This window comes from Neobacillus sp. DFD-2R (assembly GCF_057747865.1).
Window position 1 is genome coordinate 1,438,658 of the sequence record NZ_CM173228.1, and the last position, 57,104, is coordinate 1,495,761.

At 38.5% G+C, this 57,104-nt stretch carries 64 protein-coding genes, 1 other RNA gene, 1 pseudogene and 2 other annotated features (2 of these 68 running past the window's edge); of the genes and pseudogenes, 54 read left to right on the forward strand and 12 right to left on the reverse strand.

Annotation, left to right across the window (positions count from 1 at the left end; genetic code table 11):
- The 4 genes from recJ to dtd form a co-directional block, all read left to right on the forward strand.
- Positions 1–431, forward strand: the end of a protein-coding gene (gene recJ, locus AC3ANV_RS06925; RefSeq protein WP_488312902.1) for a single-stranded-DNA-specific exonuclease RecJ. It extends 1,933 nt beyond the left edge of the window; 431 of the gene's 2,364 nt are visible here — the last part of the coding sequence; its start codon lies beyond the left edge, outside the window; the stop codon is at positions 429–431.
- Positions 422–934, forward strand: a complete 513-nt coding sequence (locus tag AC3ANV_RS06930; protein ID WP_488312903.1) for an adenine phosphoribosyltransferase — start codon at positions 422–424, stop codon at positions 932–934. The genes recJ and AC3ANV_RS06930 overlap by 10 nt, the downstream gene beginning before the upstream one ends.
- A gap of 238 nt (positions 935–1,172) precedes the next feature.
- Positions 1,173–3,368 carry a RelA/SpoT family protein gene (locus AC3ANV_RS06935; protein WP_488312904.1) on the forward strand — a complete coding sequence of 732 codons (2,196 nt, stop codon included), beginning with the start codon at positions 1,173–1,175 and terminating at the stop codon, positions 3,366–3,368.
- 10 nt (positions 3,369–3,378) lie between these two features.
- Entirely contained in the window at positions 3,379–3,822 is a 444-nt protein-coding gene (gene dtd, locus AC3ANV_RS06940; RefSeq protein ID WP_488312905.1) for a D-aminoacyl-tRNA deacylase, read from the forward strand.
- Between the two features lie 130 nt (positions 3,823–3,952).
- Here dtd and AC3ANV_RS06945 read toward each other — a convergent pair whose 3' ends face one another.
- Positions 3,953–5,467 (reverse strand): N-acetylmuramoyl-L-alanine amidase family protein, encoded by a 1,515-nt coding sequence (locus AC3ANV_RS06945; protein WP_488312906.1) that lies wholly within the window; start codon positions 5,465–5,467, stop codon positions 3,953–3,955.
- A gap of 176 nt (positions 5,468–5,643) precedes the next feature.
- On the opposite strand from AC3ANV_RS06945, the gene AC3ANV_RS06950 reads away from it, so the two are divergent.
- The 7 genes from AC3ANV_RS06950 (at position 5,644) to AC3ANV_RS06980 (ending at position 12,534) form a co-directional block, all read left to right on the forward strand.
- Positions 5,644–5,820, forward strand: a complete 177-nt coding sequence (locus AC3ANV_RS06950) for a hypothetical protein (protein WP_488312907.1) — start codon at positions 5,644–5,646, stop codon at positions 5,818–5,820.
- 66 nt (positions 5,821–5,886) lie between these two features.
- Positions 5,887–6,127, forward strand: a binding site (T-box leader).
- A gap of 61 nt (positions 6,128–6,188) precedes the next feature.
- Positions 6,189–7,454, forward strand: a complete 1,266-nt coding sequence (gene hisS, locus AC3ANV_RS06955; RefSeq protein ID WP_488312908.1) for a histidine--tRNA ligase — start codon at positions 6,189–6,191, stop codon at positions 7,452–7,454.
- A gap of 18 nt (positions 7,455–7,472) precedes the next feature.
- Complete coding sequence (gene aspS / locus AC3ANV_RS06960; RefSeq protein ID WP_488312909.1) at positions 7,473–9,260, forward strand: aspartate--tRNA ligase; 1,788 nt, start codon at positions 7,473–7,475, stop codon at positions 9,258–9,260.
- A gap of 47 nt (positions 9,261–9,307) precedes the next feature.
- Positions 9,308–9,505: non-coding RNA, 6S RNA (ssrS, locus tag AC3ANV_RS06965), on the forward strand.
- Positions 9,506–9,670: 165 nt separating this feature from the next.
- A complete protein-coding gene (locus AC3ANV_RS06970; RefSeq protein WP_488312910.1) occupies positions 9,671–10,438 on the forward strand; it encodes a tRNA threonylcarbamoyladenosine dehydratase in 768 nt (255 codons plus the stop codon).
- 226 nt (positions 10,439–10,664) lie between these two features.
- The gene (locus AC3ANV_RS06975) at positions 10,665–11,591 is read left to right on the forward strand and encodes an ABC transporter ATP-binding protein (protein ID WP_488312911.1); all 927 of its coding nucleotides are present in this window, start codon (positions 10,665–10,667) and stop codon (positions 11,589–11,591) included.
- Positions 11,584–12,534 carry an ABC transporter permease gene (locus AC3ANV_RS06980; protein WP_488312912.1) on the forward strand — a complete coding sequence of 317 codons (951 nt, stop codon included), beginning with the start codon at positions 11,584–11,586 and terminating at the stop codon, positions 12,532–12,534. Before AC3ANV_RS06975 ends, AC3ANV_RS06980 begins: the two co-directional genes overlap by 8 nt.
- A gap of 39 nt (positions 12,535–12,573) precedes the next feature.
- Here AC3ANV_RS06980 and AC3ANV_RS06985 read toward each other — a convergent pair whose 3' ends face one another.
- Positions 12,574–13,044: a divergent PAP2 family protein gene (locus AC3ANV_RS06985; RefSeq protein ID WP_488312913.1), complete on the reverse strand. Its 471-nt coding sequence runs from the start codon at positions 13,042–13,044 to the stop codon at positions 12,574–12,576.
- Positions 13,045–13,102: 58 nt separating this feature from the next.
- Positions 13,103–14,374 (reverse strand): replication-associated recombination protein A, encoded by a 1,272-nt coding sequence (locus AC3ANV_RS06990; RefSeq protein ID WP_488312914.1) that lies wholly within the window; start codon positions 14,372–14,374, stop codon positions 13,103–13,105.
- 167 nt (positions 14,375–14,541) lie between these two features.
- Between AC3ANV_RS06990 and cymR the strand changes: the two genes are divergently transcribed.
- The 5 genes from cymR to recD2 all read left to right on the forward strand — a co-directional run bounded on the left by cymR (position 14,542) and on the right by recD2 (position 20,515).
- Positions 14,542–14,961, forward strand: a complete 420-nt coding sequence (gene cymR, locus AC3ANV_RS06995) for a cysteine metabolism transcriptional regulator CymR (protein WP_488312915.1) — start codon at positions 14,542–14,544, stop codon at positions 14,959–14,961.
- Positions 14,962–15,006: 45 nt separating this feature from the next.
- On the forward strand, positions 15,007–16,149 hold the full coding sequence (locus AC3ANV_RS07000) for a cysteine desulfurase family protein (protein WP_488312916.1): 1,143 nt from the start codon (positions 15,007–15,009) through the stop codon (positions 16,147–16,149).
- Between the two features lie 86 nt (positions 16,150–16,235).
- Entirely contained in the window at positions 16,236–17,312 is a 1,077-nt protein-coding gene (gene mnmA, locus AC3ANV_RS07005; RefSeq protein WP_488314153.1) for a tRNA 2-thiouridine(34) synthase MnmA, read from the forward strand.
- A 103-nt stretch (positions 17,313–17,415) separates the two neighbouring features.
- Complete coding sequence (locus AC3ANV_RS07010; RefSeq protein ID WP_488314154.1) at positions 17,416–18,069, forward strand: tetratricopeptide repeat protein; 654 nt, start codon at positions 17,416–17,418, stop codon at positions 18,067–18,069.
- A 34-nt stretch (positions 18,070–18,103) separates the two neighbouring features.
- Positions 18,104–20,515, forward strand: coding sequence for an SF1B family DNA helicase RecD2 (gene recD2 / locus AC3ANV_RS07015; RefSeq protein WP_488312917.1), 2,412 nt, complete (start codon positions 18,104–18,106; stop codon positions 20,513–20,515).
- Positions 20,516–20,575: 60 nt separating this feature from the next.
- On the opposite strand, the gene AC3ANV_RS07020 is transcribed toward recD2, so the two are convergent.
- On the reverse strand, positions 20,576–20,800 hold the full coding sequence (locus AC3ANV_RS07020; RefSeq protein ID WP_488312918.1) for a spore germination protein: 225 nt from the start codon (positions 20,798–20,800) through the stop codon (positions 20,576–20,578).
- A gap of 133 nt (positions 20,801–20,933) precedes the next feature.
- Positions 20,934–21,155 carry a spore germination protein gene (locus AC3ANV_RS07025; protein WP_488312919.1) on the reverse strand — a complete coding sequence of 74 codons (222 nt, stop codon included), beginning with the start codon at positions 21,153–21,155 and terminating at the stop codon, positions 20,934–20,936.
- Positions 21,156–21,322: 167 nt separating this feature from the next.
- Between AC3ANV_RS07025 and AC3ANV_RS07030 the strand changes: the two genes are divergently transcribed.
- The 17 genes from AC3ANV_RS07030 (at position 21,323) to AC3ANV_RS07110 (ending at position 36,163) form a co-directional block, all read left to right on the forward strand.
- Positions 21,323–21,544: a spore germination protein gene (locus AC3ANV_RS07030; RefSeq protein ID WP_488312920.1), complete on the forward strand. Its 222-nt coding sequence runs from the start codon at positions 21,323–21,325 to the stop codon at positions 21,542–21,544.
- Between the two features lie 259 nt (positions 21,545–21,803).
- A complete protein-coding gene (locus AC3ANV_RS07035) occupies positions 21,804–22,280 on the forward strand; it encodes a PRC-barrel domain-containing protein (RefSeq protein WP_488312921.1) in 477 nt (158 codons plus the stop codon).
- An 11-nt stretch (positions 22,281–22,291) separates the two neighbouring features.
- The gene (locus tag AC3ANV_RS07040; RefSeq protein ID WP_488312922.1) at positions 22,292–22,483 is read left to right on the forward strand and encodes a hypothetical protein; all 192 of its coding nucleotides are present in this window, start codon (positions 22,292–22,294) and stop codon (positions 22,481–22,483) included.
- 32 nt (positions 22,484–22,515) lie between these two features.
- Complete coding sequence (locus AC3ANV_RS07045) at positions 22,516–22,650, forward strand: YrzQ family protein (protein ID WP_307403965.1); 135 nt, start codon at positions 22,516–22,518, stop codon at positions 22,648–22,650.
- 92 nt (positions 22,651–22,742) lie between these two features.
- Positions 22,743–23,822: an AI-2E family transporter gene (locus AC3ANV_RS07050; RefSeq protein ID WP_488312923.1), complete on the forward strand. Its 1,080-nt coding sequence runs from the start codon at positions 22,743–22,745 to the stop codon at positions 23,820–23,822.
- Positions 23,823–23,875: 53 nt separating this feature from the next.
- Positions 23,876–24,103, forward strand: a binding site (T-box leader).
- Positions 24,104–24,158: 55 nt separating this feature from the next.
- On the forward strand, positions 24,159–26,792 hold the full coding sequence (gene alaS, locus AC3ANV_RS07055; protein ID WP_488312924.1) for an alanine--tRNA ligase: 2,634 nt from the start codon (positions 24,159–24,161) through the stop codon (positions 26,790–26,792).
- A gap of 74 nt (positions 26,793–26,866) precedes the next feature.
- Positions 26,867–27,133 carry an IreB family regulatory phosphoprotein gene (locus AC3ANV_RS07060; protein WP_488312925.1) on the forward strand — a complete coding sequence of 89 codons (267 nt, stop codon included), beginning with the start codon at positions 26,867–26,869 and terminating at the stop codon, positions 27,131–27,133.
- 3 nt (positions 27,134–27,136) lie between these two features.
- Positions 27,137–27,553 carry a Holliday junction resolvase RuvX gene (gene ruvX / locus AC3ANV_RS07065; RefSeq protein WP_488312926.1) on the forward strand — a complete coding sequence of 139 codons (417 nt, stop codon included), beginning with the start codon at positions 27,137–27,139 and terminating at the stop codon, positions 27,551–27,553.
- A gap of 12 nt (positions 27,554–27,565) precedes the next feature.
- On the forward strand, positions 27,566–27,856 hold the full coding sequence (locus AC3ANV_RS07070; protein WP_488312927.1) for a DUF1292 domain-containing protein: 291 nt from the start codon (positions 27,566–27,568) through the stop codon (positions 27,854–27,856).
- Positions 27,857–28,061: 205 nt separating this feature from the next.
- On the forward strand, positions 28,062–29,198 hold the full coding sequence (gene mltG / locus AC3ANV_RS07075; protein WP_488312928.1) for an endolytic transglycosylase MltG: 1,137 nt from the start codon (positions 28,062–28,064) through the stop codon (positions 29,196–29,198).
- Positions 29,199–29,440: 242 nt separating this feature from the next.
- Complete coding sequence (locus AC3ANV_RS07080) at positions 29,441–30,091, forward strand: O-methyltransferase (RefSeq protein ID WP_488312929.1); 651 nt, start codon at positions 29,441–29,443, stop codon at positions 30,089–30,091.
- Positions 30,088–31,017: a peptidase U32 family protein gene (locus AC3ANV_RS07085; protein WP_488312930.1), complete on the forward strand. Its 930-nt coding sequence runs from the start codon at positions 30,088–30,090 to the stop codon at positions 31,015–31,017. The genes AC3ANV_RS07080 and AC3ANV_RS07085 overlap by 4 nt, the downstream gene beginning before the upstream one ends.
- A gap of 29 nt (positions 31,018–31,046) precedes the next feature.
- Entirely contained in the window at positions 31,047–32,318 is a 1,272-nt protein-coding gene (locus tag AC3ANV_RS07090; protein WP_488312931.1) for a peptidase U32 family protein, read from the forward strand.
- A gap of 1 nt (position 32,319) precedes the next feature.
- The gene (gene udk / locus AC3ANV_RS07095; RefSeq protein WP_488312932.1) at positions 32,320–32,955 is read left to right on the forward strand and encodes a uridine kinase; all 636 of its coding nucleotides are present in this window, start codon (positions 32,320–32,322) and stop codon (positions 32,953–32,955) included.
- Between the two features lie 171 nt (positions 32,956–33,126).
- Positions 33,127–33,603, forward strand: a complete 477-nt coding sequence (gene greA, locus AC3ANV_RS07100) for a transcription elongation factor GreA (RefSeq protein WP_488312933.1) — start codon at positions 33,127–33,129, stop codon at positions 33,601–33,603.
- Positions 33,604–33,665: 62 nt separating this feature from the next.
- Positions 33,666–35,420, forward strand: a complete 1,755-nt coding sequence (locus tag AC3ANV_RS07105; protein ID WP_488312934.1) for a peptidoglycan D,D-transpeptidase FtsI family protein — start codon at positions 33,666–33,668, stop codon at positions 35,418–35,420.
- 80 nt (positions 35,421–35,500) lie between these two features.
- The gene (locus AC3ANV_RS07110; protein WP_488312935.1) at positions 35,501–36,163 is read left to right on the forward strand and encodes a DUF1510 family protein; all 663 of its coding nucleotides are present in this window, start codon (positions 35,501–35,503) and stop codon (positions 36,161–36,163) included.
- 31 nt (positions 36,164–36,194) lie between these two features.
- Here AC3ANV_RS07110 and AC3ANV_RS07115 read toward each other — a convergent pair whose 3' ends face one another.
- Complete coding sequence (locus tag AC3ANV_RS07115) at positions 36,195–36,398, reverse strand: DUF2536 family protein (RefSeq protein ID WP_488312936.1); 204 nt, start codon at positions 36,396–36,398, stop codon at positions 36,195–36,197.
- Between the two features lie 153 nt (positions 36,399–36,551).
- Here AC3ANV_RS07115 and AC3ANV_RS07120 point away from each other — a divergent pair, with 153 nt between their 5' ends.
- The 7 genes from AC3ANV_RS07120 (at position 36,552) to sigK (ending at position 42,176) form a co-directional block, all read left to right on the forward strand.
- A complete protein-coding gene (locus tag AC3ANV_RS07120; RefSeq protein ID WP_488312937.1) occupies positions 36,552–37,190 on the forward strand; it encodes a class I SAM-dependent DNA methyltransferase in 639 nt (212 codons plus the stop codon).
- Positions 37,191–37,205: 15 nt separating this feature from the next.
- Positions 37,206–37,901 (forward strand): 5'-methylthioadenosine/S-adenosylhomocysteine nucleosidase, encoded by a 696-nt coding sequence (gene mtnN / locus AC3ANV_RS07125; RefSeq protein ID WP_488312938.1) that lies wholly within the window; start codon positions 37,206–37,208, stop codon positions 37,899–37,901.
- 19 nt (positions 37,902–37,920) lie between these two features.
- Entirely contained in the window at positions 37,921–38,844 is a 924-nt protein-coding gene (locus AC3ANV_RS07130; RefSeq protein ID WP_488312939.1) for a PLP-dependent cysteine synthase family protein, read from the forward strand.
- Position 38,845: 1 nt separating this feature from the next.
- Positions 38,846–39,982, forward strand: coding sequence for a bifunctional cystathionine gamma-lyase/homocysteine desulfhydrase (locus tag AC3ANV_RS07135; RefSeq protein WP_488312940.1), 1,137 nt, complete (start codon positions 38,846–38,848; stop codon positions 39,980–39,982).
- Positions 39,983–40,110: 128 nt separating this feature from the next.
- Positions 40,111–40,371 carry a YrhC family protein gene (locus AC3ANV_RS07140; protein ID WP_488312941.1) on the forward strand — a complete coding sequence of 87 codons (261 nt, stop codon included), beginning with the start codon at positions 40,111–40,113 and terminating at the stop codon, positions 40,369–40,371.
- A gap of 404 nt (positions 40,372–40,775) precedes the next feature.
- A complete protein-coding gene (locus AC3ANV_RS07145; protein ID WP_488312942.1) occupies positions 40,776–40,907 on the forward strand; it encodes a YrzI family small protein in 132 nt (43 codons plus the stop codon).
- Between the two features lie 552 nt (positions 40,908–41,459).
- Positions 41,460–42,176 carry an RNA polymerase sporulation sigma factor SigK gene (gene sigK, locus AC3ANV_RS07150; RefSeq protein ID WP_488312943.1) on the forward strand — a complete coding sequence of 239 codons (717 nt, stop codon included), beginning with the start codon at positions 41,460–41,462 and terminating at the stop codon, positions 42,174–42,176.
- Between the two features lie 25 nt (positions 42,177–42,201).
- On the opposite strand, the gene AC3ANV_RS07155 is transcribed toward sigK, so the two are convergent.
- Both AC3ANV_RS07155 and AC3ANV_RS07160 read right to left on the reverse strand, forming a co-directional pair.
- Positions 42,202–43,173, reverse strand: coding sequence for a F510_1955 family glycosylhydrolase (locus AC3ANV_RS07155; protein WP_488312944.1), 972 nt, complete (start codon positions 43,171–43,173; stop codon positions 42,202–42,204).
- Between the two features lie 46 nt (positions 43,174–43,219).
- Positions 43,220–43,900 (reverse strand): response regulator transcription factor, encoded by a 681-nt coding sequence (locus AC3ANV_RS07160; RefSeq protein ID WP_488312945.1) that lies wholly within the window; start codon positions 43,898–43,900, stop codon positions 43,220–43,222.
- 180 nt (positions 43,901–44,080) lie between these two features.
- Here AC3ANV_RS07160 and AC3ANV_RS07165 point away from each other — a divergent pair, with 180 nt between their 5' ends.
- Complete coding sequence (locus tag AC3ANV_RS07165) at positions 44,081–44,242, forward strand: hypothetical protein (protein WP_488312946.1); 162 nt, start codon at positions 44,081–44,083, stop codon at positions 44,240–44,242.
- A gap of 144 nt (positions 44,243–44,386) precedes the next feature.
- On the opposite strand, the gene pssA is transcribed toward AC3ANV_RS07165, so the two are convergent.
- Positions 44,387–44,926 (reverse strand): CDP-diacylglycerol--serine O-phosphatidyltransferase, encoded by a 540-nt coding sequence (pssA, locus tag AC3ANV_RS07170; RefSeq protein ID WP_488312947.1) that lies wholly within the window; start codon positions 44,924–44,926, stop codon positions 44,387–44,389.
- Between the two features lie 130 nt (positions 44,927–45,056).
- On the opposite strand from pssA, the gene AC3ANV_RS07175 reads away from it, so the two are divergent.
- The gene (locus tag AC3ANV_RS07175) at positions 45,057–45,839 is read left to right on the forward strand and encodes a phosphatidylserine decarboxylase (protein WP_488312948.1); all 783 of its coding nucleotides are present in this window, start codon (positions 45,057–45,059) and stop codon (positions 45,837–45,839) included.
- A gap of 82 nt (positions 45,840–45,921) precedes the next feature.
- On the opposite strand, the gene AC3ANV_RS07180 is transcribed toward AC3ANV_RS07175, so the two are convergent.
- Entirely contained in the window at positions 45,922–46,062 is a 141-nt protein-coding gene (locus tag AC3ANV_RS07180) for a sporulation histidine kinase inhibitor Sda (RefSeq protein ID WP_488312949.1), read from the reverse strand.
- Between the two features lie 528 nt (positions 46,063–46,590).
- On the opposite strand from AC3ANV_RS07180, the gene AC3ANV_RS07185 reads away from it, so the two are divergent.
- Genes AC3ANV_RS07185 through AC3ANV_RS07220 form a run of 8 tightly spaced genes read left to right on the forward strand, consistent with a single transcriptional unit; the run spans position 46,591 to position 51,652 of the window.
- A complete protein-coding gene (locus tag AC3ANV_RS07185; RefSeq protein WP_488312950.1) occupies positions 46,591–47,106 on the forward strand; it encodes a YqeG family HAD IIIA-type phosphatase in 516 nt (171 codons plus the stop codon).
- A gap of 3 nt (positions 47,107–47,109) precedes the next feature.
- Positions 47,110–48,216 carry a ribosome biogenesis GTPase YqeH gene (gene yqeH / locus AC3ANV_RS07190; RefSeq protein WP_488312951.1) on the forward strand — a complete coding sequence of 369 codons (1,107 nt, stop codon included), beginning with the start codon at positions 47,110–47,112 and terminating at the stop codon, positions 48,214–48,216.
- Positions 48,217–48,269: 53 nt separating this feature from the next.
- Entirely contained in the window at positions 48,270–49,109 is an 840-nt protein-coding gene (gene aroE / locus AC3ANV_RS07195; RefSeq protein ID WP_488312952.1) for a shikimate dehydrogenase, read from the forward strand.
- Positions 49,103–49,393, forward strand: coding sequence for a ribosome assembly RNA-binding protein YhbY (gene yhbY / locus AC3ANV_RS07200; protein WP_488312953.1), 291 nt, complete (start codon positions 49,103–49,105; stop codon positions 49,391–49,393). The genes aroE and yhbY overlap by 7 nt, the downstream gene beginning before the upstream one ends.
- 27 nt (positions 49,394–49,420) lie before the next feature.
- Complete coding sequence (locus AC3ANV_RS07205) at positions 49,421–49,990, forward strand: nicotinate-nucleotide adenylyltransferase (protein ID WP_488312954.1); 570 nt, start codon at positions 49,421–49,423, stop codon at positions 49,988–49,990.
- Positions 49,980–50,546, forward strand: a complete 567-nt coding sequence (gene yqeK, locus AC3ANV_RS07210) for a bis(5'-nucleosyl)-tetraphosphatase (symmetrical) YqeK (RefSeq protein ID WP_488312955.1) — start codon at positions 49,980–49,982, stop codon at positions 50,544–50,546. The genes AC3ANV_RS07205 and yqeK overlap by 11 nt, the downstream gene beginning before the upstream one ends.
- 3 nt (positions 50,547–50,549) lie before the next feature.
- A complete protein-coding gene (gene rsfS, locus AC3ANV_RS07215; RefSeq protein WP_488312956.1) occupies positions 50,550–50,906 on the forward strand; it encodes a ribosome silencing factor in 357 nt (118 codons plus the stop codon).
- Entirely contained in the window at positions 50,903–51,652 is a 750-nt protein-coding gene (locus AC3ANV_RS07220; RefSeq protein ID WP_488312957.1) for a class I SAM-dependent DNA methyltransferase, read from the forward strand. The genes rsfS and AC3ANV_RS07220 overlap by 4 nt, the downstream gene beginning before the upstream one ends.
- Before the next feature lie 74 nt (positions 51,653–51,726).
- Here the strand turns inward: AC3ANV_RS07220 and comER are convergent, their stop codons facing one another.
- Positions 51,727–52,551, reverse strand: a complete 825-nt coding sequence (gene comER / locus AC3ANV_RS07225) for a late competence protein ComER (protein WP_488312958.1) — start codon at positions 52,549–52,551, stop codon at positions 51,727–51,729.
- An 86-nt stretch (positions 52,552–52,637) separates the two neighbouring features.
- Between comER and AC3ANV_RS07230 the strand changes: the two genes are divergently transcribed.
- The 3 genes and pseudogenes from AC3ANV_RS07230 (at position 52,638) to AC3ANV_RS07240 (ending at position 56,265) form a co-directional block, all read left to right on the forward strand.
- Positions 52,638–53,315, forward strand: coding sequence for a helix-hairpin-helix domain-containing protein (locus AC3ANV_RS07230; protein WP_488312959.1), 678 nt, complete (start codon positions 52,638–52,640; stop codon positions 53,313–53,315).
- 81 nt (positions 53,316–53,396) lie between these two features.
- A pseudogene (locus AC3ANV_RS07235) lies at positions 53,397–53,843 on the forward strand (ComE operon protein 2); the annotation flags it as partial.
- 94 nt (positions 53,844–53,937) lie between these two features.
- Positions 53,938–56,265, forward strand: a complete 2,328-nt coding sequence (locus AC3ANV_RS07240) for a DNA internalization-related competence protein ComEC/Rec2 (protein ID WP_488312960.1) — start codon at positions 53,938–53,940, stop codon at positions 56,263–56,265.
- 251 nt (positions 56,266–56,516) lie between these two features.
- On the opposite strand, the gene AC3ANV_RS07245 is transcribed toward AC3ANV_RS07240, so the two are convergent.
- On the reverse strand, positions 56,517–56,651 hold the full coding sequence (locus AC3ANV_RS07245) for a YqzM family protein (RefSeq protein WP_488312961.1): 135 nt from the start codon (positions 56,649–56,651) through the stop codon (positions 56,517–56,519).
- A gap of 310 nt (positions 56,652–56,961) precedes the next feature.
- On the opposite strand from AC3ANV_RS07245, the gene holA reads away from it, so the two are divergent.
- Positions 56,962–57,104, forward strand: partial view of a DNA polymerase III subunit delta gene (gene holA / locus AC3ANV_RS07250; RefSeq protein ID WP_488312962.1) — the beginning only. It continues 874 nt past the right edge of the window; 143 of the gene's 1,017 nt are visible here — the first part of the coding sequence; it begins with the start codon at positions 56,962–56,964; its stop codon lies off the right edge, out of view.

The window sequence follows — 57,104 nt, forward strand, 5'->3', positions numbered from 1 at the left end:
TAAAAGGGAAGCAGCCAGCCAGGATTTATACTTATTTTTATAAAGAATCCAGTGATTTTTTCAGCACTGTTCCAACCCGGGATCATTTTAAATGGTTTTATGCTTTACTTTTAAAAAAGGGGCCGATTGAGCTTGCCCGCTACGGAGATGAAATAGCAAAGCATCGCGGTTGGTCAAAGGAAACGATAATATTTATGTCAAAGGTGTTTTCCGAACTGGATTTTGTTACAATAAACAATGGATTTATTACTTTGAATAAACAATCGCAAAAGCGGGATTTAACAGACTCAAGAAGCTATCAAACAAAACAGGCACAATATGCTCTTGAAAGGGATTTGTTGTTTTCATCTTTTCAGGAATTAAAAGACTGGTTCGATCAAGTGATTCAAGAGTCAGTTGAAATTGAGGAGGCAATAAAAGAATGGACTTAAAGCAATTTGTTACTATTGTTGAGGATTGGCCGAAGCCGGGAATAAAATTTAAAGATATTACCACTTTAATGGATAATGGTGAAGCATATAAATATGCAACAGACCAAATCGTTTCGTATGCAAAAGAAAGAGAGATTGATCTCATAGTTGGGCCGGAAGCACGTGGTTTCATAATTGGCTGCCCGGTTGCCTATTCATTAGGAATAGGTTTCGCACCGGTCCGAAAAGAAGGAAAGCTCCCAAGAGAAACTATTAAAGTAAGCTATGGCCTGGAATACGGCAAAGATGTACTAACTATTCATAAAGACGCCATTAAACCCGGACAACGCGTATTAATCACTGATGATTTATTAGCAACCGGTGGAACAATTGAAGCAACGATCCAATTAGTGGAGCGGCTTGGCGGAGTTGTTGCAGGTATTGCTTTTCTAATCGAATTGTCTTATTTAGATGGCAGAAAAAAGCTTAATGGTTATGATGTCTTAACCTTAATGCAGTACTAACATGTAGGAGAGCACTCTGGTGAATGAGTGCTCTCTTCTTATAACAAAAATAACCTATCCAATTGGTTACAAGTAATTTTCGACATTTTTTTCGTAAATTAGAAAAAATACTTCCCTTTCTCTTTACATCTTAGCTTTTTTTTTCGATAATAGTAACAATCATTCTAATTTAGGAACTTTATTTTAAAGAGTGACATTTTATAAATAATAAATATGAGACGAAAATAAAGGTGATTTCATGGCGAACGATCAAGTGTTAACCGCCGAACAAGTCATCGATAAGGTTGCAGCCTATTTAAACGAAGAGAATGTAGAATTAGTAAAAAGAGCATATGAATTTGCTAAGCACTCTCATCGTGATCAATATAGAAAATCGGGTGAGCCATACATCATTCATCCTATTCAGGTAGCAGGTATATTGGCTGACTTGGAAATGGATCCCGCAACAGTGGCTGCAGGTTTTCTTCATGACGTTGTTGAAGATACGAATGTCTCGTTAAAAGACATTTCAAATGAATTTAATGACGAAGTGGCAATGCTTGTCGACGGTGTAACAAAATTAGGAAAAATTAAATACAAATCACACGAAGAACAGCAGGCAGAAAACCACAGAAAAATGTTTGTGGCAATGGCTCAGGACATTAGAGTTATCTTAATCAAGCTTGCAGATCGATTGCATAATATGCGGACGTTAAAACATCTTCCTTATGAAAAACAGCGCCGGATTTCAAATGAAACACTTGAAATTTTTGCACCTTTAGCTCATCGTCTTGGTATATCTAAGATTAAATGGGAGTTGGAAGATACTGCATTAAGGTATTTAAATCCACAGCAATATTACCGGATTGTTAACTTAATGAAAAAGAAGCGTGCTGAACGAGAGCAGTATTTAGAAGATGTCATTGCCGAAGTTAAAGGACGGCTGGGTGAAGTTTCTATTAAGGCCGAGCTTTCCGGACGACCAAAGCATATTTACAGCATTTATCGGAAAATGGCCTTGCAAAATAAGCAATTCAGTGAAATTTATGATTTGCTTGCAGTTCGGATTGTTGTTAACAGCATCAAGGATTGCTATGCAGTTTTAGGGATTATTCATACTTGCTGGAAACCGATGCCGGGGCGTTTCAAAGATTACATTGCGATGCCAAAGCCGAATATGTATCAATCCTTGCATACAACTGTGATAGGGCCAAAAGGCGACCCGCTGGAGGTACAAATTAGAACATTTGAAATGCATCGAATTGCTGAATTCGGTATTGCTGCCCACTGGGCATATAAAGAAGGTAAGGCGCTCAACGATAGTACTACTTTTGAACAAAAGCTTACCTGGTTTAGAGAAATACTTGAGTTTCAAAATGAAACTCAAAATGCGGAAGAATTCATGGAATCGCTTAAAATCGATTTGTTTTCCGATATGGTTTTTATTTTTACCCCAAAAGGCGACGTAATTGAGTTGCCGTCAGGTTCAGTGCCTATTGATTTTGCCTATAGAATCCATTCTGAAATTGGCAATAAAACAATAGGGGCAAAAGTGAACGGCAAAATGGTGACACTTGATTACACACTTAAGACAGGTGATATCATTGAAATTTTAACATCCAAGCATTCCTATGGACCAAGTCAGGATTGGTTGAAGCTGGCTCAAACATCACAGGCGAAAAATAAAATCCGTCAGTTTTTTAAGAAACAACGCCGGGATGAGAATGTTGATAAAGGTAAAGAACTTGTTGAAAAAGAAATCCGCAACATGGAGTTTGATATTAAAGAAATTTTAACTCCGGACAATCTGAAAAAGGTTGCCGAAAAGTTTAATTTTTCTAACGAAGATGATATGTATGCAGCCGTTGGCTATAATGGGGTAACCGCCCTTCAAGTCGCCAATCGATTAACGGAAAAATGGCGCAAAAAACGGGACCAGGAACAATCAGCAAGCATTACGAATGCCATCACTGATTTGAAATCATTCCCTTCAACGAAAAAACGCGAATCCGGTGTCCGAGTATCCGGTATTGATAATTTGTTGATCCGTCTATCAAGATGCTGCAATCCGGTTCCAGGAGATGAAATTGTCGGATTTATTACAAAAGGCCGAGGCGTTTCAGTTCATCGCTCAGATTGTCCTAATATTGATTCAAATGATGCACAATCAAGATTGATTCCGGTAGAGTGGGAATCGTCCTTGAATGACCGGAAAGAGTATAATGTAGATATTGAAATTAGCGGTTACGATCGAAGAGGACTTCTAAATGAGGTTTTACAAGCAGTTAATGAAACGAAAACGAATATTTCCGCTGTTTCGGGAAGATCGGACCGTAATAAAATGGCGACCATTATCATGTCAATTGCGATTCACAATGTGAGCCATTTGCATAAAGTAGTTGATCGGATCAAACAGATACCTGATATATATTCTGTTCGCCGGATCATGAATTAAGGAGTATGAAATGCGAGTAGTGGTACAACGCAGTAAAAGTGCCCGAGTGTCAGTGGACGGGGAAATTACCGGTCAAATCACGAAAGGGCTTGTCCTTTTAGTTGGAGTAACGCACGAGGACAGGGAAGAAGATGCTGCTTATTTAGCGGATAAAATTATAAACCTTCGAATTTTTGAGGATTCATCAGAAAAAATGAATTTATCATTATTAGACGTTGGCGGTGAAATACTTTCTGTTTCCCAATTCACCTTATACGGGGATTGCCGTAAAGGGAGAAGGCCGAATTTCATGGAAGCAGCAAAGCCTGATCATGCACTTGAAATGTATGAAGCTTTTAACAGCATATTGCGTGAAAAAGGCATTCATGTTGAAACAGGCCGTTTTGGTGCAATGATGGATGTTGCATTGACCAATGACGGTCCGGTGACACTAATTTTAGAAAGTAAATCATAAAGAAAACTCGCCAATTGGCGAGCCCCTAAGGGCGAAGATAGAGACGTAGTTGCACTTATGCGAAATAGGAAAGTTTATACTTTCCTATTAGCTAAAAAAGCTTGGCACCAATATTCGGTGCCAAGCTTTCTTAATTTTCCTTAAAAAACCGTGCCAGCCCATTGTATAGGCCTGTAGCGGCATTTTCTTGAAACTGTCCGGAATTCACGGTCATTTCTTCTTCCGGATTGCTTAAATAGCCTAACTCTATCAGGGTTGCTTTTTGACTATTTTCCCTGATTACGTGAAAATCGCCAAACTGAACTCCTCTGTTTTTTAACCTTGTTTGATTTACTGTTGAAGTGTAAAGATATTCAGCTAACGGCTTTTGAAAAGTATGATAATAAAATCCGGTCATCCCCCGTGTGCTTCGGTCTGTACTGCTATCATAATGCAAACTAATAAAGGCATCAGCTTTGAAAGAGCGGGCAATACTTACACGTGACGGCAGGGGAATATAGGTATCATTATTTCTTGTTAGGTATACATTTGCACCTGCTGCTTTTAACTTATCGTATAATAGCTTTCCAGTTCGGATGGTTAAATTCTTTTCATGTGTTCCGCTGGCACCGGTTGTTCCATTGTCTTCACCGCCGTGACCGGGGTCAATTACAATTGTTTTGTTTTTTAAATAGGATTCTACGCCATTTTTCTCAATTCGGGGTGCCGTTCCATTGATGGAAACCATCCATCCGGCCACATAGCCATTCGAGCCATTTTTCAGCTTTATTTCATACCATTCATTTGCTAATCCTTTTACAGCAAACGTATCTCCTTCATTGGCCCGCTGAACAACATCTGCTTGGACATTTGGAGCTTTTCTGATATTAGTTCCATCTTGTAAAATTGTTACATTACTATCCTTAACAGCATGTTCTGCAGAAGAATTAGGGGTGTTTTTATCTAGATACCATCCGGCTACCCAGCCATAGCTCCCTTTTTTATATTCGATTTTTACCCAATTGTTATTCTCTGCTAAAATGGGAAAACTTTGTCCCTGTGTAACGTTTCCGAGAATTGGGGAATTCAAAGAACTGTTGCTGCGTACACTCAGACTGCCGGCTGTTACCGTTCCGATGTTTCCAACCGCAGTATGGCTATTGTTTATCATTTTAAAATCAAGATACTGTTTGGCTACCCAGCCTGAACCAAATGAGGAGGAGATTTTGATCCAGTTTTCATTATCATCGATAACAGTGACCGTTTGTCCTTTATTTAAATAGCCAATGATTTCAAAGCTTGTCCCCGGCCCGGATCGAACTCTTAATTGATTCGTATTTGCAATAGCGTCAGAGGTATTCGAACTAGTAGATATTGAATTTGCTTTTGGCGTATCTTTTGTAACCAGCCAATTGGCGACCCATCCCGTTTTTCCAGAGGAAAGATCAACCTGAATCCAATCGCCATTATCTTTTAAAATGGTATATTTTTCCCCTCTGTTTGCTTGTTTTACTAGATTGTAGCTTAGGCTTGGGCCGCTGCGAATATTGACGGAGTCAGCAGAAATGATAATTGATCCACTTGCTGCAATACCTTTCCCTTGAGGAAGGAAGGCAGCGAATATCAAAATTATACAAAATAAAAACAGACTATATTTTTTGAACATCGAGACTCTCCCATATGCATTTTTTATCTATTTTATCGTAAAAAGTCCTGAAAATCATTCCTAATTTACTAAAATTGGCCAATAAGTTGATTCCCTAAAATCCTTTTTCGACTGCAAGTTTTCTGCAATAGTGGAAATAATAGAGATTATAGTGAATAGGACAGAGGTGAATTGCTTTGAGAGCCAGTGAGAAGGGAATGAATATTCAGTCAATGGACGGCCGGCTTTTTGGTGTTGACTTTCATGATTTTATCCAAAAAGAGCAGCATGCCAACACATTTGAGCTTGCATCTGAATTTGGTTTAACGATCGGTGATGTCAGAAAGTTAAAAAAACATTTAGAGAGATCGTAAAACGCTCTTGACATTAGAATGGATGCTCCGTATTATTATATAAATAAAATGAAAATATTAATTGAGATATAACCAATGATGGAGCATAGTAATTAAGCTAAACACATGAAAAGAGAGGAAATGTCCTGGGCTGAAAGCATTTCTACATGATTCTTAATGAATGAACACTCCGAAGGCTTCTCTCTGAAAAGCTTATGCTTAGTAGGAGATGAACGTTAGCAGGCGTTAACTGTAAAAGAGGAAGGCTTATGTTTTATGCCTTCAACTAGGGTGGCACCACGGGAATTTAATAACTCTCGTCCCTTGTATTTATACAAGGGATGGGAGTTTTTTTATGTTCTTTAATTTATTCAAGGAGGATTTCCGCTATGTCAATAAGCATTCCAAGAGGAACGCAGGATATATTGCCAGGAGAAGTAGAAAAATGGCAGCTGATTGAAAACAAGGCTAGAGAGCTCTGTGAGAAATACCAATACCATGAAATTCGTACACCAATTTTTGAACATACGGATCTCTTTTTAAGAGGTGTCGGTGATACAACGGATATTGTTCAAAAAGAAATGTACACCTTTGAAGACAGGGGCGGGCGCAGTATTACGCTAAGACCTGAGGGAACTGCTTCAACAGTTAGGTCCTTTGTAGAGAAAAAGATGTTTGGCTATGCCAATCAGCCTGTAAAGCTATATTACATGGGCCCGATGTTTCGGTATGAACGCCCGCAGGCAGGCCGTTTCCGTCAGTTTGTCCAATTTGGTATTGAAGCCTTAGGGAGTAATGATCCTGCGATTGATGCTGAGGTAATTTCTCTTGCGATGAACCTTTATAAAGAAATGGGTTTAAATAAGCTAAAACTTTTCGTCAACAGCCTTGGAGATAAGGAGAGCCGCACTGCTCACAGGGATGCTTTAGTTAACCATTTCAAACCGCGGATTGGTGAGTTTTGTAAAGACTGTCAAAACCGGCTTGAAAAAAACCCATTGAGGATTCTGGATTGTAAGCAGGACCACGAACATGAACTAATGAAATCGGCACCGTCCATAATTGAATATCTAAATGATTTTTCAAAAGCTTATTTCGATAAGTTACAACAGTATTTAACTCAATTAGATATCCCATTTGAGGTTGATCCAAATCTCGTTCGCGGTTTAGATTACTATAATCATACTGCCTTTGAAATTATGAGCAATGCTGAAGGCTTCGGAGCAATTACTACTTTATGCGGCGGCGGCCGTTATAACGGTTTAGCTGAAGAAATCGGCGGCCCGGAAACGCCTGGGATTGGCTTTGCCTTAAGTATTGAACGTTTTATTGCCGCTCTTAATGCCGAAGGAGTAGAACTTGAAATGAAGGAAGGCATCGATTGCTATCTGGCGGCTCTTGGCGACGAAGCGAAGGACTATACAGTAGGACTATTGCAACAGCTTAGAATGTCAGGCTTTTCAGCGGAAAGAGATTACTTGGACCGAAAAATTAAAGCTCAGTTTAAAGCAGCTGACCGTTTAAAAGCAAAGTACGTGGCCATCCTTGGCGATGAGGAATTAAAAAACAATAAAATCAACGTAAAAAATATGGCTACCGGAGAACAAGTAGAAATAGACCTAGATTCGGTTATTAAATATTTTCAAGAATTGTAAGGATAAAGGGGGATTCATATGTTTGGCAGATCATATTTTTGTGGTGAAGTTCCAGAATCAGCAATTGGGGAAAAAGTTTCCTTAAAAGGATGGGTGCAAAAACGACGTGACCTTGGCGGATTAATTTTTATTGACCTCCGTGACCGTTCAGGGATTGTTCAGATTGTCTTTAATCCCGATGTTTCAAGTGAAGCACTACAGACAGCTGAAAAGATTCGTAATGAATTTGTTCTTGATGTTGAGGGAACAGTGGTGTCCAGAGAAGCAGGAACCGTTAATGAAAATTTAAAAACCGGAAAAATAGAAGTGCAAGTTGAAAAAGTAACCATTATCAATGAAGCCAAAACACCGCCATTTATGATTTCCGATAGAACAGATGTTGCTGAGGATGTACGATTGAAATATCGGTATTTGGATTTCCGGCGCCCAGTTATTTTTGAAACCTTAAAAATGCGTCATCAAGTTACAAAACAAATCAGAGATTTTCTAGATTCAGAAGGATTTCTTGATATCGAAACACCTATTCTAACAAAAAGTACTCCTGAAGGAGCCCGTGATTATCTTGTCCCTAGCCGTGTGCATCCGGGTGAATTTTACGCTCTTCCACAGTCACCGCAGCTTTTCAAACAGTTGTTAATGGTGGGCGGAGTTGAGCGTTATTATCAAGTCGCGCGCTGTTTCCGCGATGAGGATTTACGTGCTGACCGTCAGCCTGAATTCACCCAAATCGATATTGAAACAAGCTTCTTAAGCCAGGAAGACATTATGAGCTTAATGGAAAAAATGATGATGAAGGTAATGAAAGAAGTAAAAGGTCTAGAAATCACTGAAGCTTTCCCGCGTATGACATACAATGAAGCAATGAGCCGATATGGTTCAGACAAACCGGATATCCGCTTTGGAATGGAGCTCGTGGATCTTTCTGAAATTGTGAAGGATTCCGGATTTAAAGTATTTGCTTCGGCTGTAGCAAATGGCGGTCAGGTAAAAGGTATCAATGTAAAAGGTGCTGCGGAAAAATATTCACGGAAGGACATCGATGGTCTAACAGATTTTGTCGGGGTCTATGGTGCTAAAGGTCTTGCCTGGCTTAAGGTAGAAACTGACGGCCTGAAAGGTCCGATTGCCAAATTCTTTTCAGAAGAAGATGCAAGTGCACTTAAAGCAACCCTTGAAGCTGCTGAAGGAGATTTATTGTTGTTTGTTGCCGACAAGAAGAGTGTCGTTGCCGATTCACTTGGTGCATTGAGGCTGAAGCTTGGTAAAGAATTAAATATGATTGATCCAAGTTTGTTCAATTTCTTATGGATTACTGATTGGCCATTACTCGAATTTGATGAAGAAGAAGGCCGTTATTATGCAGCACATCATCCGTTTACAATGCCATTCAGAGAGGATCTCGAATACTTGGATTCTGATCCTTCAAGGGTCCGGGCACAAGCGTACGATCTTGTCCTAAATGGTTATGAGCTAGGTGGCGGTTCACTCCGGATATTTGAGCGCCATATTCAAGAAAAGATGTTCAGCATCCTTGGATTTACACCTGAAGAAGCAAAAGCTCAATTCGGTTTCCTTTTAAATGCTTTTGAATACGGAACACCTCCTCATGGCGGTATCGCCCTTGGGTTAGACCGTTTGGTTATGCTTCTTGCGGGAAGCACTAATTTACGGGATACCATTGCGTTTCCAAAAACAGCCAGTGCAAGCTGTCTGTTGACGGATGCGCCGGGTGAAGTATCTGAAGCACAGTTAAAGGATCTTCATTTGTTATTAAATGTTAATAAAGATGAGAAATCGCTTTCATGACATCTTGAATGGGAATTTGTTTTATGTTATCATAAAAACAATTAATAAGAGTCCTGAAGTGTACGTTGTATCACCTGAAATTTTGACCGAACATTATTTCTTCGGGAGTCCGGTGTTTTCCGGTTGCGTAAATGCCTCATCCTTTTCGGAATAGGGGACTTACAAAATCGGGAACAGGACACCCCCCTGCTGCGTGCGGGATCAAAATGAAGGAACCCAAAGCGACGGCACAAATTGGGACTCTTAGAAAAATAGTCTCCTGCAAACGCAGGAGGCTATTTTTTTTGTATACAGTATTGTATTATTATAATTCCTATCGTGATACTTGCTTTTATCAGAGGGTATGTTATATTTTTTAGGGTAAAAGCTAATATAAAGCGAATTCGAATATATTTTTTGGAGTGAACATAATGCTGCATCAATTTTCCCGAAATGAACTTGCAATAGGAAAAGAGGGCCTCGATATCATGAAAAACAGCACAGTTGCTGTTCTCGGTATTGGCGGGGTCGGATCCTTTGCAGCTGAAGCTCTGGCACGTTCAGGTGTTGGGCGCCTAGTTTTAGTAGATAAAGACGATGTTGATATTACAAACGTGAATCGTCAGTTAGTTGCGCTTCTTTCCACCGTTGGCAAACCAAAGGTGGATATCATGACAGAGCGGATTAAGGACATTAACCCTGATTGTGAAGTTATCCCATTAAAAATGTTTTATACTGAAGAAACATATGAAGAGTTTTTCAGCCATAACTTGAATTTTGTCGTAGATGCCTCTGATACCATTGTTTATAAAATTCATCTAATGAAAGAATGTTTAAAACGCAACATACCGATTATTTCGAGCATGGGTGCCGCCAATAAAATGGATCCGACACGTTTTAAAATTGCCGATATTTCGAAAACACACACAGATCCGATTGCAAAGGTAATCCGCACCAAGCTTCGCAAGGAAAGAATTCACAAGGGGATTCCAGTAGTCTTTTCTGATGAAAGCCCGATTGTCATTCGTGAAGACGTTCGAAAGGAAGTTGGAAATGACCAAGCAGCCATTCGTAAAGCGAAAATGCCGCCGTCATCCAATGCCTTCGTCCCATCTGCATGCGGGCTAATTATGGCCAGCTATGTTGTCAGAGAATTGTTGAGTGATATCAAAATCAAACGTGTTGCGGATGAAAATTAGTTTTGTAAAAACCCTGAACTCTATGTTCAGGGTTTTTTTATCAGCCTCCAGTCCTAGAAAAGGTTAATTCTTAAGTCGTTTTTAGCAAATGAGTGATATCGCTATACTTTAATTGAGAAAGACAATTCAAAGAATTTAGTAGAAAATAAGGAAAAATTTTCTATTATAAGGTAAGCTAGAGTGGGACATTGAATTGTCGAGCTTTTTAAAGAGGGGAGAGAATAAATTGGAATCGATCGTAGAATTGAAGAATGTTACCAAAGTGATTAAAGGAAGAACGATTATAGACAACATAAGCTTCCAGGTGAATAAAGGGGAGGTCTTTGGTTTCTTAGGTCCAAATGGTGCCGGGAAAACTACCACCATTCGGATGATTGTCGGTTTAATGGGAATTACAGATGGGGATATCACTATTGGCGGTTTTAGTATTAAAAATAAGTTTGAAGAAGCTGTAGGTCATGTCGGTGCCATTGTTGAAAATCCCGAAATGTATAAATTCTTGAGTGGATACCAAAACCTTGTTCATTATGCAAGAATGGCAAAAGGAATAACGAAAGAAAAAATCGATGAAACGGTGGAGCTCGTGGGATTAACCGGCCGTATTCATGATAAAGTAAAAACATACTCACTCGGAATGAGACAGAGATTAGGATTAGCCCAATGCCTTATACATGATCCTGAGGTTTTAATCCTCGACGAACCAACGAATGGCCTGGACCCGGCGGGAATAAGAGAAATCCGCGATTACTTACGCCTACTTGCAAGAGAAAAAAATATGGCTGTCATTGTATCCAGCCATTTGCTTTCCGAAATGGAAATGATGTGTGATCGAATCGGAATCATCCAAAATGGAAGACTGATCGATGTGCAGCTTGTTCAAGAATTTGTCCATGGAACTGAAGTCACATATGAGATAGAGGTTATTCCAAGTGAGAAAGCACTATCGCTTTTACAGCTAAACTATCCAAATGTTCCCGCAATCCATTCACGTAATGGAATATCTGTTGAGCTTGCAAATGAGGAAATTCCTAATCTGGTTAAATTGTTTGTTGAAGCGGAAATTCAAGTATTTGGGATAAAAGAAGTAGCCAAAACATTAGAAGATCGCTTCCTGGAAGTTACGTCAGAAAAGGAGGCCGTTAGCCATGCTTAATTTAATCAAAAATGAATGTATGAAAATTTTCAAAAGACCCGGGACTTATGTGATGATCGCCATTTTAATTGTGATGACCTCCGTTGCGGGTGCATTTCTTAAGTATCAGGAGAGCGGTAAAAATACAGCAGCTGATCCAAAGTGGGAGCAAACACTCCAGCAGGAAAACGATGCATTAAAGAAACAGGTGGAAGCAAGCGGTTCAAAAATGGAGAAGCAATATCTTCAAAAATCGATAGTCACTAATGATTATCGTATAAAGCATCATATTCCGCCTGAGCAAGATTATAATGTCTGGAAGTTTGTTACTGATGCATCGCAGCTCATTCAATTAGCCGGGTTGTTTACGATCATCATTTCAGCAGGAATCGTTGCAAGTGAGTTTAATTGGGGGACGATTAAGCTATTATTAATTCGGCCGATTAATCGTAGTAAGATATTAATTTCAAAGTATATAACCGTCTTATTATTCGCTTTATTTATGCTCGCCCTTTTATTTGTTTATTCAACAGCAATTGGTGCTATTCTTTTTGGAATGCCGGAAAAAGCTGTTTTTTATCTAAATTATCATAATGGTCAAGTGACTGAGCAAAATATGGTTGTCCATTTAATGATTTATTATGGTTTGAATTCGATCAATATGATGATGCTTGCTACAATGGCTTTTATGATTTCATCTGTTTTCCGAAACAGTTCTCTTGCTATCGGTTTGTCTTTATTTTTAATGTTTACAGGCGGACAAATAACAAGTTTACTATCGATGAAGTTTTCTTGGGCAAAGTACCTTTTGTTTGCGAATACTGATTTAATGCAATATTTTGAAGGTACCCCATTGGTAGATGGGATGACATTGCCTTTTTCGGTTCTGATGCTTTTTGTCTACTTTTTACTATTCCAATTCTTAGCTTTCTTTGTTTTCAAAAAAAGGGACGTTGCAGCCTAAAAATACCCCCTGGAATTTTCCCCGGGGGTCATTTTTTATTTAAAACGGATAAAAATGATAAGTTAAAACACCTACTATGATGCCTGTTATGGCACCAAAAAACACTTCTGCCGGCTGGTGCCCTAATAATTCTTTTAATTTTTCTCTGGACTCTGTTTTTTTTAAGTTTGGGTCTTTTATGGTTTCAATTAAACGATTGAAATCAACTAATAATTTATTTAAAATTTCTGCATGATAGCCTGCATGTCTTCGAACACCGGTAGCATCATGCATAACAATCGCTGCAACAACAACACAAATGGCAAACTCATTTGAATAAAACCCTGAAGTCAATCCGATTGCTGTTGTCAATGAAATAATCGTAGATGTATGAGAACTGGGCATTCCGCCAGTGCTAAACATCAACTTCCAATTTATTTCACCCGAGGTTAAAAAGTGAATGGGGATTTTTACAAATTGGGCAATCAGCATTCCTAAAAGAGCAGCCAAAATTGGATAGGATAAAAACATAATGTCCTCCTAAAAATACTTGTAATCAGAATTAGATGGTAAAATATAAGTCATCTTCCTAATTTTTTCGTGAGAGCCGTTCATAAACAGTTGCAAGTGCCTGTTCAAATTTCCCTGTCTTTTTAGGTTGGTAGTATTGTTTGTTTTTAATTCTATTCGGTAAATACTGCTGCGAGACCCAGCCTGATTCATAATTGTGCGGATATAAATATCCAATCCCTCTTCCTAACTCTTTTGCGCCTTTATAATGTGCGTCGCGTAAATGATCAGGAACCTCTCCGGTGATCCCTTTTCTAATATCTGAAAGAGCTGCCTCAATGGCTAAAATGGCGGAGTTCGATTTTGGCGACAAGCATAACTCAATAACCGCATTAGCTAATGGGATTCTTGCCTCCGGAAACCCAAATCTTTCTGCTGCTTCAATTGCGGCTAATGTCCGTGCACCTGCCTGAGGATTAGCTAAACCAACATCTTCATAAGCGATAACAAGTAATCTTCTGCTTATGCTGATAAGGTCACCGGCTTCTATCAATCTTCCGAGATAATGTAGTGCTGCATTGACATCACTTCCACGAATCGATTTTTGAAAGGCTGAGAGAACATCATAATGTGCATCTCCATCTTTATCAGCCACAATGCTTTTTTTTTGCAAGCATTCTTCAGCGGTTGATAAATCAATATGAATGGTATTATCTTCATTTTTATCTGTTGAAAGTACCGCTAATTCCAAAGCGTTAAGAGAGCTTCGTACATCACCATTTGATGCATTAGCAAAATGATGCATTGCATCCTCCGAAACAATAACATGTAACTTTCCCAGGCCTCGTTCCTCATCTTCAATGGCCTTTGCTAATGCGATTTTCATTTCATCCGGAGTTAATGGCTTCAGTTCGAAAATTTGACAGCGACTGCGAATGGCGGGATTAATGGCATGATAAGGATTGCTTGTAGTCGCTCCAATTAATGTAATCATTCCGTTTTCAAGGTAGGGCAGAAGGAAATCCTGTTTCCCTTTATCTAAACGGTGAACCTCATCCAAGAGGAGAATCACTTTCCCTGACATTTTCGCCTCTGCAGCGACAATTTCCATATCTTTTTTATTATTTGTTACGGCGTTAAGTGTACGAAATGCATATTTGGTACTTCCAGCAATCGCACTTGCAATGGATGTTTTGCCAATGCCTGGCGGACCGTACAAAATCATTGATGTTAGCTGTTTTGCTTTCACCATTCTGGCAATAATTTTATCATCAGCAACAAGATGCTGCTGTCCAACGACCTCTTCAATAGTTCTTGGACGCATTCGAAATGCTAGAGGCTTTTGCGACATTATTCATCTCTCCAATTAAACTAAAATATTAATAGTATTACCTACACCTTAACATTTTCCCCTTAAAAAGCATATTAAAGAACAATGTGTTATAATATCTAATGCCTATCAAATTACTGTGGATTTTGTAAATTAATATAAATGGACAAATAATGAGGTGTTCGGAAATGAAAATATCGACAAAGGGACGCTACGGCCTTACCATCATGATTGAGCTTGCTAAAAAGCATGGTGAGGGACCTATTTCCTTAAAAACAATTGCTCAGACAAACGATTTATCCGAGCATTATTTAGAGCAATTAATTGCTCCTTTAAGAAACGCCGGATTAGTAAAAAGCATCAGAGGGGCATACGGTGGCTATGTTCTTACGGATATACCTTCCAAAATTACCGCAGGGGACGTTATTCGTGTCTTAGAAGGGCCCATTACACCTGTTGAGGGTATTGAAGATGAAGAGCCCGCAAAACGTGAGCTTTGGATTCGAATTCGCGATGCAATAAAAAATGTTCTGGATAATACAACACTCGAAGATTTAGCCAGTCATAGTGAAGACGGTGAATCAGACGCTTATATGTTTTATATTTAATGTCAAAATTAACAAGAGAGAATTATTTTGATTGAAGGTGGAACTATGGAACGAATCTATCTTGACCATGCAGCAACAACACCGATGCATCCAAAAGTAATCGAAAAAATGATGGAGGTAATGAACTTTACATTCGGAAATCCTTCAAGCATTCATTCTTTTGGCAGGGAATCAAGAAATCAAATTGATCTTGCACGGGAAACTTTAGCTCTCAGTATTGGTGCAAAGGAAAACGAGATTATTATTACAAGCGGTGGAACCGAAGCTGATAATATGGCTATTTTTGGCGCAGCAGAAAGTTATCAGCATAATGGAAAGCATATTATTTCAACACAAGTCGAACATCATGCAGTACTGCACGCATGTCAAAGATTAGAAAAAATGGGCTATGAGGTTACCTATTTGCCGGTAGATGAAACCGGTCGCATTTCAATAGAGGACCTTCGTGATGCACTAAGGGATGATACCATTTTGGTGTCCATCATGTATGGCAACAACGAAGTGGGTACGTTACAGCCGATTTCGGAAATTGGAGTGCTTTTAAAAGACCATCAAGCAATTTTCCATACTGATGCTGTTCAGGCATACGGTATGGAAAAAATTGATGTCAATGAAAGTCACATCGATTTATTGTCGGTCTCGGCTCACAAACTCAATGGGCCGAAAGGAACAGGATTTCTTTACAACCGTGAAAGTGTGAAAATCATGCCCCGGTCATTTGGCGGTGATCAGGAAAGAAAAAGACGGGCAGGGACAGAAAATGTTGCTTCGGTTGCAGGGTTCCGCGAAGCAGTATTAATTGCAAGTGAAGAACGGTCTGAAAAGAGAGAAAGGTTTTTAGAATTCAAAGACCTTTTTATGCGAAAGTTGTCAGAACAGCATATTGAGTTCCAACTAAACGGATCGCTTGAACTTTCGATGCCACATGTATTAAACTTAAGCTTTCCTGGGACAAATGTGGAAGCGATGCTGGTTAATCTCGATTTAGCGGGAATTGCGGTTTCAAGCGGTTCAGCCTGTACAGCCGGCTCAATCGAACCTTCGCATGTCCTAGTTGCCATGTTTGGTAAACAATCAGAACGGTTAATCAATTCGATTCGTTTCAGCTTCGGCTATAACACGACAAAGGAACAAATTGTTAAAGCTGCTGAAGAAACGGCAAAGATTGTTTTGCGTCTGAAAAAATAAATGAACTACCATTGAAATGGTATGGTAAAGTGAGGTGAAAATCGTTGGAAAGAAAAGATCCGAATAATACAAGAGTTGTCGTTGGGATGTCCGGTGGAGTGGATTCCTCTGTTGCTGCCCTATTATTAAAACAGCAAGGCTATGATGTCATCGGCATCTTTATGAAAAACTGGGACGATACGAATGATTTTGGTGTTTGTACCGCTACTGAAGATTATAACGATGTCATTCGTGTTTGTAATCAAATCGGCATTCCTTATTACGCCGTTAATTTCGAAAAACAATATTGGGATAAGGTCTTTACTTATTTTTTAGAAGAATATAAGGCGGGACGTACACCAAATCCGGATGTTATGTGTAATAAAGAAATTAAATTTAAGGCTTTTTTAGAGCATGCAATGAATTTAGGTGCCGACTACCTTGCTACAGGTCACTATGCACAAGTTGAGTTCAGAGACGGAGAATACAAAATGCTGCGCGGTCTTGATGAAAATAAAGACCAAACGTATTTTTTGAACCAATTGACACAAGAGCAGCTCGAGAAAGTGATGTTTCCAATTGGAAATCTTGAAAAATCAAGAGTCCGTGAGATTGCCAAGGAAGCGAATCTTGCAACGGCAACGAAAAAAGATAGCACGGGGATTTGTTTTATCGGGGAACGGAATTTTAAAGAGTTTTTAGGTCAATACCTTCCGGCACAGCCTGGAACTATGGAAACACTCGAGGGTGAAATCAAAGGCAAACACGAAGGCTTGATGTATCATACGATAGGACAACGCCATGGATTAGGTATTGGCGGTTCCGGTGATCCTTGGTTTGCCATTGGTAAGGATTTAAAGCGAAATGTACTTTTTGTTGGACAAGGCTTCCATAATGAAAAACTATACTCCGATTCCATAATTGCTGATAGCATCAGCTGGGTGTCGAATCGTGAAAAGCCGGCGGAATTTGAATGCACGGCAAAATTTCGTTACCGTCAGGAAGACCATAAAGTGACTGTTAGCCTTCTAAAAGACAATAAAGCAAAGGTAACATTCCACGAACCAATTCGTGCCGTAACACCCGGACAAGCCGTTGTATTTTACAATGGGGATGAATGTCTCGGCGGCGGAACAATTGACGAAGTATTTAAAAATAACGAACGTCTAACGTATGTTGGTTAAGATAATCCCTGACTCCTATTCCTGGAGTCGGGGATTTTTTATCTTATCTTATTAGAGAAAAACGAAATATGATATACTTCCTTTTAGGATGGAGTTGACAATGATGGATAAAAACCAATTAGGTGTAAAATACATGCAAGAAGGCAATTGGGAAGAAGCGGCGAAGGCCTTTAATGAGGCAATTGAGGAAAACCCGAAAAATTCTGTTGCCTATATAAATTTTGGCAATGTTCTGGCAGCAGTTGGCGATGAAGAAAAAGCATTGAAATTTTACCAAAAAGCAATTGAAATAGATGAAAACGCGGCAGCAGCTTATTATAGTGCAGGAAATCTCTATTTCAGCAACGACAGTTTTGATAAAGCGAAAAATATGTTTGAAACAGCAATGAAAAAAGGTCTGCAAACAAGTGACAATTATTTTATGTTAGGGCTGACACTTGTTCAGCTAGATCAGGTAAAATTTGCGCTTCCCTATTTACAAAGAAGTGTTGAGCTGAATAAAGAGGACCCGGAGGCACGTTTTCAATATGGATTGTGTCTTGCTCAATTAGACTTAATCGATGAATCGATTGCTCAATTTGAAAAATGTATCGAGCTAGATTCCGAGCATTCAGATGCCTATTATAATTTAGGGGTTGCTTATGGGTTTAAAGAAAATTCTTCAAAGGCGTTAGCCATGTTTGAAAAAGCCCTTGAAATTCAACCGGATCATGTTCTTGCAGGATACGGAAAAAAATTAATCGAAAACGTAAACTAGTAATTTTAATAAAAGCCGGGGGGAGGGGACGGAAATGGATAAGCAAGACTCACTTGATTTATTTGCCGAGCAAGGGAAGTTTGTAAAGGGCAGACCTATTGTGACAATCTTTCATAATGAACAAAACCTTTACACGGTTTTAAGAATTCGGGTGGACGAAACAAATGATCAATATGAGGACAAGGAAGCAGTAATAACCGGATATTTTCCGAAAATACATGAGCAGGAAACCTATATCTTTTTCGGGGAATTTAAGGATCATCCTAAATTCGGTATGCAATTTCAAACGAAGCATTTCCGCAGGGATATGCCGCAAACAAAGCAAGGCGTTGTGGCCTATTTATCATCCGAAATCTTTAAAGGAATTGGCAAGAAAACTGCGGAAAACATTGTGGCAACATTAGGTGAAAACGCAATATCAAAAATTCTTAATCAACCGTCATTACTTGATTCTATTCCAAAGCTTCCTCCTGAAAAGGCTAAATTACTTTACGATACCCTCATGGAACATCAAGGTTTGGAGCAAGTCATGGTGGCACTAAATCAGTATGGCTTTGGTCCGCAAATCTCAATGCGGATTTATCAAGCCTATAAAGAGCAAACCCTTGATATTATTCAAAAAAATCCGTATCAACTTGTAGAAGATATCGAAGGAATTGGATTTGGCAGGGCAGATGAACTCGGGTACCAGCTGGGGATATCAGGAAATCATCCTGACCGGATCAAAGCAGCTTGTCTTTATACACTTGAAAATGAAAGCATGCAGACTGGGCATGTCTTCATGCAGGCTAAAGACTTACTGGAGCAAGTGAAAAGCCTTTTAGAAGAGAACAAGCGCGACGAAATTGAATTTTTAGATATATCCAATGAGGTTATTAAGCTTGAAAATGAGGGTAAATTAATTGGCGAAGAGAAGCGCGTTTACCTGCCGACTCTATATTTTGCGGAAAAAGGTCTTGTCACGAATATTAATCGAGTTCTTGAACAAACAGAGTACAAAGACCAATTTCCTGAATCTGAGTTCTTGCTTGTATTAGGCGATTTAGAGGAAAGGCTCAAGGTACAATATGCACCAACCCAAAAAGAAGCGATTCAGACGGCTCTTATGTCTCCAATGCTGATTTTAACAGGCGGACCCGGAACAGGGAAAACCACCGTTATTAAAGGGATAGTCGAGCTTTATGCTGAATTGCATGGCTGTTCATTAGAGCCGAAGGATTATCAAAAAAAGGATGAGCCCTTTCCATTTTTGCTGGCAGCTCCGACAGGAAGAGCCGCTAAAAGAATGAGCGAATCAACAGGATTGCCTGCAGTTACGATTCACCGTTTACTTGGATTCAATGGAACTGAAGGCTTTGACCATGATGAGACGAGCCCGCTTGAAGGGAAAATTCTCATCGTTGATGAAACATCGATGCTTGATATTTGGCTTGCCAACCAATTGTTCAAAGCGCTACCTGAAAATATACAGGTAATTCTGGTTGGAGATGAAGACCAATTGCCATCAGTGGGCCCCGGTCAGGTTTTAAAAGACTTATTAAAATCCGAACGGATCCCGACTGTAAGATTAACTGATATTTATCGTCAGGCTGAAGGTTCTTCCATTATCGAGCTTGCCCATGATATAAAAAAAGGCTATTTACCGGCTGATGTATCCCAACAAAAACCGGACCGTTCGTTTATCAGATGTTCATCCGCGCAAATAGCTCAAGTCATTGAAAAAGTCGCTTTAAATGCAAAAAATAAAGGATACTCTGCAAAGGATATCCAAGTGCTGGCACCGATGTATAAAGGACCGGCTGGAATAGACCGCTTAAATGTATTATTGCAAGAAATATTTAACCCTAATCCTGATGGGACAAGAAAGGAAATTTCTTTTGGTGATGTGAAGTATCGGATTGGTGATAAGGTACTTCAGCTTGTGAACCAGCCGGAAAGCAATGTATTTAATGGCGATATTGGTGAAATTATTTCGATTTTTTATGCGAAGGAAAATACTGAAAAACAAGACATGATCCTGATTTCTTTTGAAGGAAATGAAGTGACTTACACCAGACAGGACTTAAATCAAATTACTCATGCTTATTGTTGCTCCGTACATAAATCGCAGGGCAGTGAATTTCCAATTGTTATTCTGCCTATAACAAGAAGCTATTATCGAATGTTAAGAAGAAATTTGATCTATACAGCCATTACGAGAAGCAAGCAGTTTTTGATTTTATGCGGTGAAGAAGATGCATTTAGGATGGGTATTGAAAGAGCGGATGAGCAAAATCGACAAACTACTCTTTGTCAAAAGCTTCAAGAAACAATTTTGGTTACTATACCCGATGAAGAAAATGAAAAATCAACCCAAGGATTATCATTCGAGGAAGAATTAATGCTGGTAGATCCATTGGTAGGAATGGAAAACGTTACACCTTATGATTTCATGTTAATTGACTGAAACTCAAAAGGAAAAAAGCCCTCAGATTTCGGGGGCTTAGTCCAAACGTACTTAATGGCTTTAATTATTTCTGACAATCGGCTGATCAATTACATCGGGTTCAATAAAATTCGTACTGTTCACAGCCGTATTTGTCATAACCCCAAACGCTGTGTTAACTGCTCCGGATCCAATAAACACCTTCGATAGATCCTTTGGTGATAAAACAGAGCTATCACCGAATTTGACAATAGCATTTGTAGTGATGTTATGAATTTGTAGGGGTCCACAAATAGTTACAGGCAATAGAAACAACCTCCCATTTAAAAATATTTTCAATAACCTATGCTTTGCTCCCTGTCTTTGTTCTTCTTTCGTGTACGACTAAAAAACGAGAGGTATGAAACCGAATGGAGATGGGGTGCATGGCAGTTTATCATTATAGTCCTGAAATTGGCTGATCAATTAAATTGGAGTCAATGAAATTTGTACTGTTTACAGCCGTATTTGTCATAACCCAAACAGCTGTGTTTAATGCTCCAGCTCCAACAGGGGTCTTAGATGCAACTTTTGGTGAGACAATAAGGCTATCACCAAATTCGACCACACCATTTGCACTTATGGTAGTAATTTGTATGGGTCCAAAAATAATTGCAGGCATTGGCTGGCATCCTTTCATTAAGTTTATTTCAATCTATGCTTTTAGCTCTGTCCTTGTTCTTCTTCTTCTTCTTTAGAGGTACTGCCCAAAAACGAGAGATACTATGAAACATAATAAAACTAATTGACATACATTAGAGTATAAATTCGTAAAGGAAGGTGATTAAAATGGTTGGATATGACCGAGGTTCTATTGAAATAGATGAAATTGCAGGTGGAGTCGTTAATTTTGACGGTTCACTCGTTATTTCTCCCAAAACGGCTTCAAAAGCTGCCTATGGTGCAGGTTCCAACAACACTGCGGTTTTCAATTTTACTCTTACTGGTACAAATTTAACGAATACGAATGCAGTTGATTTCTTTGATCAACCAGTAAGTGGAAATATCTAAAATGACCGGAAAAAGATAGTGTATAATCAGCGAAGCCGGAACCTGTGAGCGAGCATGAATCCGGTTTTGCTTATGTTAAAAAATGTCTTAGCGTTCAAAGCCACATTTTGTTAACAATACATAAATCAAAAAAATGACTTTTACAATTAAGCTTTCAATAATAAGGTTTTAGGTTATGGTAGGAATGGAAAACGTTGCACCTTATAATTTCATGCTAATCGACTGAAACTATAAATGTTCACGGGAGGTGGGATACTCTTTGCGGACATTTTCTTTATTAAAGGGACAGCCGGTTTATGAGACAAAGACCGGTACAAAAATCGGTGAAATAACGGATCTATTCATTACGGGCACTGGAACGGTAAAAGGTCTATTGGTTAAAAAAGGCGTTTTCTTCAAACAAACCTTTTTTCTCGACATTCAAAAAGTGGCTTCCTTTGGCTGGGATGGAGTTATGATAGAGGATACGATGCATTTGGAAAAGCTGAGGACAAATCCGGAATATACCTTGACACATCAGCATTCCTTAGATGGAATTATGATGTTGTCTAAAAGTGGTGAATCACTTGGCTTGTTGAAGGATGTATATTTTCAGGAAGAATTGGGCACAATCGTAGGGTACGAAATAACGGATGGCTTCTTTTCGGATATCACGGAAGGAAAACAGGTCATTGAATCCGGGAAGCCCCCAGCGATCGGAAAGGATGCCATCATCGTAGATGTTAAACATACGTGAGGTGTCTTTTCATGTTCAAGTGTCCCAATTGTCAAAGTAAGGATATCGGCAAAATTGGTATAAACCAATATTATTGCTGGAATTGTTTTATTGAGCTGTCTATTTCCAAAGGCATCATCAATACCCATCAGGTGGAAGAAGACGGGTCACTAAGCTCCTTGGATGACTTGTTTGAAGAAGAAGAGCGTCGTTACACCCTTTAAATCTAAAAGCGGGAAGCGAAGAGGTGAAACGTATGAATAAAATGATGACCACTGTTATTGCTTTTGGTGCAGGAATGGCGGCATATAATGTAGCACAGAGAAATAATTTGATGTCTGCCCGCAATATGAAACGAGTTCAACGGACAATAAAACGAGCGATATTTTAAATGGTAGAGGCTGACTATTGTCGGCCTCTTTTTGTATGGAATGTATAATTCAACCACATCTCTCGAAAAATAATAGAAAGGAGGCATTGACGTTGGATATTCGTTTAAAATGGTATTATCGCATCGGTTTTTTGCTCCTTTTATTAATCGCAATTTATGTCTTTTTTAAAATTCGATACGTGTGGCTGCCGATTTTAGAGATGTTAGCTGCAACACTACTTCCTTTTTTCATCTCGGGCTTTATCACCTATTTGCTTCATCCGATTGTTGAAAAGCTGCATCAAAAAGGAATGCATCGGGGACTGGCAATATTCTTAATTTATCTTCTTTTTTTTGGCGGTCTTGGATATACCTTCTATAAAGGAATTCCCGTTTTTATTGAACAAGTAAAGGACCTTTCTGAAAGTGCACCCGCCTTTGCTGAACAATATCGGAGCTGGATTGATACGATCCAATCAAATACAAAAGCATGGCCTGATGGCCTGCAAGGGAAAATGAATGATGGCATCAATGCCTTTGAGAAAAAGCTGGACTCTCTGTTAGCAATAATGGTTGCAGTATTACTCAAATTTTTAAATTCAGCATTAATTATCATGATCATCCCGTTTATTGCCTTTTATATGTTAAAGGATTTTCATGTAATAAAAAGAGCTGTATGGTATTTAACACCTAAACAGTGGAGACTGCAGGGCTCACGTTTTTTAAAAGATGTCGATGAGTCGTTGGGAAGTTACATAAGAGGACAGCTTCTTGTTTGTGTGATTATTGGAACAATTTCGGCACTGCTCTTTTGGATATTTCATCTAAGATACCCATTGATTTTGGGCTTTATCGTAGGAATTACAGATGTCATTCCATATTTTGGACCGATTATTGGTGCTGTTCCTGCGGTCATTATCGCTGCAACAGTATCGGTAAAATTGGTTGTGATTACTGTAGTAATTATAATCATCATCCAATTTCTTGAAGGAAATATTTTATCGCCCTATATTGTTGGCAAGAGCCTGCATATGCATCCGCTGCTTATAATGTTGGCAATAACAGCCGGTGGAGAAATCGGAGGAATTTTAGGACTCATTTTTGCTGTCCCGGCCTTAGTTGTTCTTAAGGTGGGGATCATTCATGCAAAAAATCATTTTACTCACAATAGAACGAAGGATTCATCATCATGATTGATTGACAAATAATTCATCGATGGCTATAATTCGTCATATAGAATATGTACATGAAAATGTTGAAGGATCGAGTATGTTATAGACCATCTTAGCGCATTCGCGTAAAAGAGAGGAACTTCCTTGGCTGAAAGAGGTTCTGGATGAAGGATAACAGAAAGCTAATCCAGAGTGCAGCTAATCACTGCCGTATGTGCCGCGTTAAGGCATTTTTGAGAGATGAATACCTTTTATTGTATTCATAATCAGGGTGGTACCGCGAGTCAGCTCTCGTCCCTGCTATAGGGATGAGGGCTTTTTTGTGTTCTTTTTTAAATATAAAGGAGGTTTTTATAAATGAAAAATTTAACAGGATCACAAATTCGAAGAATGTTTTTAGACTTTTTTAAAGAAAAGGGTCATGCTGTTGAACCAAGTGCATCACTCGTCCCTCATGATGATCCCTCATTGCTATGGATCAACAGCGGTGTTGCAACATTAAAGAAGTATTTTGACGGCCGCGTTATTCCTGATAATCCGCGAATTACCAATGCGCAAAAGTCAATCCGGACAAACGACATCGAAAATGTTGGTAAAACAGCCCGACATCATACATTTTTTGAGATGCTTGGCAACTTTTCCATCGGTGATTATTTTAAAGTAGAAGCAATTGAATGGGCATGGGAGTTTTTAACGGACGAAAAATGGATTGGTTTTGAAAAAGAATTACTATCTGTTACGATTCATCCGGAAGACCATGAAGCATTTGAAATTTGGAATAAAACGATTGGAATTCCCGAGGAACGCATTATTCGTCTTGAAGGAAACTTTTGGGATATCGGAGAAGGACCAAGCGGCCCAAACACAGAAATATTCTATGACCGCGGACCTGAGTATGGAGATGACCCAAAAGATCCGGAACTATATCCCGGCGGTGAAAATGAACGTTACCTTGAGGTATGGAACTTAGTATTTTCACAATTTAATCATAATCCTGATGGCACTTATACTCCGCTGCCAAAGAAAAACATTGATACCGGTATGGGATTAGAGCGAATGGTATCCGTTGTTCAAAATGTTCCTACCAACTTTGATACAGATTTATTTATGCCGACCATTCGTGCAACGGAAGAAATTTCAGGAGTAAAATACGGTGTCGACAAAGAACAAGATGTTGCGTTTAAAGTTATTGCAGACCATATTCGTACGGTGGCATTTGCTGTGGGTGACGGGGCCCTGCCTTCAAACGAAGGCCGCGGATACGTATTACGCCGTTTGCTTCGCCGTGCTGTACGTTATGCAAAGCAGATCAACATCAATCGTCCGTTTATGTATGAACTAGTTCCAGTAGTAGGGGAAATCATGCATGATTTTTATCCTGAGGTAAAAGAAAAATCTGATTTTATTCAAAAAGTAATTAAGAATGAGGAAGAACGTTTCCACGAAACTCTTCATGAAGGTTTAGCTATTCTGGCTAGTGTTATAAAAAAAGAAAAGGAAAAAGGCAGTGATACCATCACTGGAGCTGATGTATTCCGCCTTTATGACACATACGGATTCCCTGTTGAATTAACGGAAGAGTACGCAGGCGAGGAGGGCATGAAAATTGACCATTCCGGTTTTGAAACAGAAATGGATCAGCAGCGTGAGCGTGCCCGGGCAGCCCGTCTCGATGTTGACTCCATGCAGGTTCAAGGCGGAGTCCTTGGGGACCTAAAGGTTGAAAGTGTTTTTGTTGGATATGACAGGCTTGAAACCAGTGCGTCTGTGGCAGCAATTGTTAAAAATGGTGAACTTGTAGATGAAGCTGTGAATGGTGAGGAAGTACAGCTTATTCTTGATGTGACACCGTTTTATGCAGAAAGCGGCGGGCAAATCGCTGACCGTGGTGTTTTAGAGGGAGATGGTGTTACTGTTGCTATTAAGGATGTACAAAAAGCTCCAAACGGACAAAATCTTCACAAAGCAAAAGTGACAAAAGGAACATTAAAAACGAATCAGAAAGTAACAGCAACAATTGATGGAGAAAACCGGGTAAAAATTATCAAAAATCATACCGCAACCCACCTGCTCCATCAGGCATTAAAAGACGTCCTTGGGAATCACGTCAATCAAGCCGGTTCACTTGTTGAACCAGATCGATTACGGTTTGATTTCTCTCATTTTGGCCAAGTGAAGCCTGAAGAACTGGAGCAAATTGAAAAAATCGTTAATGAAAAAATTTGGAAAAATATAGAAGTAGATATCAATTTGAAACCAATTGCCGAAGCAAAAGCAATGGGAGCGATGGCACTTTTTGGAGAAAAATATGGTGATATTGTTCGCGTGGTAAGAGTAGGGGATTACAGCCTTGAGCTTTGTGGCGGCTGCCATGTTCCGAATACATCTGTGATCGGTTTATTTAAGATTGTGTCTGAAGGTGGAATAGGAGCCGGAACGCGAAGAATCGAAGCGGTAACAGGTGAATCGGCTTACCATTTATTAAATGAACAAGTTGCTCTTTTAAAGGATGCAGCCGAAAAACTGAAGACCAATCCTAAAGATATCCTTACCCGAATCGACGGGTTAACCGGCGAAATTAAGCAGCTACAGCGTGAAAACGAATCACTTGCCACAAAACTTGGAAATATCGAAGCAGGCAACCTCGTTGCTAAAGCCAAAGAAATTGATGGTGTTACCGTGTTAGCTGCTAAGGTTCAAGCGGCCGATATGAATAATTTGAGAAATATGGCAGATGATCTAAAGCAAAAGCTAGGGTCAGCGGTTGTATTATTGGGAAGTGTACATGAGGGGAAAGTAAACCTAATCGCAGCTGTTACAAAAGATTTAATTGACAAAGGTTACCATGCAGGGAAACTTGTTAAAGAAGCAGCAGCTAAATGCGGCGGCGGCGGCGGCGGCCGTCCGGATATGGCGCAAGCAGGCGGTAAGGACCCTGAAAAACTGGATTCAGCGATTCAATTCGTTGATGAATGGGTAAAATCCATTTGATAATAGGACAAAGTAGTGTAAAATGTAGGTAACTAATACAATTCTCTCCTCTAAAAAAATGCGAGGTGCATGAAATGAGCTCATTTGATAAAACGATGCGATTTAATTTTCCTGAAGAGCCCTTTGAACATGACGTAAATGAAGTTCTTTTTCAAGTTTATGAAGCCTTGCAGGAAAAAGGATATAATCCTATCAATCAAATTGTTGGTTACCTATTGTCCGGAGACCCTGCCTATATCCCGAGACATCGGGATGCCCGCAATATTATCCGGAAGCTTGAACGGGACGAAATTATTGAAGAATTGGTTAAATCCTATCTAAAACAACAACGAGAGGGTTAAGGAATGCGCATATTGGGATTGGATGTAGGCTCTAAGACAGTTGGTGTTGCTCTAAGCGATGAACTGGGTTGGACTGCACAAGGCCTCAAAACTCTCAAAATCAATGAAGAAAAAAATGAGTTTGGTTTTGATGAAATTGGTCAATTAATAAAAGAGTATCAAGTTAGCCAAGTAGTAATCGGGCTGCCTAAAAATATGAACGGTACAATTGGACCGCGTGGTGAAGCAAGTCAGAAATATGCTAGTGAAATCGAAAGACAATATGAAGTCCCAACCGTTTTATGGGATGAGCGCTTAACAACAATGGCAGCGGAGCGTGTTCTGCTGGAAGCAGATGTAAGCAGAAAAAAGCGGAAAAAAGTTATCGATAAAATGGCTGCAGTGATGATACTGCAAGGCTATCTTGATAGCAAAAATTAATGAGGTGAAGAAATGGCTCACGGAGAAAATAATATTACAGTCGTAGATGAAGATGGAAATGAACAATTATGTGAAGTGCTTTTCACATTTGATTCAGATGAATTTAAAAAGTCATATGTTTTGTATTATCCAATTGGTGCTGAGGAAGATGATGACGATGATATCGAAATTCATGCTTCTGCGTTTATTCCAACTGAAGATGGTGAAGATGGCGAATTAATGCCAATCGAAACAGACGAGGAATGGGATATGATCGAAGAAATGCTTAATACCTTCCTTGAAGAACAAGACGAGGAAGAATAGAACAAAAAAGAAGAACCGGCCTCTAAATGGCCGGTTCTTCTTTTTTGTTTATTGCTAAAAACCGTCAAATTTATAGATAAATTGACATTTTCCGCGCTGTATGCTGAAATAATTACGATGCGTAAATTATAATTATTTACAAATAACAATGAATATTCGTGAAAGATGCGTTTTAGTTTCACTGACCAAAATGAGGGGGAGTTCAATGGCAACAGACGAAAAAGACACAATAAAAGATATTATTCGGCAAAAATTACTAGAACATCAAGGTGAAGCGAAGATTGTCAGAAAAATTGTCATGATAATCTCCATTGTCATTATTTTATTAATAGTCCTAATAGGCGGTGGAGGCTATCTATACATACACTCTGCACTGAAACCGGTTGATCCGAAAAGCAAACTAGTAAAAAAGGTTGATATTCCAATCGGATCATCGGTGGCCGGTATTGGCGAAAAATTAGAATCAAAGGGAATTATTAAAAACGCAAAGGTTTTTAAATACTATGTTAAATTAAAAAATGAGGGCGGTTTTATGGCGGGTGAATACGAATTAAGTCCTTCAATGGACATTCCTGAAATCCTAAACCGCTTGAAAACAGGTAAAGTCCTGCAAAACGCTGCATTTAAAATAATCATACCTGAAGGGCAGCAATTACAGGAAATTGCCCATATTATGGCAAAGGCTATAAATAAAACAGATGATGAAGTATTTAAGGGACTAAATGACAAGGCATTAATTAATAAGCTTATGGTTAAATATCCTGATTTACTAACGAGTGAAATTATCAATAGCAAAGTGAAGTACCCGCTTGAAGGGTATTTATTCCCTGCAACCTATTCTTTTTATAAGCCAAATCCTACTGTTGAAGAAATGGTTACGGCGATGCTTAATAAAACACAAACTGTTTTAGCTGATTATTCTCAAGAAAGTAAAAACAAACATCTTTCAATTCATCAATTGATAACCATGGCTTCTCTAATCGAAGAAGAGGCAACTGCAAAAGCTGACCGTAAAAAGATTTCAAGTGTTTTCTATAACCGCCTGAAAAAGGGAATGCCTTTGCAAACGGATCCTACTGTTCTTTATGCTCAAGGGAAACATAAAGAGAGAGTTTTATATCAGGATTTAGAAGTGATTTCACCCTATAATACTTACAAAAACACAGGGCTCCCCCCAGGACCAATTTCAAATGCAGGGAAGGTCTCAATTGAAGCTGCATTAAATCCGGATAACACGGATTATTATTATTTCCTTGCGGCACCTGATGGAAGCATCATTTTTTCCAAGACACTTGAAGAACATAATCAAGAAAAAGCAAAGTTTATTTCCAATAAAAAATAAATGAGTCCAAAGGAGGATTGTTAGCATTCCTCCTTTTTTTGTGATAAAATAGTTCAAGTGTTTTAATAAATAATCTATAGCGTTACTCACAGTTAGTTACTTTTGCGGCAGTTCCTGCCCTAAACGAATTCATTCGGAATCCTATTCCGCCTGAGACGTAAGTTTTCTGTGAACGCTATTTTTTCATGTCTAAGAACATTATTAAAGCAAGCATGCTTTTAAAGGATAGAGGTGAGCGCTTCTTGTTAAATGAGAAGCTGCATTCTTATATTGAAGATCTTATTTCCGAACGAAATCCATTGTTAACGGAAATGGAGGAGTTTGCGAAAAAGCATAATGTCCCAATTATGGAGTTGGCGGGAATTGAAACGATGCTCCAATTAATGCGGATCCATCAGGCAAAAAACATTCTTGAGGTGGGAACGGCGATAGGTTATTCAGCATTAAGAATGGCCTATGCTTTACCTGATGCGAAGATCGTAACGATTGAGAGGGACGAGGACCGTTTTCAGCTAGCGGAAGATTTTATCACCCGATCGGGAAACAATGATCAAATTACACTGATCAAGGGTGATGCACTCGAAGTAGAGGACTTAGTACATGTACATGCCCCCTATGACGTTATTTTTGTGGACGCTGCTAAAGGTCAATATAAAAAATTCTTTGAGATTTATTCGAAATATCTTCATGAGGACGGAATCATTATTACAGACAATGTATTATTTAAGGGATTAGTGACCGAAACTGAGATTGAGTCAAAGAGAATCCGTAATCTTGTGAAGAAAATAGATGAATTTAACCACTGGTTAATGTCTCATCCTGATTATCATTCCGTAATCCTGCCTGTAGGGGATGGGGTTGCGATTAGCAAAAAAAGAGGTGAAGTCAAATGAAAAAACCGGAACTATTAGTAACGCCACTTACAACTGCTGATATACTTCCACTTTGTGAAGCAGGTGCAGATGCGTTCGTTGTAGGAGAACAAAGATATGGTTTGCGTCTTGCAGGTGAATTTAACCGTAAAGAAATAAAGCAGGCAGTAGAACTTGCTCACTCTAAAGGGAAAAAAGTATATATAGCTATGAATGCTATTTTTCATAATGAGAAAATTGAAGAATTAAGTAACTATATTCGATTTGCTGCAGAGACATCTGCAGATGCCATCATTTTTGGGGACCCTGCAGTGTTAATGGCCGCACGGGAAACGGCACCAACGATGAAACTTCATTGGAATACAGAAACAACAGGAACCAACTGGTATACTTGTAACTATTGGGGCAGAAAAGGAGCAAAAAGAGCTGTTCTTGCCCGTGAAATTAACATGGATTCAATCGTTGAAATGAAAGAGCATGCAGAGGTGGAAATTGAAGTACAGGTTCATGGAATGAGCTGCATGTTCCAATCCAAGCGATCTCTTCTCGGCAATTATTATGAGTATCAAGGAAAAGTAATGGAAATTGAGAATCGTAAAATGCAGGAAAAGATGTTTTTACATGATAAGGAACGAGCTAATAAATATCCAATTTTTGAAGATGAAAATGGAACGCATATCATGAGCCCTAATGATATTTGTATAATTGACGAACTTCAAGAGATGTTTGAGGCCGGTGTGGACTCCTTTAAAATTGATGGGATATTGAAAAGCCCTGAGTACATTCTTGCCGTTACAAAAGCTTACAGAGAAGCTATTGACCTATATTTTGAAGATCCGGACCTCTACGATAGCAAAAAAGATGAGCTTTTAGCAGCTATGGAAGAAATTCAGCCGGCCAATCGTCCATTAGACACGGGATTCTTTTTCAAAGAAACGGTTTATTAATACTTTTTTAAAAAGGAGGGTATGCAACAATGAGTGAATTTAAAGATAAAATTTCTGAGATTATCAATGGTAAGCGTGTCATTGTAAGAAAGCCGGAACTTCTTGCTCCTGCCGGTAATCTTGAGAAATTAAAAATCGCTGTTCAATATGGAGCAGATGCCGTATTTCTCGGCGGTCAAGAATATGGCCTCCGCTCAAACGCAGATAATTTTACGTTTGAAGAAATGAAAGAAGGCGTTGAGTTCGCTAAGAAATACGGGGCAAAAATTTACGTAACAACGAATATATATGCCCACAATGAAAATATCGATGGATTAGAGGAATATCTTACAGGTTTAAAAGAGGCAGGTGTCGCCGGCATTATTGTCGCTGACCCGCTAATTATTGAGACTTGCCGCATGGTGGCACCGGAAATTGAAATCCATTTGAGTACACAGCAATCCCTTTCCAACTGGAAGGCAGTCCAATTTTGGAAAGAAGAAGGGCTGGAGCGTGTAGTACTGGCTCGAGAAACCAGTGCAGAAGAGATTAAAGAAATGAAGGAAAAGGTTGATATTGAGATTGAAACCTTCATCCATGGTGCCATGTGTATAGCTTATTCCGGACGCTGTACATTAAGTAACCATATGACAGCAAGAGATTCAAACCGTGGCGGCTGCTGTCAATCATGCCGCTGGGATTATGATCTTTATAAACTGGAAGGAAATGATAAGGAGATACCATTGTTCGAAGAAAATGATGCTCCTTTTGCCATGAGCCCGAAGGATCTTAATTTAATACAGGCGATTCCACAAATGATTGAGCTCGGAATTGACAGCTTAAAAATCGAAGGCAGAATGAAGTCCATACACTATATCGCTACCGTGGTTAGTGTTTATCGTAAGGTTATTGATGAATATTGTGCCGACCCGGATAATTTTGTCATTCAGCGTGAATGGTTAGAAGAACTTGACAAGTGTGCAAACCGTGAAACAGCACCTGCATTTTTTGAAGGTGTGCCCGGGTATAAAGAGCAAATGTTTGGTAATCATAGCAAGAAGACAAAGTTTGAATTTGTCGGTCTTGTAGTAGATTATAATCCTGAAACACAGATGGTTACGCTGCAACAGCGAAACCATTTTAGACCAGGTGACGAAGTAGAATTCTTCGGACCGGAAATTCAAAACTTTACTCATGTGATTGATAAGATATGGGATGAAAAAGGTAATGAACTGGACGCTGCAAGACATCCACTTCAGATTGTACAATTTAAATTGGACAAACCGGTTTACCCTAACAACATGATGCGAAAGGAGAACTAGGTTGATGCGCAAACCGGTTGTTATTGGTGTAACCGGGGGCTCCGGCTCCGGAAAGACCAGTGTAACAAAAGCAATTTATGAAAGCTTTAAGGGACATTCCATTTTAATGATTGAACAGGATTATTATTATAAGGATCAAAGCGATTTGCCATTTGAGGAGCGTCTTAAAACGAATTATGATCATCCGCTTGCGTTCGATAATGATTTACTAATAGAACATTTAGAAAAACTTTTACGGTTTGAATTGATTGAAAAACCGGTTTATGATTATTCTTTGCATACACGTTCAGAGAAAATCATTCCGGTCGAACCAAAAGATGTTATTATTTTAGAAGGGATACTCGTTCTTGAAGATGAGCGTCTTAGAAATTTAATGGACATTAAACTGTACGTAGACACTGACGCGGACTTAAGAATAATCCGTCGATTAATGCGTGATATAAAAGACCGTGGCAGGACAATGGATTCTGTGATTGAACAATATGTGAATGTTGTCCGTCCAATGCATAACCAGTTTATTGAACCAACCAAGCGGTATGCGGATATTATTATCCCTGAAGGCGGGCATAACCATGTTGCTATTGATTTAATGGTCACAAAAATTCAAACAATTCTTGAACAAAAGTCAATTTTATGAAACAATAGCAAAAGATATAACCTAATTTAATCCATTATGGATAAATATTTTTACCCGCGCGCCCTTATATACAAGGACGCGCTCCTATGTATTTGTGCCAAGGGCATAATACCTACATACTTACATACACGATTCTTTGGGGGATTGTGAAGACTAGAAGGAGTGAGAGTTTTGGCTGCAGAAAAAGTATTTCCAATGACACAGGCAGGTAAGGACAAACTAGTACAGGAGCTTGAATACTTAAAATCCGTTAAACGTAAAGAAGTTGTTGAAAGAATTAAAATTGCCAGAAGCTTCGGTGATTTATCGGAAAACTCCGAGTACGATTCCGCAAAGGAAGAACAAGCTTTTGTTGAAGGGCGTATTACCACACTTGAAAATATGATTCGTAATGCTAAGATCATTGAAGAAGGCGAAATGACGAGTGACACTGTAGCATTAGGGCGATCAGTTACATTTGTTGAACTTCCTGATGGTGAAGAAGAAACGTATACCATTGTCGGAAGTGCTGAGGCAGATCCGTTTGAAGGGAAAATTTCGAACGATTCTCCAATTGCCAAAAGCTTATTAGGTAAAAAAGTCGGTGATCAAGTTTCTGTTCAAACACCTGGCGGTGAAATGAGCGTCCGTATTGTTACTATAAAGTAATTAAAGCGTTATCAAGGTTAAAAAAGTAAAACCTCGTCAAAACTTTTGACGAGGTGTTTTTTATGTGGAAAAGGCGTGCTAAGGAATGGCTAATCATATGTATAACCTGCTTTATCTTGCTTATAGTAAGGCTAATGCAAATTCAGTTATTTGAAACTAAGACCTTTTCTAAACACAATATTAATTTATTGGAGGAAAGTGTCCATCAAAGAACACAGGAAGTGGTCATTGATAATGGCAGAGGGAATTTTCTTGATCGAAATGGGAATATGCTCACACATAAAAAGGTACCCGTATTAGTTCTCTTTCCTTTTTTAAAAAAGATAGATTGGAGCATTACCAAAGTTTCCTCGATAACCGGGATTCCCGGTAATTTTTTAAAACTAGCCGTTGAAAACGCCAAAAAGCCTTTTGCTTATGGCGACCCGAATCCATTTGAGCTGACAGCTTTACAGATGGAGAGAATAAATGCGTTAAAGATCCCCGGTGTTTTTGCTATTGAAAAAAAATATGAACGATCAAAGGTTCCGGCTGAACAGTTAATTGGTTTAACAGGAGAAAATCCACAAGAACTAAAAAAGCGTTATCCCAATAAAGGCCTATCGGAACAGACATTAATAGGCGTGTCCGGACTTGAGGAAAGCTTTGATGAATTTCTGCTTCCCGATGGTAAATCGAAGCTTGTTTATCATGTCGACGGAGACGGTGCACCGTTGTTTGGCATTAATGTCAAGTATGTAGACCCGGCCAATCCGTTTTACCCGGTCAATGTACGAACTACCATTGATAAAGACATGCAGCAAAAAGCAGAGGATTTAGTTAATCGGTATCAAATTCATAACGGAGGGCTGGTTCTCCTTAATATTCAGGATAATAGTGTCTTAGCGTCTGTATCACGTCCAATGATCAATAAGAATAACCCCTATAGCGGTGGAATTACAAATCAAATGGTTAAACAGCAAATCATGGGCTCTGTATTTAAAACCGTTGTAGCAGCCGCGGCCATTGATTATAATCTTGATAGTCCCTCTCGTCTTTTTGATTGCAGCAAAAAAATAAATGGCGACCCCGAATTGAAATATAATTATGGCTTGTTGAATTTTGCCGATAGCTTTGCAAGAAGTTGTAATCATACTTTTGGTGAGCTTGCAAAAAATCTGCAAAAAATGGACTCACATCTTTTAGAAGAATATGCAGCTAAATTGTCATTAACCGGACCAGTCGGCTGGCAAGGAGATGTCTATCATACCAGTGACTTCAAACAAATTGCTGATGAAGACAAAGGACGAATTTTTTTAACTGATGATGCAAGAAAGGACCCCAATTTTGCAGCGATGTCCGGAATTGGGCAGCATGAGGTTCGAGCCACCCCATTAGCAGTAGCCAATATGATGGCCACGATTGCAAGAGGCGGAAAAAAAGAAATGGTTAGAGTAGCCTCGAAAATTGAGTATAAAAACGGCACGGCGATGGTGAATTTTCCTGAGCAGGAACTAAAGGGTGATTCAATTTCACCATATACGGCAATGAAGCTGCAAAAACTATTAAGGGAAGTGGTCCTTAACCCGAATGGGACGGGAAAATGGTTTCAGAACCTTCCTTATGATGTTGCAGGAAAATCAGGTACAGCAGAAACAGGAAAATATGAAAATGGGAAGCAGCTACATAATAAATGGTTTGCCGGTTACTTTCCGTACAAAAATCCTAAATATGCTCTTGTAGCAGTGAATTTGGATGTATTAGATAATGACGGTGGTGTGAATCCTTTATTTGCAGATATGGTGAGGATGATATATGACAAAGATCAAGGACATTAAGAGTGGCAAGGTTTTCCCTTCAAGTTCTTAGTAAAACATGTTAGAATGTTCACAGCCTTATTTTATAGGAGGGATATAAATTGAGTAACGATTTCCAATCCGGTTCGCGTTCAGGAACCCGGGCCAAAAGAAAGAAAACGAATATCATATTGAATGGCTTAATTGTTATTGTACTTGCATTAATTATCTTTGTTGCATACAATATTTTTTCATCAGGTGATGACAAAGCATCAACAAACAAGGAAGGTTCTTCTACCGCACAAAAGCAGACTGTACATAAAGAAAGCAAAAAAAGTAATACTGCTAAAAAGAGTAATAACAACACTGACAATACAACCTCCGCCAATGAAGAGCAAAGTGCGGAAGCTTCCACTCCAGGTACGGCGGATCAATCACAGGCGGTGGTTACTGATGGAGGCAGCACTCCCAATGTCACAAAATCAATCGAAAATCCTGATTGGAAACCTGCCGGCACATCACAAACAGGTCAGCACACAACAGTTTATGATTCCAGTTCAGCTGATTGGCAGGAAATGTTAAATGCTATTACCTCAGCGACGGGATTAGACCGCAGCAATATGACGGTTTGGTTTTTAGGAAGGGATAAATCGACAACCAACGGTTCTGTCGGAACTGTCTCTTCCAAGGATAAACAGCAAAAATATAAAGTGTATCTCCAATGGGTTGATGGACAGGGCTGGAAACCGACCAAAGTAGAAGAACTTTCAGAAATCCAAAGATAATGGAAGGATGGGCCCAAAAATGGGTACCATCCTATTTCTTTTTAAAATGAACGACAGCTGTAAAATATGTTTGACCGTTTTCGTTAACATGCATTTGATGGGATACAGAATGAACAGCAAGTAAGATTGCTCTGTTTTCTTCAATTTGCGCTTCAATTTTCTTTTGTAATGTTTTAAGATTATTGGCTTCAAAAAATTCCACCTTATCGTCTATAAAATCAATTTGAAAATTCATAGGCTCCCCCTTTCTACTGGTTATATTTTAGAGATTTATTTTCATACAATCAATGTATTTGTTGAATTAATTAAGCGGATATGTTAAATTGGAACAGGTTTTAAATTAATCCATAGTATACATATAGGAATTATATGTTTGGGGTGTGGATTTATGGGTAGAGAATTTCTAGCCTTATTTGAGCAATGGGCTGATTCATATGATAATACAGTTATCGGCCAAGACCCGGAATATAAAGAAGTTTTCTCGCACTATGAAAAAATATTAGAAAAAGTCGCCCAACTTTCAATTGGTCATGTTGTCGAATTCGGAGTGGGAACAGGGAACTTGACGAAAAAGCTGTTAGCAAACGGTTTGACAGTTACGGGCATTGAACCATCCCCTTCCATGAGGAAAATTGCCGAAAAAAAGCTTAATGGTGAAGCGATGATTCTTGATGGGGATTTTCTTCAATTTCCTGAACTGAAAAATATAGATACCTTTGTCAGTACGTATGCTTTTCATCATCTAACAAATGATGAAAAAGCACAAGCAATTGCCCACTATGGCAACATCCTTTCAAAAGGTGGTAAAATAGTGTTTGCGGATACGATGTATGAATCCGAGGAAGATTATAAAAGTGCAATCGTAAAAGCAAAAAATGAGGGCTTTCATAACCTGGCAAATGATTTGGAAACTGAATACTATACGACAATTCCAGTACTGAAGAATATATTAGAAAATAATAATTTTAGCGTTTCGTTCAGAAGGTGCAACGATTTTGTCTGGTTAATGGAAGGCGTAAAACAATAAGAAAGAGGTCTAGTAATGAAAATCGCCATCATTGGAGCAATGGAAGAAGAAGTAACTTTACTACGTGACAATATCGAAGAAAGGAAAATAGAGACGGTTGCAGGGTGTGAATTTACGTTTGGCAAAATGCACGGTGCAGATGTAATTTTGCTGCGCTCCGGGATTGGTAAGGTTAATGCAGCAATGTCTACAACAATTTTACTTGAAAAATATAAGCCTGACTGCATTATCAATACCGGGTCTGCCGGCGGCTATAATCCATCCCTTAATGTCGGTGATGCTGTTATTTCAACGGAGGTTCGTCATCACGACGTAGATGTCACGGCTTTTGGGTATGAGTACGGTCAAGTTCCGCAATTACCTGCTGCGTTTTTGGCAGATGAAAAATTGGTGGCAGCTGCTGAGACAGCCTCAAGGGAAATTGAGGAAATTCAAATTGTAAAAGGATTAATTGCAACAGGGGATTCGTTCATGAATGACCCTGTAAGAGTGGATTTTGTTCGAACTAAATTTGAGAATTTACAGGCGGTTGAAATGGAAGCCGCAGCCATTGCTCAAGTGGCTCATCAGTTTAATGTTCCATTCGTCATTATTCGTTCACTTTCTGATATAGCAGGTAAAGAATCTAATGTCTCTTTTGATCAATTTCTAGATAAAGCAGCACAACATTCTGCTACCCTTGTTATGAAAATGGTAGCATCCTTAAGTTAGTAGCAGAAGGAATGAGAATATGAATGTTTATAAAAATGTCCATGAATTAATCGGGCATACACCAATAGTAGAAATTACACAATTTTCAATGCCTCAGGGTGTTCGGATGTTTGCAAAACTGGAATTCATGAACCCTGGAGGCAGTGTCAAAGACCGGCTGGGCTTGGAGCTGTTAAAAGACGCTTTTGCAAGTGGAAAGTTGCGTGAGGGCGGTACAGTTATCGAACCAACGGCAGGGAATACTGGCATCGGCTTAGCTCTGGCAGCCATAAATAAAGGAATACAGGTTATTTTATGCGTTCCTGAGAAGTTCAGTATCGAAAAGCAGGATCTAATGAAAGCGTTAGGAGCAAAAATAGTTCATACACCTACTGAAAGAGGTATGAAAGGGGCCATTGCCAGAGCTGAGGAACTCCTAAAAGAAATACCTAATTCGTATTGTCCGCAGCAATTTGCCAATCCTGCCAATCCTGAAACCTATTATAAGACGCTGGGGCCTGAACTTTGGGACCAAATGGATGGTAAAATTGATATCTTTGTTGCCGGTGCAGGGACGGGCGGTACATTTATGGGAACGGCCCGATATTTAAAGGATCAAAAACAGGATATTAAGACAGTAATTGTTGAACCGGAAGGCTCAATCTTAAATGGCGGAGAATCCGGTCCGCATAAAACAGAAGGTATTGGGATGGAATTCCTACCTGGATATATGGATCCAACCTATTTTAATTCCATTCATACAATTTCCGATGAAGTATCATTCAAACGTGTGAAAGAATTAGCAGAGAAAGAAGGTCTTCTTACTGGCAGCTCATCCGGCGCAGCCTTCGAAGCAGCACTAGTAGAGGCAAAAGCGGCAAAACCGGGAACCAATATCGTAGTTATATTTCCGGATGGCAGTGAGCGATACTTGAGCAAGAAGATTTTTGAAGGAGGTATTTAGTTTGAAAAGAAAAACTCAATTAATTCACGGCGGAATTAGTAATGACCCTGCCACAGGTGCAGTGACTTTTCCAATTTATCAAGTAAGCACCTATAAACAAGAAGGTGTAGGCGGTCATAAAGGTTTCGAATATTCAAGAACGGGCAACCCGACCAGAAATGCACTTGAAGAGTTAATTAAAGATATTGAAGGCGGTAAAGCCGGTTTTGCATTTGGTTCCGGTATGGCTGCGATTACTGCGGTTATTATGCTATTTAACAGCGGTGATCACGTCATTTTAACGGATGATGTTTACGGTGGAACATTTCGGGTTATAACGAAGGTATTGAACCGATTTGGCATCGATTCCACTTTTGTTGATACAAGCAATTTGGCAAATATCACCAGTGAAATTAGACCAAATACAAAAGCTATTTATTTAGAAACACCCACTAACCCGCTATTAAAGGTTACAGATATTGAAGCGGCAGCAAAGCTTTCGAAAGAACATAATCTGTTGACAATAGTTGATAACACTTTTTCAACTCCTTACTGGCAAAATCCAATCGAGCTTGGTGCCGATATTGTTTTGCATAGTGCAACCAAATACCTTGGGGGTCATAGCGATGTCGTTGCAGGTTTAGTTGTTGTTAATAGTGAGGAGCTCGCAAAAGATCTTCACTTTGTGCAGAATTCTACAGGCGGCATATTAGGTCCTCAGGATTCATTTTTGTTAATCCGGGGAATTAGAACGTTAGGTATACGCCTAGAAGAAATGGAGGCCAATACTTCAGCAATTGTTGAATTTCTAAATGGACATCCTGCTGTAAAAAAAGTATACTATCCAGGCCTTGAAACCCATCCAAATCATGAAATTGCCAAAAAACAGGCAAGAGGCTTTGGGGGAATGGTTTCATTTGATGTAGGAAGTGCGGAAAATGCCGACAGGCTTTTGAGTAAAGTTCACTATTTTACCTTAGCAGAAAGTCTTGGAGCAGTTGAAAGTTTGATTTCCGTTCCGGCAAGAATGACACATGCTTCAATACCGGCTGAACGGAGAGCGGAATTAGGAATCACCGATGGCCTAGTGCGGATTTCGGTTGGCCTGGAGGATGCTGAAGATTTAATTGAGGACTTAAAACAAGCATTAGAATTGTAGTTTCCCGGCCCGGCTCAAATGAAGCCGGGCTTTTCTGCTTACCTGTTTTTCTATTATTTACATTCTCTTTAACGCTGTATTTTGTGTTAAAGTAGTTAAGTAGATTTTAAGAAAAGCAGGTGATGATTATGAAAGCACAAGCAAAAAATCTATATGAAAAAATGGTGGACTATAAACGATTTGCTACGGTTTTATTAGCTGTCGGTGCTTTTTTCTATCTGGGAGTTATCATTCCAAATGAAACAAAAAGTGCGGCCGATTTAAATATAATGATACTTTCATCCGTGTCCTTTATTGCAGTATCTATTTTATTTTTTATACAATCAAAGAAATGCCAAATAAAGTTGTCTGAAATGGAAGAAAACCAAGATGTGCAAATGAAAAAATAAGTGTTCCCTTTTGGGGCGCTTATTTTTTTTGCCTATTTTTTAAAAAATTTCAATTAAATGGTTTACAAATAAGTTTAACTATGGATATAATTACCATAGTTAGTTAAAAATTCCGAAGGAGGTCGAAGAACATGATGTCAACATGTAAATGGGGAATAAATTTATATTTGAATATCACGCATTCGACCAGACAGGAATGGATTGCTTAACAGCTTTTGTTACAATACATATCCATGCCGCAGGGAGAATGACGCCTTGCGGTATTTTTGTGTCTTAAAACAGGCCGCAGGGAGGAGAGCTTTTTGCGGCCTTTTTGTGCCCTTTTTTCTCGCCATTTGGATATGGATTGCATAAATTGGAAATGTTGTTGGAGGTTTAGCTAACTTTAAAGGAGGTGAAAATACATGACCCTCAATATTTTATTCTTTTCGATTACGATTAAAAAACGAATGATAAGTCCTGAAGAAGCGCAACATCAGGAAATGGTAGAAAAGCTTTATGAGCAAAACAAAGATCGTCAAATTTCCATGCGTTAATTTATGTGAGTAAAAAATTTGATTAAGGAAGGGTGGTTTTACAAATGATAATGTTTCTATTGCAAGGAAGAGGGGCTAGCCTGTGGGATATGAAAGATACCACCTAATGTAATATTAACCAGGAGGTGGCCAAATGCCAGTGCATTTTATATTTTTATCACTTATCTTTCGACTAATGAAAAAAGGCTGATAATGATATCATAGTTATAGGTTTTTGCTAATAGCTTGAAATATTTGTTAACAAAATGTTCACATTCCTTGGAGTTAGATACTGTGAAAATATGATAAATTCAAATTAGCAGAGTCAATTTAAAGGGGTGGAGAATATGTTATTTATGGTTGTAATGGCTTTCGTCATTACCGGGGTGATTGGCTGCGTGATTTCAGCTGAAGTAAGTGCACAATAGCAATGTAAAAGCATTGACCTTGTAAAAGGTTGATGCTTTTTTTCATCTTTTTTAAATAAAATACAATGGACAGACACAATCTTACTTCTCCCTTCATAGGAATTAGTTATAGGCGATAGTCTAAGGAAAGTTGGGGTGGAAGTAAATGGCTGGAATTTTTACAGCTCTCGGGTATTTAGTAAAAGAGTTTTTATTTCTAGTCTCATACGTGAAGAATAATGCTTTTCCTCAACCCCTTTCTGCTGCGGAAGAAAGAAAATACCTTCGCTTAATGGCAGAGGGAGATTCACATGCCCGCAATATGTTAATCGAACATAATCTACGTCTGGTTGCACACATAGTAAAAAAATTTGAGAATACCGGGGAGGATTCAGAGGATTTAATATCGATCGGAACAATTGGCTTAATCAAAGCAATTGAAAGCTATTCAGAGGGAAAAGGCACAAAGCTTGCTACTTACGCTGCTCGTTGTATTGAAAATGAAATCCTAATGCATTTGCGTGCCCTTAAGAAAACGAAAAAAGATGTATCTCTGCATGACCCGATTGGTCAGGATAAAGAAGGAAATGAAATATCGTTAATTGATGTTCTCAAATCTGAATCAGAAGATGTTATCGATACGATTCAATTAAATATGGAGCTTGAAAAAATTAGACAATATATTGATGTACTTGATGATCGGGAAAAAGAAGTAATTATCGGCCGGTTTGGGCTAGATCTGCAAAAAGAAAAAACACAGCGGGAAATTGCAAAGGAACTGGGGATATCAAGAAGCTATGTCTCCAGAATCGAGAAACGGGCCCTTATGAAAATGTTCCACGAATTTTATCGAGCGGAAAAGGAACGGAAAAAAAACCGTTAATAAAGCACAAAAAAAGAGCCGGAGATTACTCCTGCTCTTTTTTTCCATCCTTTAAACGTGTGTTCCAGTTTTTTCCGCCATCTAAGGATTCATATAAATCATTCTTATAGGTAGTAAAAGCAATTTGATTTGCATTTTTTGGGTTAACAGCTATATAGGTGATAGGATTATCCTGATCAAGAAAAGGAATGGCTAAATTTCCTTGTTCACCGGTTTTGGGATTCACTGTTTTTAATAAAATAGTATAATTTTCAACAACACTTGAATATAAAATACGATCACCTGAAAAAGTAAGGGCCGTCACCATAAAAGGACCTGCTGCGAGTTTCATGGTATTTCCATTATCTTCTGAGTAATAAACTCCTGACCTGGTTGCCATCGCCATGATATCCCCGTTATTAGGGTGTACGGCAATCATTCCTAGTGAGTCGGACTTAAAATTTGTTAAGGTACTCTTTTTCCAAGTTTTTCCTCCATCCTTTGAATAGTTAACACCGTAATTCAAAGTTTTGTCCTGCTGCTCATTAAGGACATATATACCGTTCCCGGAAAAGCTGTCCGAAATAAAATGAAAGTTATTTTGACCATAAAACGCGATTTTTTTTAGTGTTTTTCCTTTATCCGGGCTTTCTACTAACCCTAGGGGATCCTTCAGATTTGTTCCTTTTTGCGGATATCCGCTCGCTAAAAAACCTGTTTCAATTGCTTGAAATCCTATATAGTTATGAAGATTAGCAGTCGTTTCAAACCATTTTGAATCCTTATATATTTTTAAACCCTTATCAGAAGCAACATACAAAGCATTGTCATTGCCCGGATATCCAATTCCTTGTATGGTTTTCATTTTTATTGTTTTTGTCTGAACCATTTCAAACTTTGGTTGAGATTCACTAATTTGCTTATGTTCTTTTTGTTCCTGGCTTTTGTTGCTGCAGCCGGATACGACCATTAACATTCCTGTTAGAATGGCAAAAATCACTTTCTTTTGAACCTTCACTTTTCTTCCTCCAATTATTAACCTCAATTACGCTAAATAAAATTATTTAAGATTCCTTATCCATCCACTTATAACCCAGTCCCCATACTGTTGTCAAATATTCATCCACGGGAAAACCTGTTTTCCGTAGTTTTTCTCTTAGGTTTCGGACATGGGAATCAATCGTTCGATCTTCCGTAGCAACAGCATATCCCCAAATCGTGGTTAGCAAGTGTTCGCGGGTAAATACTTTGTTGCGGTTCTGTAAAAAAAGTCCCAATAAAGAAAACTCTTTTGGTGTTAAAGGAACATGCATCTCATTGAATGAAACCTCGAACGAATCTTCATTTAAGTTAAGTCCATTAAAGGCGATCGTACCGGTGTGTCCTTTTTTTCTCCGTAAAATTGCCTCGATTCTCGCGATTAGTTCTCCTTCATCAAACGGTTTGGAAATATAATCATCGGCCCCAATTTTTAATCCTTTTACAATATCAATTTTTTCACTTCGAGCAGTAAGCATAATAATTGGAGTATCCCAATGCTTCCGTATTTGTCTGCATGCCTCCCAGCCGTCCATTTCAGGCATCATCACGTCTAACAAAATGATATCCGCTTTATTAGCCTCGAGATAATGAATTGCTTCCATTGCCGAGGTCATTTTAATGCAATTATATCCATTCGGTGTTAAATAGAGGGAAAGTAAATCTAGCATTCTCGTTTCATCATCAATTAACAGGACCTTTTTCAAAAGGCATCTCTCCCGAAATACATATGTAGGAATAAATTATACTATAAAAATACCCATTCAAGGTGCGTAAAACCTTTACATGGTAATAAATAAAATTTTTATGGGACATACACATCTGCCTATACACTCCATTTCAGGGCTCATACCCTAATAGTAAAAAGGATAAAGGGGGGAATTTTAATGCCATATGGTTATCCCTATTCCTACGGCTGCCCAGCCCCTTATCCAGCCTATCCTGTACCCTATGCAGGCGGTGGTGGATTTTGGTTCGCGGTCCTTATTGTACTATTCATTCTGTTGTTAATTTTCGGCGGCTGGTGGTGGTATACACGGTTTTGTTAAAACAATTCAGGCTTATGCATATTCGCATAAGCCTGAATTGTTTTAATTACATCTATCTTAACTTTGCGTAGTCTTGATTTTAATTGGGTTTATGAAATGCAGCCTACAAGTGAATCCGTCGCAAAATTACCTGAGTATTTCTTTTTATACCTTCTTAAGTTTAAAGGAACCGATCATTAGGAATGATAGAATGATGATTATGAAAAGATATGTTTGGGCTGGTAAATAGGGGATAGCCAAGAAGCTTAATGTTGCCAGGCAGCCGGCAGCTGTGATGGGTAAGCCGGTAAAATATCCATTGCTTTCAGTAATGTTAAACCGTGCTAATCTGAAAGCACCGCAGCCAATATAGAATACAGTGAAAAATGAACCGGGTCCGCCAAAATCCTGTAAAACTCCTTGATACAATAATAGTGCAGGTGCCACGCCAAATGATATAATATCACTCATGGAATCCAATTGTTTGCCAAGTTCTGATTCAATATTAAATTTCCTTGCAATCATGCCGTCAAAGCGATCTGCTAATGCGGCAATAAAAATTAACAGTAAGCTCAACCTTAAATTCCCATGAAGTCCAAAAACAATGGCAAAGCCGCCTAAAGATAAATTCGTTAAGGTTATTACATTTGCGGTTTGGGCTTTAAGTTTTTTCACTGTTTGATCTAAAACGTCCAATAAAAACATTTCTCCTCATCACTCCTTTTATACCAGCCGAAAGAGAATCAATTTTTTGCCGACTACTTTATAATATTTAATTTTAAGTCTTTTATGCCAGTACGTAAAGAGTATATTTACACTATTTGGGGGTAGTTCCATGATCAAGCATTTTTATCGCGTGCTAATAGAATTAACAAACGGAAGATGGTCCTCGGGCATTTTAAAGCGCTTTGCCCGTTCAAGAATCAGTCGTTTCATTGTTCCTTCTTTTGCAAAAATTTATCACTTAAATCAAGAAGAAATGGAAAAGGCATTACATGAATTTCCGACTCTTCATGATTTATTTGTAAGGAATCTAAAAAAAGAAGCAAGGAAAATCGAGCAAAGCCATGACTCTGTAGTGAGTCCGGTTGATGCTGTCATAGAGGATGTAGGGAGCATAAAAGAAACAAGTGAAATTGTCGTAAAAGGAAAAGTATATTCAATTGAAGAAATGTTGGGAGACCATAGCCTCCTGACAAAATATTTAAATGGTACATACATGATTCTCTATTTAAGCCCGAGCCATTATCATCGTATCCACAGCCCTGTAACAGGGACGGTCACAAAGCAATGGACACTAGGGTCGAAATCATATCCTGTTAATAAATGGGGATTAAAATATGGAGTTCGAACACTTGCAAAGAACTACCGGGTCATTACTGAATTAATAACGGAATTTGGGCATGTCGCAGTTGTGAAGGTGGGAGCAATGTTTGTAAACTCGATTGAAACGACACATAATGGTACACATCTTGAAAAAGGTGAGGAAATGGCCTATTTTAGTTTTGGATCCACAGTTGTATTGTTATTTGAAAAAGGAATCTTTCAAATTGATGCCTTCATTCAAACTCCTCATGAAATTAAGCTTGGTGAAAAAATTGGAGTCATGCGTAAATGACCGGGATGTTTTATGTACCTAACGAGCTTAATTGAGTTGTATTTTTAAAAATAAAAAAAGCCCGAATAGGGCATATGAAAAATTATGAAGAAACCTTCATTTTATTAAATAAAGAACGTCGGTGAATTTCAGTTTCAATGAGGTAAATAAAATCAGGACTTAGATTTAATTCTCTTGCTTTGAAATAAGATTCAATCAACAATTCATCTGACAGTTTACGCATGTCAGAATGCACCTCCAAATTTTAATTAAAGTGTTCTAAATGATTAACGGCTAACATAAAATGGTAGGTTCCATTGATGTACCCTAAATCTACCAAATTTAATCGTTTAGAACAACCGTTCTAAATATCCACAGGTTTTGGTGGATAACTTGTGGTTAACTTGTTTATAAAATATTAAAAAGTAAATGATTCAATGGGTATACTGTTAATAACTTTATCCACAGACGTAAGAATTTAGGGGGTTTGTCGAAAAATATTTTTAAATAAGGTGTTAGAACTGTCATATTACTAGCAATCAGCTTTATTTTTTATTTGAGCAGCTATTTCCATATCATGTAATGTCGTTATTTGACGAACAATAAGGTTATCCGTTTTTATGGCTTGCAACCCTGCTAGGAAAGTATTTGAAAATTTTTATTCTTTGAAACGAAGGGCAAAATTCGTTATGATGATACAATAAAAGCGAAAGCTCCTATTGACAGGGCTAATTTTAATCGGAATTCAATTATCTTAAGAGGTGTAAGCTTAGTGTTAAAACAATTTTTACCAAATGAACACGTAAAAAGTATTCTGGACATAAATCCTGAAGATTTAAAGGAAAGAGGGATAAAGGGGATTATCACGGATTTGGATAATACCCTTGTGGAGTGGGACCGACCAAATGCCACTCCTCAATTAATAAGATGGTTTGATGAAATAAAAAAACATAATATTCTCGTTACCATCGTGTCAAATAATAATGAAGAGCGTGTAAAGGCGTTTTCGGATCCGCTGAAAATCCCGTTTATTTTTCGTGCGCGGAAACCAATGGGGCCGGCTTTTCACAGGGCAATTGCCCAAATGGGGATTAAAAAGGAAGAGGCTGTCGTAATCGGCGATCAATTATTAACCGATGTGCTCGGTGGAAACCGTACTGGTTTTCATACGATTCTCGTTGTCCCGGTTGCCCAAACGGACGGATTTTTTACAAAATTTAATCGTTTTGTTGAACGAAGAATACTAAATTGGTTTCGCAAAAAGGGAATGCTGCAGTGGGAGGATTAATCAGTGAGTGAACAACAAAATATTTGCATGGGTTGCGGTGTAAAGGTTCAAACCGAAAACCCTAATGAAATAGGATTTGCACCTTCTTCCGCTTTGGAAAAGGAAATGATTATTTGCCAAAGATGTTTTCGTTTAAAACATTATAATGAGGTTCAGGATGTTAATTTAACCGATGATGACTTTTTGAAAATTTTAAACGGAATTGGCCGGAAAGATGCGCTCATTGTTTTGATCGTTGATATTTTTGATTTTAATGGCAGCTGGCTGCCGGGTTTACACCGATTTGTCGGCAATAATAAAATATTGTTGGTTGGAAATAAGGTGGATCTATTGCCGAAATCTGTGAAGCACAATAAATTAATTCATTGGATGAAGCAAGAATCGCGGGAACTTGGTTTAAAGCCTGAAGAAGTGTTCCTCGTCAGTGCATCTAAGGGGTTGTTTATTAAAGAAACAGCAGCAGCTATTGATGAATTGCGCTCAGGCAAAGATGTTTATGTTGTCGGTTGTACCAATGTCGGGAAATCAACTTTTATAAACCGAATCATAAATGAAGTAACCGGTGAGAAAGATGTTATCACGACATCACACTTTCCTGGGACCACTTTAGATATTATTAAAATCCCGCTTGAGGATGGAAAATCATTAATTGATTCTCCGGGAATTATTAATCACCACCAAATGGCTCATTATGTTGATAAAAAAGATTTAAAAATCATTACGCCTAAAAAGGAAATAAAGCCGAAAGTTTTTCAATTAAATGAAGGACAAACCTTATTTTTTGGCGGATTGGCAAGATTCGATTATGTGAGCGGCGGAAGAAGGTCATTTGTTTGCTATCTTTCTAATGACCTTAATATTCATCGGACAAAAACAGAAAATGCTTCGGAGCTTTATGAGAAGCATGCGGGAGAAATGTTAACACCGCCCCGATTGGAGCAAATGGAATCCTTTCCTGAGCTTGTTAAACAGGAATTCATGATAAAAGAAGCGAAAACGGATATTGTCTTTTCCGGACTAGGCTGGATTACAGTTAATGACCCTGGAGCAAAAGTGGTTGCTTACGTACCAAAGGGTGTTCAAACGTTAATTCGAAAATCTTTAATATAGAAAGCGCGAGCCTTATTAAAAGGCAGCGCAACAAAGGGAATGGGGAGAAACTGGTGAAAAAACTTTTTGCGGTATTGGGAGATCCAATTGGACATTCGATGTCCCCGGTTATGCATAATGATTTATTTTCTTTCTATAACATTGATGCCCATTATCTTCCTTTTCATGTGAAGGCTGAAAACTTAAAGGATGCTGTCAAAGGGTTAAAAGTAATTGGGGCTGCGGGGTTTAATGTAACAGTTCCTCATAAAAGTACAATTATTCCTTTTTTAGATGAAGTGGATGACTTAGCTTTAAGCATTGGGGCAGTGAATACAGTTGTTAATGAAGCCGGGAAACTCAAAGGTTATAATACGGATGGTCCGGGTTTTTTAAAAGGCTTGAACGCCTATATTCCAACAGTATCCGGGAAAAAGATTTTAATCATTGGTGCCGGCGGGGCAGCGAGGGGGATTTATTTTACTTTAGCGAAATATAACCCTGAAGTAGTGAATATTGCAAACAGGACATTAAATAGAGCAGCCTGCTTGATTGAAGATTGTCCTTTTCCGATATCTTCATCAGCACTTACGTTAAAAGAAGCTGAAAATCATTTAGGGGATTACGATTTACTCATCCAAACCACGATGATTGGTATGTATCCGAATATTTCTGAACAACCTTTAAGCCTTTCTAATCTTAGCAAGCAGGCTATGGTATGTGATATAATTTACAACCCATTTGAAACGCAATTTTTACAAGACGCAAAGCAGGTGGGAGCAAGAGTCCAAAATGGAGTGGATATGTTTGTTTATCAGGGAGCACTCGCTTTTGAAAAATGGACTGGAATTTTCCCTGATGTCCAAAGAATGAGAGAGAATGTGTTAAAACAGCTGGGAGGCACACTATGTTAACAGGTAAACAAAAAAGATTTTTACGTTCAAAAGCTCATCATCTCGACCCTATTTTTCAAGTGGGAAAAGGTGGAGTCAATGAGAATATGATAAAACAAGTTTCTGAAGCATTAGAAGCACGAGAGCTTTTCAAAGTGAGTGTTTTACAAAATTGTGAGGAAGATAAAACGGTCGTAGCTGAACAGCTTGCTGATGGTGCCGGTGCAGAAATTGTGCAAATTATCGGTAATACAATTGTCCTTTATAAAGAATCCGTAGAAAAGAAACAAATTACTTTACCTTAAAGGCTGTAAAGAGAAGGAGGCGTAAACATGAGGAAAGTCGGGATATTGGGAGGAACATTTGACCCGCCGCACCTTGGGCATCTTTTAATCGCTAATGAGGTATATTCCGCGCTTAATCTTGATGAGGTTTGGTTTATGCCTAATCAAGAGCCTCCTCATAAGGAAAAGTCAGAATCTGTTAAGAATGAAGAGCGTCTTCAGATGCTTAATCTTGCGATTGAAAATAATGCTCATTTTAAAATTGCAACCATTGAGCTTGAGCGGGAAGGTCGCTCCTATACTGTCGATACGATGAAAATATTAAATGATCGCAATCCTAACTTTCAATTTTTCTTTATTATTGGTGCTGATATGATTGAATATTTGCCGAAATGGCATAAAATTGATGAGCTGATAAACCTGGTGAATTTTGTTGGGGTTGAAAGACCTGAATATAGCCATCAAACAGATTATCCTGTCCTTTATGTTGATGTACCTGCTGTGGAAGTATCATCCAGTATGATTCGTGATCGATTAAGAAATGGAAAAACGGTTCGTTATTTATTACCTGACCCGGTTATCCATTTTATAGAGGAGAAACATTTATATGGAACGTAATGAGGCCCTGAAAATCGTAAAGGAACAATTGACAGAACACCGATATCAACATACGTTAGGCGTCGTGGAAACAGCAATACAATTGGCAGAAAAATATGGTGCTGATGTGAAAAAAGCTGAAATGGCTGCCATTTTTCATGATTACGCAAAATTTCGCCCAAAAGAGGAAATGAAGGAAATTATTAAGGAACAGGGATTCCCGCAGGATTTGCTTGAATTTAATAGTGAGCTATGGCATGCACCTGTAGGAGCGTACCTTGTAGAAAAGGAAGCAGGAATAACAGACCCTGAAATTATTGATGCTATCAGGTTTCATACATCAGGAAGAATCAATATGACATTGCTTGATAAAGTGGTTTATCTGGCGGATTATATTGAACCGGGGCGGCATTTTCCCGGAGTTGAGGAAGTTCGGGAAATCGCTAAACAAAGTTTAAATAAAGCATTAATAAAAGCAATTCAAAATACGATTTTGTTTTTAATGAAGAAGAATCAAAAGGTATATCCTGATACTTTTCATACTTACAATGATCTTGTACAAAAACTGGAGGATTGATTAATGAATAATCAAGAATTACTTAAAATTGCCGTAAAAGCAGCAGATGATAAAAGAGCAGAAGACATTCTTGCCCTAAATATGAAGGGGATTTCTTTAATTGCAGATTACTTTATTATTTGCCACGGTAATTCTGATAAGCAGGTTCAAGCTATTGCAAGAGAAATGAAGGAAAAAGCTCAAGAAAAAGGCTATGATGTTAAACGAATCGAGGGCTTTGATGAAGCCAGATGGGTATTAATTGATTTAGGGGATGTCGTGGCCCATGTATTCCACCGCGATGAAAGAAGTTATTATAAGCTTGAACGTTTATGGGGAGATGCACCGTTAGAAGATATTCGCAGTGAGTTAAATTCATGAGCTATGAACATTTTGCCTATTTGTACGATGAACTGATGAAGGATGCCCCGTATGATAAATGGGTAAGGTTCGTAAAAGAACGACAGCAAAAATATCATGTTGACGGAAACCTCTTGCTTGATCTGGCATGCGGTACAGGAGAGTTATCTATCCGTTTGGCGGAAGAGGGATTTTCTGTCACCGGTGTGGACTTATCATCAGATATGCTGGCAGTTGCACAGGCAAAATCAGAAAAGGCAGGAATATCTATTCCGTTTTTCGAGCAAAATATGACTGATTTGGAAGGCCAAGGACAATTTGATATTATTGGGGTATTTTGTGACTCCCTGAATTACTTACAAACTGAAGAAGAAGTAATTCAGACGTTCTCAACCGTTTATGAGCATTTAAAAAATGGAGGTATTTTCTTATTTGATGTCCACTCCATCTATAAAATCTCCCAAGTATTCATCAATCAAACCTTTGCTTTAAATGAAGAGGATTTAGCTTATATTTGGAATAGTTTTCCCGGTGAATTTCCAAATAGTGTTGAGCACGACCTCAGTTTTTTTGTTCTTGATGAGAGGACAGGTAAATATGACCGTTTCGATGAACTTCATTTGCAACGGTCATTTCCTGTACAGCAATATACAGACTGGTTAAAGAGTACAGGTTTCAATCTGTTGGAAGTTAGTGCTGATTTTGAAAATACTGCTCCGCAATCTCATTCAGAAAGAATCTTTTTTGTTGTTCAAAAAAACAAATAAAATAAAGCCATCTTCATGAAAAAAAGATGGCTTTTTAATAAAAGAGAAGGAGGAATTTCTCTTTTATTAGCGAATTAATCATTAGAGAATTGTACTTCTACCTTTTCGAGATCTTCTTGGAATTTAGTGTGTGTGGCCTTAAAAACATTTTCAAAAATATCTCCAAGCTCATTCTCCATTACTTTTATTCCCTCTCCTGTTATACCACCTTTTACACAAACTTTTTCCTGTAGTGATGGTAATGTATAATGACCTTGCTTTAACAGCTCACCAAGACCGACAATCATTTCACTTGCTAATGTTGTTGCTGTGTTTTCATCTATATCTGTTTCTTTTACTGCGGCTGAAATGAAACGTTGAAGCAAGTAACTAAAGAATGCAGGCCCACAGCTGACGATATCGGAGGCAACCCTCGTAATTTTTTCATCTATTAATACCGGCACACCGATTTTTGAAAACAGATTCTCCACTTGACTTTTCCAAGTTTGCTGACAATTTTCCCCGTATGTGATTAAAGCGACCCCGGATAAAGCTCGATTTGTAATGCTCGGAATGACCCTCACTGTTGAACAAGAAATCTTTTTTTCTATTTGGCTTGTACTGATAGGACTTGTAATGGAAATGATGCATTTTTCGGCAGCTAAATGTGGTTTAATCTTTTCTAAAATTTTATAAACATCCAATGGTTTTACACAAATAAACAACAAATTGGACCCTGCTGCCACTTCCACCGCATTGTCCACAACCTTAATTTCCTTATATTTATCTTTAAGCAACATCGCTTTTGATTTTGTTCTATTTGTAATTATCACTGAAGAAGGGGAAATGGCTTTCGCGTCAATCAAAGCCTCCACTAAAATCCTCCCCATATTACCGGTACCGATGAAACCAATTTTCATTGTTCCGACCCTCCTTCACCTGCAAGTTTCTCTTATACAATATGAAAATCGATAATGAAATATACCTTTAGAAAGGATGGATCCAATTGAAAGACTGGTTGATTGAACATAAGTTCTATGCGTTCATTGCAGTAATGATCGCTTTTGGTGGAAGTTATTATTTTTATAATAATGGGAATGAGTCCTCTATCAAATCAACAATTAGTGGGGTTGACAATAGGCTCCAAACGGATTTGAAGGCAGCAGAAAATAAAAATAAACAAACGGAGGTAAGCCAATCCCAACATGACAAACTAACTGATAAAATCATGGTAGATGTTAAAGGAGAAATTAAACTGCCAGGAGTTTATGAATCAAATAAAGGTGAACGCGTAATGGATGTCATTAACCGTGCAGGAGGTGTAACAGACAAAGCAGATAAAAGCCAAATTAACTTTGCCGAACATGTTCAAGACGAAATGGTTATTTATATCCCTGCGAAGGGTGAGGCGGATTCTGCTGCTATTACAGGGCCATCAGCTGGCAATAGCAGCTCGACAACGGCAAGCGGAGGCTTAAGTAACAAGCAAACAAAAATCGATTTAAATAAAGCAGATGTGAATGAATTGCAAAACCTGCCCGGAGTTGGTCCGGCAAAGGCCGCATCGATTATTGAATACCGGGAAAAAAGCGGATCGTTTAAAACGATTGAAGATTTAAAAAATATTAGTGGTATTGGGGATAAAACGTTTGAAAAATTAAAAGATCTGATTGTTGTTCATTAATGGTTCTATTTGACCATTGGGCGAATACGACATTACACTTAAAATAGTAATCAGAAAAGTTTGTTGGAGGAGTGGGAGAGAATGGAACGAATTTCTTGGGATCAATATTTTATGGCACAAAGCCATTTACTTGCATTAAGGAGTACTTGTACCCGGCTTACAGTTGGAGCTACTATTGTCAGAGATAAGCGAATTATTGCCGGCGGCTATAACGGTTCGATTGCAGGAGGGGACCACTGTATTGATAAAGGCTGTTACGTAATTGATAATCATTGTGTAAGAACGATTCATGCTGAAATGAATGCCCTTTTGCAGTGTGCAAAATTTGGGGTGCCCACTGCTGATTCGGAAATTTATGTTACCCATTTTCCTTGCCTTCAGTGCTGTAAGGCACTTATTCAGGCAGGCGTTAAAACGGTTTATTATGCTCAAGATTATAAGAATCACCCATATGCAGTAGAGCTTTTCGAACAAGCTAATGTGAAAGTTCAAAAAGTAGAATTAATAGAACAACATTTTGATTTCCGGAAGATAAATCAATAAGGGAGTCATCTTTAAGACGCCGGCTCAAAGCCGGCGTTATCCTATAATAAATAAACTTAACTATGGAGATTAAAAAAACATGAATGGAAGATACTTTTATTTTGCTTTGACTGCATTATTAAGTGTTCTTTGTGCCCTCATAAATTTTTTCCCCTTTTTCCTGTTAACTGTGATGTATCTTTATCTGCTTTATAGATACAAAGGCTATACTAAATCAGAGCTTTTCTTTATTAGTTGTTTCTTTTTCGTATTTTTGGCGGTTGGCGAGCATGCGGCAGCGAAAAATAAAACCATCATTCCGGAATCCGCGACGACCTTTTTTCTTGTGTATAATCAAGATACAAAGATTGATGGAGATTTATTCCAAGTGCCGGCAACCGAAAAAAGTTACAATGAAAAACTGTTGGTTCATTACAAAATCAAATCGGAGCAGGAAAAAGAAGCATTAAAAAACAATGATTTTTATGGCTGTCAAGGTAAAGTCACCGGGGGACTGTCAAAACCGGCCATTGCTAAAAACCCCAATGGCTTTAACTATCAAGCCTATTTGGCGGCAAAGCAAACCTACTGGATTTTGAAAATAGAAGAAAGTCCGCTTCAAACCTGTTCCTACGTAAAACCCTCGATCTTAGCCAAGGTCAAACAAATTCGATTTTTGGGAATCCGTTACCTTGAGAATCATTTTCCACCCGAAATTGCCTCCCTTTCAGCTGCATTAATTTTTGGAGACAGGAGTATGCTCGACCCGGATTTATTGGAAGATTACCAAATGACAGGTATTGTTCATTTACTCGCCATTTCCGGACTTCACGTTTCATTGTTAGTTGGGATGGTTTATTATATGGGGATTCGAATCGGATTTACCAAGCAGAATATGATGATTTTTCTCCTCACAAGTCTTCCTCTATATGCAATTCTCACAGGAGGTTCACCTTCAGTCATCCGAGCCGTTATGATGATTTTTCTTGTTCTTATCACGGCTAAATGGAAGAATCGTATAAAACTTTTACCCATTGACGCAATTAGTTTGGCGCTTTTAATTTATTTGTTTTTTTCTCCAATGGTCATATTTGATATTGGCTTTCAACTTTCCTTCACTGTAAGTTTCGCGATCATTTTATCGGCACCGAATATCTTAAAACGCTATCAAAAGAATATATCACGGATGCTGGTAACTTCTATAACCTCGCAATTAGCTGCTCTTCCGTTTTTATTGTATCATTACTTCGAGCTTTCCTTTATCAGCCTTTTTGCAAATTTATTGTATATCCCGTTATTTTCTTTTGTTTTTCTCCCTGGATTGTATATCTTGTTTTTTATTCAATTAATTTTGGGTAAATCTCCTCCGGTGTTTATTAACCTCTTTATAAAAATTATTACTTTGTCCAATCAGCTAATTGACCGGCTAGCCGGTTATTCACTTGCTCGTTATACTCCCGGCAGACCTAATGGCGTTTTTCTTATACTGTATTTACTAATTTTATTGGCGATTTTTTTAATTTGGGAGACGGGATCTTATCGAAAAAGAATGCTTCATCTTTGCCTGTTGACCTGTTTTTTGTTCACATTTCAAACTGGTTGGAACGTAATAAATCCATATGGAGAGGTGACGATGATTGATGTTGGCCAGGGTGATTGTATTTTGATTCATCTCCCTTTCGGTAAAGGAAATTACCTGATTGATACTGGAGGGACACTTGCTTTTGCTGGGGAGCAATGGAAAAAACGCGCAAAACCATATGAAGTAGGCAGGGATGTAGTGGTTCCTTTTTTAAAAGGAAAAGGAATAACGAAAATTGATAAACTTATCCTTACACATGGTGATATGGACCATATCGGCGGTGCTTTTTCCATAATAAAGGAGTTGGAAGTGAAACAAATCCTGATGCCTTCAGTTGTTGAACCATCGGAAACTGAATTAAACATTGTAAAGCTGGCAGAAAGGAAGGGCATCCCTGTTATGAAGGTATCAGAAGGAAATGAATGGACTAGCAGTGAGAGTTTCTTTTATATCCTTTCACCTGAAAAGAATTTTTCAGGTGAACGAAACAGGGGATCTGTTACGGTTTTTATTAAGGTAGGAGGTGTCACTTGGTTTTTTGGAGGTGACTTGGACCAGGAAGGAGAAGAAAAAATCATAAAAAAGTATCCAAATTTGACTATTGATGTCCTTAAGGCAGGACATCATGGAAGTAAAACCTCAAGTGGACAAAGTTTCATTGACCGGATTAAACCAAGGGTATCTTTAATTTCTGTCGGTGAAAAAAATCGATTTGGGCATCCTCACAAAGAGGTCATAGATCGTTTGAAAAAGGCAAACTCCATTATTTATCGAACGGATAAACAAGGAGCAATAACCTACCGATTTTATCATGGAAAAGGAACCTTTTTTACCTATCTGCCATAAGATATAGAACAAACAAGGAGGCTGCATCACTGCAGCCCCAATTTAAAAGATAAGATTGTATAAATTTTGACTTTGAGAATTGTCCAGCTCCAGCGCCCAACGACTAGTGTACTTCGCTCTTCTCCCTATGATAAGTCAACACGAAAAAGCACAAAAGCAATTTGTGTTTCCTTTATCTCAGTCGAAGCGCTCCAGTCCATACGTCGTTTAAACGGTCGCTTCCGCTTTTCTTACCCGTATGTAACCAATTATTAAGATCCGATTAGCTTAATGACTGTTGCGACAATAAACATAATAGCAAAAAAACCAAAGGAAACTCCAAATCCTACTCCAGAGTCAATTGCGTCGTTGCGTTTACTTTGCACATCTTTTTCAAATTGATTCACAGTCTACCCCTCCTATATCACAATATAGTATAAGCGATTTTTGATAAAAAATCCATACAGCTTTTAGAATTGCTTCCTTTAATGACAAGAGTTAACACAAATAGTTTATCCCGAATGGGCTAGACTAAATTTACAAAGTAACTCCGCCGGGCAATAAAAGATCCTAGGGCAATTATTGCAGGCGTTCATTATAGATCGGGAATTGGCGCTTAAAGATAATGCTGCTAATTCCCTTTAAGTACTTGTCAAATTGACCAAGCTTCTTTACGATAGTTATGTGTTATGTGGACAAAGGAGCGCTGGTATTAAAATGGTATTGGATATTTGGAAACAAATTAAAAAAAAGGACATAGCTCCTATTTATTTATTATATGGAACGGAACTCTTCTTAATCAATGAAACGAAGCAATTACTTCTTGATTCAATTCTGGATGAGGAAGAAAAGGATTTTAA

Coding starts and splice junctions, on each gene's coding strand:
- comER (WP_488312958.1), bottom strand. CDS start 52,551: ATGAAAATTGGTTTCATCGGTACCGGTAATATGGGGAGGATTTTAGTG.
- AC3ANV_RS06985 (WP_488312913.1), bottom strand. CDS start 13,044: ATGTTTTTATCCTATCCAATTTTGGCTGCTCTTTTAGGAATGCTGATT.
- AC3ANV_RS06990 (WP_488312914.1), bottom strand. CDS start 14,374: ATGTCGCAAAAGCCTCTAGCATTTCGAATGCGTCCAAGAACTATTGAA.
- AC3ANV_RS06935 (WP_488312904.1), top strand. CDS start 1,173: ATGGCGAACGATCAAGTGTTAACCGCCGAACAAGTCATCGATAAGGTT.
- AC3ANV_RS06930 (WP_488312903.1), top strand. CDS start 422: ATGGACTTAAAGCAATTTGTTACTATTGTTGAGGATTGGCCGAAGCCG.
- AC3ANV_RS07045 (WP_307403965.1), top strand. CDS start 22,516: ATGAATAAAATGATGACCACTGTTATTGCTTTTGGTGCAGGAATGGCG.
- rsfS (WP_488312956.1), top strand. CDS start 50,550: ATGAATAATCAAGAATTACTTAAAATTGCCGTAAAAGCAGCAGATGAT.
- AC3ANV_RS07105 (WP_488312934.1), top strand. CDS start 33,666: ATGTGGAAAAGGCGTGCTAAGGAATGGCTAATCATATGTATAACCTGC.
- mltG (WP_488312928.1), top strand. CDS start 28,062: ATGGCAACAGACGAAAAAGACACAATAAAAGATATTATTCGGCAAAAA.
- pssA (WP_488312947.1), bottom strand. CDS start 44,926: ATGTTTTTATTGGACGTTTTAGATCAAACAGTGAAAAAACTTAAAGCC.
- AC3ANV_RS07120 (WP_488312937.1), top strand. CDS start 36,552: ATGGGTAGAGAATTTCTAGCCTTATTTGAGCAATGGGCTGATTCATAT.
- recD2 (WP_488312917.1), top strand. CDS start 18,104: ATGGATAAGCAAGACTCACTTGATTTATTTGCCGAGCAAGGGAAGTTT.
- alaS (WP_488312924.1), top strand. CDS start 24,159: ATGAAAAATTTAACAGGATCACAAATTCGAAGAATGTTTTTAGACTTT.
- AC3ANV_RS07025 (WP_488312919.1), bottom strand. CDS start 21,155: ATGCCTGCAATTATTTTTGGACCCATACAAATTACTACCATAAGTGCA.
- AC3ANV_RS07165 (WP_488312946.1), top strand. CDS start 44,081: ATGCCATATGGTTATCCCTATTCCTACGGCTGCCCAGCCCCTTATCCA.
- AC3ANV_RS07180 (WP_488312949.1), bottom strand. CDS start 46,062: ATGCGTAAACTGTCAGATGAATTGTTGATTGAATCTTATTTCAAAGCA.
- AC3ANV_RS07060 (WP_488312925.1), top strand. CDS start 26,867: ATGAGCTCATTTGATAAAACGATGCGATTTAATTTTCCTGAAGAGCCC.
- AC3ANV_RS07040 (WP_488312922.1), top strand. CDS start 22,292: ATGTTCAAGTGTCCCAATTGTCAAAGTAAGGATATCGGCAAAATTGGT.
- yhbY (WP_488312953.1), top strand. CDS start 49,103: ATGTTAACAGGTAAACAAAAAAGATTTTTACGTTCAAAAGCTCATCAT.
- AC3ANV_RS07205 (WP_488312954.1), top strand. CDS start 49,421: ATGAGGAAAGTCGGGATATTGGGAGGAACATTTGACCCGCCGCACCTT.
- AC3ANV_RS07030 (WP_488312920.1), top strand. CDS start 21,323: ATGGTTGGATATGACCGAGGTTCTATTGAAATAGATGAAATTGCAGGT.
- AC3ANV_RS07085 (WP_488312930.1), top strand. CDS start 30,088: ATGAAAAAACCGGAACTATTAGTAACGCCACTTACAACTGCTGATATA.
- AC3ANV_RS06945 (WP_488312906.1), bottom strand. CDS start 5,467: ATGTTCAAAAAATATAGTCTGTTTTTATTTTGTATAATTTTGATATTC.
- AC3ANV_RS07090 (WP_488312931.1), top strand. CDS start 31,047: ATGAGTGAATTTAAAGATAAAATTTCTGAGATTATCAATGGTAAGCGT.
- dtd (WP_488312905.1), top strand. CDS start 3,379: ATGCGAGTAGTGGTACAACGCAGTAAAAGTGCCCGAGTGTCAGTGGAC.
- yqeK (WP_488312955.1), top strand. CDS start 49,980: ATGGAACGTAATGAGGCCCTGAAAATCGTAAAGGAACAATTGACAGAA.
- AC3ANV_RS07240 (WP_488312960.1), top strand. CDS start 53,938: ATGAATGGAAGATACTTTTATTTTGCTTTGACTGCATTATTAAGTGTT.
- AC3ANV_RS07115 (WP_488312936.1), bottom strand. CDS start 36,398: ATGAATTTTCAAATTGATTTTATAGACGATAAGGTGGAATTTTTTGAA.
- AC3ANV_RS07070 (WP_488312927.1), top strand. CDS start 27,566: ATGGCTCACGGAGAAAATAATATTACAGTCGTAGATGAAGATGGAAAT.
- mtnN (WP_488312938.1), top strand. CDS start 37,206: ATGAAAATCGCCATCATTGGAGCAATGGAAGAAGAAGTAACTTTACTA.
- AC3ANV_RS07140 (WP_488312941.1), top strand. CDS start 40,111: ATGAAAGCACAAGCAAAAAATCTATATGAAAAAATGGTGGACTATAAA.
- AC3ANV_RS07220 (WP_488312957.1), top strand. CDS start 50,903: ATGAGCTATGAACATTTTGCCTATTTGTACGATGAACTGATGAAGGAT.
- AC3ANV_RS07175 (WP_488312948.1), top strand. CDS start 45,057: ATGATCAAGCATTTTTATCGCGTGCTAATAGAATTAACAAACGGAAGA.
- AC3ANV_RS07130 (WP_488312939.1), top strand. CDS start 37,921: ATGAATGTTTATAAAAATGTCCATGAATTAATCGGGCATACACCAATA.
- AC3ANV_RS07145 (WP_488312942.1), top strand. CDS start 40,776: ATGACCCTCAATATTTTATTCTTTTCGATTACGATTAAAAAACGAATG.
- AC3ANV_RS06970 (WP_488312910.1), top strand. CDS start 9,671: ATGCTGCATCAATTTTCCCGAAATGAACTTGCAATAGGAAAAGAGGGC.
- mnmA (WP_488314153.1), top strand. CDS start 16,236: ATGTCCGGTGGAGTGGATTCCTCTGTTGCTGCCCTATTATTAAAACAG.
- AC3ANV_RS06980 (WP_488312912.1), top strand. CDS start 11,584: ATGCTTAATTTAATCAAAAATGAATGTATGAAAATTTTCAAAAGACCC.
- AC3ANV_RS07010 (WP_488314154.1), top strand. CDS start 17,416: ATGGATAAAAACCAATTAGGTGTAAAATACATGCAAGAAGGCAATTGG.
- AC3ANV_RS07000 (WP_488312916.1), top strand. CDS start 15,007: ATGGAACGAATCTATCTTGACCATGCAGCAACAACACCGATGCATCCA.
- ruvX (WP_488312926.1), top strand. CDS start 27,137: ATGCGCATATTGGGATTGGATGTAGGCTCTAAGACAGTTGGTGTTGCT.
- aspS (WP_488312909.1), top strand. CDS start 7,473: ATGTTTGGCAGATCATATTTTTGTGGTGAAGTTCCAGAATCAGCAATT.
- sigK (WP_488312943.1), top strand. CDS start 41,460: ATGGCTGGAATTTTTACAGCTCTCGGGTATTTAGTAAAAGAGTTTTTA.
- hisS (WP_488312908.1), top strand. CDS start 6,189: ATGTCAATAAGCATTCCAAGAGGAACGCAGGATATATTGCCAGGAGAA.
- cymR (WP_488312915.1), top strand. CDS start 14,542: ATGAAAATATCGACAAAGGGACGCTACGGCCTTACCATCATGATTGAG.